Origin of the sequence: Citrobacter sp. 50677481 (genome assembly GCF_001463265.1) — a bacterium.
Lineage (GTDB): Bacteria > Pseudomonadota > Gammaproteobacteria > Enterobacterales > Enterobacteriaceae > Citrobacter_A > Citrobacter_A sedlakii.
Genome location: NZ_LNHZ01000061.1, coordinates 1 through 55,193, shown reverse-complemented (window position 1 = coordinate 55,193; position 55,193 = coordinate 1). Strand labels below are relative to the sequence as shown.

At 54.2% G+C, this 55,193-nt stretch carries 66 protein-coding genes and 3 pseudogenes (1 of these 69 running past the window's edge); 59 read left to right on the top strand and 10 right to left on the bottom strand.

Annotated elements, in window-relative coordinates; translation table 11 throughout:
• On the top strand, positions 1-179 hold the end of the coding sequence (gene lpdA, locus APU02_RS16840; protein WP_042290330.1) for a dihydrolipoyl dehydrogenase. The gene continues 1,246 nt to the left of window position 1, outside the view; the window shows 179 of its 1,425 coding nt (coding positions 1,247-1,425); its start codon lies beyond the left edge, outside the window; the stop codon is at positions 177-179.
• An 84-nt stretch (positions 180-263) separates the two neighbouring features.
• Here lpdA and APU02_RS16835 read toward each other — a convergent pair whose 3' ends face one another.
• Together APU02_RS16835 and APU02_RS16830 are read right to left on the bottom strand one after the other, a co-directional pair.
• A complete protein-coding gene (locus APU02_RS16835; protein WP_060570718.1) occupies positions 264-1,055 on the bottom strand; it encodes a DUF2950 family protein in 792 nt (263 codons plus the stop codon).
• A 12-nt stretch (positions 1,056-1,067) separates the two neighbouring features.
• Positions 1,068-2,654 (bottom strand): DUF3300 domain-containing protein, encoded by a 1,587-nt coding sequence (locus APU02_RS16830; RefSeq protein WP_060570717.1) that lies wholly within the window; start codon positions 2,652-2,654, stop codon positions 1,068-1,070.
• Positions 2,655-3,054: 400 nt separating this feature from the next.
• Between APU02_RS16830 and acnB the strand changes: the two genes are divergently transcribed.
• The 6 genes from acnB to APU02_RS16800 all read left to right on the top strand — a co-directional run bounded on the left by acnB (position 3,055) and on the right by APU02_RS16800 (position 10,377).
• The gene (gene acnB, locus APU02_RS16825; protein ID WP_060570716.1) at positions 3,055-5,652 is read left to right on the top strand and encodes a bifunctional aconitate hydratase 2/2-methylisocitrate dehydratase; all 2,598 of its coding nucleotides are present in this window, start codon (positions 3,055-3,057) and stop codon (positions 5,650-5,652) included.
• Between the two features lie 206 nt (positions 5,653-5,858).
• Entirely contained in the window at positions 5,859-6,221 is a 363-nt protein-coding gene (gene yacL, locus APU02_RS16820; RefSeq protein WP_042289991.1) for a protein YacL, read from the top strand.
• 181 nt (positions 6,222-6,402) lie between these two features.
• Complete coding sequence (locus APU02_RS16815; RefSeq protein ID WP_042289988.1) at positions 6,403-7,356, top strand: 2-keto-3-deoxygluconate permease 1; 954 nt, start codon at positions 6,403-6,405, stop codon at positions 7,354-7,356.
• Positions 7,353-8,624: a D-threonate kinase gene (locus APU02_RS16810; RefSeq protein WP_060570715.1), complete on the top strand. Its 1,272-nt coding sequence runs from the start codon at positions 7,353-7,355 to the stop codon at positions 8,622-8,624. The genes APU02_RS16815 and APU02_RS16810 overlap by 4 nt, the downstream gene beginning before the upstream one ends.
• Positions 8,614-9,597, top strand: a complete 984-nt coding sequence (locus APU02_RS16805) for a D-threonate 4-phosphate dehydrogenase (RefSeq protein ID WP_082636854.1) — start codon at positions 8,614-8,616, stop codon at positions 9,595-9,597. The genes APU02_RS16810 and APU02_RS16805 overlap by 11 nt, the downstream gene beginning before the upstream one ends.
• Positions 9,598-9,606: 9 nt before the next feature.
• Complete coding sequence (locus APU02_RS16800) at positions 9,607-10,377, top strand: DeoR/GlpR family DNA-binding transcription regulator (protein ID WP_060570714.1); 771 nt, start codon at positions 9,607-9,609, stop codon at positions 10,375-10,377.
• On the opposite strand, the pseudogene APU02_RS27010 reads toward APU02_RS16800, so the two are convergent.
• From APU02_RS27010 to APU02_RS16785, 4 genes and pseudogenes are all read right to left on the bottom strand, one after another.
• Positions 10,352-10,603, bottom strand: a pseudogene (locus APU02_RS27010) (LysR substrate-binding domain-containing protein); the annotation flags it as partial. The gene APU02_RS16800 and the pseudogene APU02_RS27010 overlap by 26 nt on opposite strands.
• Positions 10,604-10,692: 89 nt before the next feature.
• Positions 10,693-11,487: an adenosylmethionine decarboxylase gene (gene speD, locus APU02_RS16795; protein WP_060570713.1), complete on the bottom strand. Its 795-nt coding sequence runs from the start codon at positions 11,485-11,487 to the stop codon at positions 10,693-10,695.
• A 15-nt stretch (positions 11,488-11,502) separates the two neighbouring features.
• Complete coding sequence (speE, locus tag APU02_RS16790) at positions 11,503-12,369, bottom strand: polyamine aminopropyltransferase (protein WP_060570712.1); 867 nt, start codon at positions 12,367-12,369, stop codon at positions 11,503-11,505.
• A 105-nt stretch (positions 12,370-12,474) separates the two neighbouring features.
• The gene (locus APU02_RS16785) at positions 12,475-12,822 is read right to left on the bottom strand and encodes a YacC family pilotin-like protein (RefSeq protein ID WP_042289971.1); all 348 of its coding nucleotides are present in this window, start codon (positions 12,820-12,822) and stop codon (positions 12,475-12,477) included.
• Between the two features lie 166 nt (positions 12,823-12,988).
• On the opposite strand from APU02_RS16785, the gene cueO reads away from it, so the two are divergent.
• Positions 12,989-14,548 (top strand): multicopper oxidase CueO, encoded by a 1,560-nt coding sequence (cueO, locus tag APU02_RS16780; RefSeq protein WP_060570711.1) that lies wholly within the window; start codon positions 12,989-12,991, stop codon positions 14,546-14,548.
• Positions 14,549-14,612: 64 nt separating this feature from the next.
• On the opposite strand, the gene APU02_RS16775 is transcribed toward cueO, so the two are convergent.
• Positions 14,613-17,003 carry a pyrroloquinoline quinone-dependent dehydrogenase gene (locus tag APU02_RS16775; RefSeq protein WP_042289966.1) on the bottom strand — a complete coding sequence of 797 codons (2,391 nt, stop codon included), beginning with the start codon at positions 17,001-17,003 and terminating at the stop codon, positions 14,613-14,615.
• Positions 17,004-17,208: 205 nt separating this feature from the next.
• Here APU02_RS16775 and hpt point away from each other — a divergent pair, with 205 nt between their 5' ends.
• Entirely contained in the window at positions 17,209-17,745 is a 537-nt protein-coding gene (gene hpt, locus APU02_RS16770) for a hypoxanthine phosphoribosyltransferase (RefSeq protein WP_042289964.1), read from the top strand.
• A gap of 41 nt (positions 17,746-17,786) precedes the next feature.
• Here the strand turns inward: hpt and can are convergent, their stop codons facing one another.
• Entirely contained in the window at positions 17,787-18,449 is a 663-nt protein-coding gene (can, locus tag APU02_RS16765; RefSeq protein ID WP_042289961.1) for a carbonate dehydratase, read from the bottom strand.
• Positions 18,450-18,557: 108 nt separating this feature from the next.
• Here can and APU02_RS16760 point away from each other — a divergent pair, with 108 nt between their 5' ends.
• The 4 genes and pseudogenes from APU02_RS16760 to APU02_RS16745 all read left to right on the top strand — a co-directional run.
• A complete protein-coding gene (locus tag APU02_RS16760; protein ID WP_042289958.1) occupies positions 18,558-19,484 on the top strand; it encodes an ABC transporter ATP-binding protein in 927 nt (308 codons plus the stop codon).
• Positions 19,481-20,251, top strand: coding sequence for an ABC transporter permease (locus APU02_RS16755; RefSeq protein WP_042289957.1), 771 nt, complete (start codon positions 19,481-19,483; stop codon positions 20,249-20,251). The genes APU02_RS16760 and APU02_RS16755 overlap by 4 nt, the downstream gene beginning before the upstream one ends.
• 105 nt (positions 20,252-20,356) lie before the next feature.
• Positions 20,357-20,797 carry a PTS sugar transporter subunit IIA gene (locus APU02_RS16750; RefSeq protein WP_042289954.1) on the top strand — a complete coding sequence of 147 codons (441 nt, stop codon included), beginning with the start codon at positions 20,357-20,359 and terminating at the stop codon, positions 20,795-20,797.
• 85 nt (positions 20,798-20,882) lie between these two features.
• A pseudogene (locus tag APU02_RS16745) lies at positions 20,883-22,019 on the top strand (polysaccharide deacetylase family protein); the annotation flags it as partial.
• Between the two features lie 187 nt (positions 22,020-22,206).
• Here APU02_RS16745 and APU02_RS16740 read toward each other — a convergent pair.
• Positions 22,207-22,977, bottom strand: a complete 771-nt coding sequence (locus APU02_RS16740; protein ID WP_060570710.1) for a helix-turn-helix transcriptional regulator — start codon at positions 22,975-22,977, stop codon at positions 22,207-22,209.
• A 134-nt stretch (positions 22,978-23,111) separates the two neighbouring features.
• On the opposite strand from APU02_RS16740, the gene APU02_RS16735 reads away from it, so the two are divergent.
• The 27 genes from APU02_RS16735 to APU02_RS16600 all read left to right on the top strand — a co-directional run bounded on the left by APU02_RS16735 (position 23,112) and on the right by APU02_RS16600 (position 40,083).
• Positions 23,112-23,369, top strand: a complete 258-nt coding sequence (locus APU02_RS16735; RefSeq protein ID WP_023311692.1) for a helix-turn-helix transcriptional regulator — start codon at positions 23,112-23,114, stop codon at positions 23,367-23,369.
• Complete coding sequence (locus APU02_RS16730) at positions 23,369-25,414, top strand: Mu transposase C-terminal domain-containing protein (protein WP_060570709.1); 2,046 nt, start codon at positions 23,369-23,371, stop codon at positions 25,412-25,414. The genes APU02_RS16735 and APU02_RS16730 overlap by 1 nt, the downstream gene beginning before the upstream one ends.
• A gap of 11 nt (positions 25,415-25,425) precedes the next feature.
• On the top strand, positions 25,426-26,319 hold the full coding sequence (locus APU02_RS16725; protein WP_045261533.1) for an AAA family ATPase: 894 nt from the start codon (positions 25,426-25,428) through the stop codon (positions 26,317-26,319).
• 10 nt (positions 26,320-26,329) lie between these two features.
• Positions 26,330-26,620, top strand: coding sequence for a hypothetical protein (locus APU02_RS16720; RefSeq protein WP_048977957.1), 291 nt, complete (start codon positions 26,330-26,332; stop codon positions 26,618-26,620).
• A gap of 12 nt (positions 26,621-26,632) precedes the next feature.
• On the top strand, positions 26,633-26,839 hold the full coding sequence (locus tag APU02_RS16715) for a hypothetical protein (RefSeq protein ID WP_048703759.1): 207 nt from the start codon (positions 26,633-26,635) through the stop codon (positions 26,837-26,839).
• Entirely contained in the window at positions 26,829-27,473 is a 645-nt protein-coding gene (locus tag APU02_RS16710; RefSeq protein WP_060570708.1) for a DUF3164 family protein, read from the top strand. The genes APU02_RS16715 and APU02_RS16710 overlap by 11 nt, the downstream gene beginning before the upstream one ends.
• Positions 27,474-27,525: 52 nt before the next feature.
• Positions 27,526-27,708 (top strand): ANR family transcriptional regulator, encoded by a 183-nt coding sequence (locus APU02_RS16705; RefSeq protein WP_226852615.1) that lies wholly within the window; start codon positions 27,526-27,528, stop codon positions 27,706-27,708.
• On the top strand, positions 27,698-27,889 hold the full coding sequence (locus APU02_RS16700; RefSeq protein ID WP_060570706.1) for a hypothetical protein: 192 nt from the start codon (positions 27,698-27,700) through the stop codon (positions 27,887-27,889). The genes APU02_RS16705 and APU02_RS16700 overlap by 11 nt, the downstream gene beginning before the upstream one ends.
• A gap of 80 nt (positions 27,890-27,969) precedes the next feature.
• On the top strand, positions 27,970-28,689 hold the full coding sequence (locus APU02_RS16695) for a DUF2786 domain-containing protein (RefSeq protein WP_060570705.1): 720 nt from the start codon (positions 27,970-27,972) through the stop codon (positions 28,687-28,689).
• Positions 28,686-29,168 (top strand): hypothetical protein, encoded by a 483-nt coding sequence (locus tag APU02_RS16690; protein ID WP_060570704.1) that lies wholly within the window; start codon positions 28,686-28,688, stop codon positions 29,166-29,168. The genes APU02_RS16695 and APU02_RS16690 overlap by 4 nt, the downstream gene beginning before the upstream one ends.
• Positions 29,158-29,844, top strand: coding sequence for a hypothetical protein (locus APU02_RS16685; protein WP_060570703.1), 687 nt, complete (start codon positions 29,158-29,160; stop codon positions 29,842-29,844). Before APU02_RS16690 ends, APU02_RS16685 begins: the two co-directional genes overlap by 11 nt.
• Positions 29,841-30,206, top strand: coding sequence for a DUF4406 domain-containing protein (locus APU02_RS16680; protein WP_060570702.1), 366 nt, complete (start codon positions 29,841-29,843; stop codon positions 30,204-30,206). Before APU02_RS16685 ends, APU02_RS16680 begins: the two co-directional genes overlap by 4 nt.
• Positions 30,199-30,414: a hypothetical protein gene (locus tag APU02_RS16675; RefSeq protein WP_060570701.1), complete on the top strand. Its 216-nt coding sequence runs from the start codon at positions 30,199-30,201 to the stop codon at positions 30,412-30,414. Before APU02_RS16680 ends, APU02_RS16675 begins: the two co-directional genes overlap by 8 nt.
• Positions 30,415-30,868: 454 nt before the next feature.
• The gene (locus APU02_RS16665) at positions 30,869-31,345 is read left to right on the top strand and encodes a regulatory protein GemA (RefSeq protein ID WP_060570699.1); all 477 of its coding nucleotides are present in this window, start codon (positions 30,869-30,871) and stop codon (positions 31,343-31,345) included.
• Entirely contained in the window at positions 31,290-31,724 is a 435-nt protein-coding gene (locus APU02_RS16660; protein ID WP_060570698.1) for a Mor transcription activator family protein, read from the top strand. The genes APU02_RS16665 and APU02_RS16660 overlap by 56 nt, the downstream gene beginning before the upstream one ends.
• Before the next feature lie 13 nt (positions 31,725-31,737).
• Complete coding sequence (locus APU02_RS16655; protein WP_060570697.1) at positions 31,738-32,238, top strand: hypothetical protein; 501 nt, start codon at positions 31,738-31,740, stop codon at positions 32,236-32,238.
• A gap of 79 nt (positions 32,239-32,317) precedes the next feature.
• On the top strand, positions 32,318-32,962 hold the full coding sequence (locus APU02_RS16650; protein WP_060570696.1) for a glycoside hydrolase family 19 protein: 645 nt from the start codon (positions 32,318-32,320) through the stop codon (positions 32,960-32,962).
• Positions 32,959-33,222, top strand: a complete 264-nt coding sequence (locus tag APU02_RS16645; RefSeq protein WP_023063181.1) for a DUF2644 domain-containing protein — start codon at positions 32,959-32,961, stop codon at positions 33,220-33,222. Before APU02_RS16650 ends, APU02_RS16645 begins: the two co-directional genes overlap by 4 nt.
• Complete coding sequence (locus tag APU02_RS16640) at positions 33,188-33,820, top strand: OmpH family outer membrane protein (protein WP_060570695.1); 633 nt, start codon at positions 33,188-33,190, stop codon at positions 33,818-33,820. Before APU02_RS16645 ends, APU02_RS16640 begins: the two co-directional genes overlap by 35 nt.
• A gap of 8 nt (positions 33,821-33,828) precedes the next feature.
• Positions 33,829-34,071 carry a hypothetical protein gene (locus tag APU02_RS16635; RefSeq protein ID WP_000171281.1) on the top strand — a complete coding sequence of 81 codons (243 nt, stop codon included), beginning with the start codon at positions 33,829-33,831 and terminating at the stop codon, positions 34,069-34,071.
• Positions 34,068-34,352 carry a hypothetical protein gene (locus tag APU02_RS16630; RefSeq protein WP_021567611.1) on the top strand — a complete coding sequence of 95 codons (285 nt, stop codon included), beginning with the start codon at positions 34,068-34,070 and terminating at the stop codon, positions 34,350-34,352. Before APU02_RS16635 ends, APU02_RS16630 begins: the two co-directional genes overlap by 4 nt.
• Position 34,353: 1 nt before the next feature.
• Positions 34,354-34,854 carry a DUF1804 family protein gene (locus tag APU02_RS16625; RefSeq protein ID WP_000941096.1) on the top strand — a complete coding sequence of 167 codons (501 nt, stop codon included), beginning with the start codon at positions 34,354-34,356 and terminating at the stop codon, positions 34,852-34,854.
• Entirely contained in the window at positions 34,847-35,053 is a 207-nt protein-coding gene (locus APU02_RS16620) for a hypothetical protein (protein ID WP_001568913.1), read from the top strand. The genes APU02_RS16625 and APU02_RS16620 overlap by 8 nt, the downstream gene beginning before the upstream one ends.
• Positions 35,054-35,077: 24 nt before the next feature.
• Entirely contained in the window at positions 35,078-36,727 is a 1,650-nt protein-coding gene (gene terL, locus APU02_RS16615) for a phage terminase large subunit (protein ID WP_047063502.1), read from the top strand.
• A 2-nt stretch (positions 36,728-36,729) separates the two neighbouring features.
• Positions 36,730-38,298 (top strand): DUF935 domain-containing protein, encoded by a 1,569-nt coding sequence (locus APU02_RS16610; protein ID WP_060570694.1) that lies wholly within the window; start codon positions 36,730-36,732, stop codon positions 38,296-38,298.
• Positions 38,285-39,544: a phage minor head protein gene (locus tag APU02_RS16605; protein ID WP_060570693.1), complete on the top strand. Its 1,260-nt coding sequence runs from the start codon at positions 38,285-38,287 to the stop codon at positions 39,542-39,544. The genes APU02_RS16610 and APU02_RS16605 overlap by 14 nt, the downstream gene beginning before the upstream one ends.
• Positions 39,541-40,083 carry a phage virion morphogenesis protein gene (locus APU02_RS16600; protein WP_060570692.1) on the top strand — a complete coding sequence of 181 codons (543 nt, stop codon included), beginning with the start codon at positions 39,541-39,543 and terminating at the stop codon, positions 40,081-40,083. The genes APU02_RS16605 and APU02_RS16600 overlap by 4 nt, the downstream gene beginning before the upstream one ends.
• Positions 40,084-40,193: 110 nt before the next feature.
• Here APU02_RS16600 and APU02_RS27005 read toward each other — a convergent pair whose 3' ends face one another.
• Complete coding sequence (locus APU02_RS27005) at positions 40,194-40,427, bottom strand: hypothetical protein (RefSeq protein ID WP_239692878.1); 234 nt, start codon at positions 40,425-40,427, stop codon at positions 40,194-40,196.
• A gap of 37 nt (positions 40,428-40,464) precedes the next feature.
• Here APU02_RS27005 and APU02_RS16590 point away from each other — a divergent pair, with 37 nt between their 5' ends.
• The 19 genes and pseudogenes from APU02_RS16590 to APU02_RS27000 form a co-directional block, all read left to right on the top strand.
• Complete coding sequence (locus APU02_RS16590) at positions 40,465-41,580, top strand: phage protease (protein WP_060570690.1); 1,116 nt, start codon at positions 40,465-40,467, stop codon at positions 41,578-41,580.
• An 11-nt stretch (positions 41,581-41,591) separates the two neighbouring features.
• The gene (locus tag APU02_RS16585) at positions 41,592-41,984 is read left to right on the top strand and encodes a hypothetical protein (protein ID WP_000373840.1); all 393 of its coding nucleotides are present in this window, start codon (positions 41,592-41,594) and stop codon (positions 41,982-41,984) included.
• A 13-nt stretch (positions 41,985-41,997) separates the two neighbouring features.
• The gene (locus APU02_RS16580) at positions 41,998-42,906 is read left to right on the top strand and encodes a Mu-like prophage major head subunit gpT family protein (protein WP_021567604.1); all 909 of its coding nucleotides are present in this window, start codon (positions 41,998-42,000) and stop codon (positions 42,904-42,906) included.
• Entirely contained in the window at positions 42,906-43,313 is a 408-nt protein-coding gene (locus APU02_RS16575) for an HI1506-related protein (protein ID WP_060570689.1), read from the top strand. Before APU02_RS16580 ends, APU02_RS16575 begins: the two co-directional genes overlap by 1 nt.
• A 3-nt stretch (positions 43,314-43,316) precedes the next feature.
• The gene (locus tag APU02_RS16570; RefSeq protein ID WP_060570688.1) at positions 43,317-43,745 is read left to right on the top strand and encodes a phage protein Gp36 family protein; all 429 of its coding nucleotides are present in this window, start codon (positions 43,317-43,319) and stop codon (positions 43,743-43,745) included.
• Positions 43,745-44,404 (top strand): DUF1834 family protein, encoded by a 660-nt coding sequence (locus tag APU02_RS16565; RefSeq protein ID WP_021567601.1) that lies wholly within the window; start codon positions 43,745-43,747, stop codon positions 44,402-44,404. The genes APU02_RS16570 and APU02_RS16565 overlap by 1 nt, the downstream gene beginning before the upstream one ends.
• Positions 44,391-44,612 (top strand): hypothetical protein, encoded by a 222-nt coding sequence (locus tag APU02_RS16560; RefSeq protein WP_023311698.1) that lies wholly within the window; start codon positions 44,391-44,393, stop codon positions 44,610-44,612. Before APU02_RS16565 ends, APU02_RS16560 begins: the two co-directional genes overlap by 14 nt.
• Complete coding sequence (locus APU02_RS16555; RefSeq protein ID WP_060570687.1) at positions 44,599-46,017, top strand: phage tail sheath subtilisin-like domain-containing protein; 1,419 nt, start codon at positions 44,599-44,601, stop codon at positions 46,015-46,017. The genes APU02_RS16560 and APU02_RS16555 overlap by 14 nt, the downstream gene beginning before the upstream one ends.
• A 13-nt stretch (positions 46,018-46,030) precedes the next feature.
• The gene (locus APU02_RS16550; protein WP_023311695.1) at positions 46,031-46,405 is read left to right on the top strand and encodes a hypothetical protein; all 375 of its coding nucleotides are present in this window, start codon (positions 46,031-46,033) and stop codon (positions 46,403-46,405) included.
• Entirely contained in the window at positions 46,406-46,798 is a 393-nt protein-coding gene (locus APU02_RS16545; RefSeq protein WP_060570686.1) for a hypothetical protein, read from the top strand.
• Positions 46,795-46,929: a hypothetical protein gene (locus APU02_RS27080; RefSeq protein WP_254925577.1), complete on the top strand. Its 135-nt coding sequence runs from the start codon at positions 46,795-46,797 to the stop codon at positions 46,927-46,929. Before APU02_RS16545 ends, APU02_RS27080 begins: the two co-directional genes overlap by 4 nt.
• Before the next feature lie 3 nt (positions 46,930-46,932).
• Positions 46,933-49,173 (top strand): phage tail tape measure protein, encoded by a 2,241-nt coding sequence (locus APU02_RS16540; protein WP_045261511.1) that lies wholly within the window; start codon positions 46,933-46,935, stop codon positions 49,171-49,173.
• Positions 49,170-50,501: a DNA circularization N-terminal domain-containing protein gene (locus APU02_RS16535; RefSeq protein ID WP_060570685.1), complete on the top strand. Its 1,332-nt coding sequence runs from the start codon at positions 49,170-49,172 to the stop codon at positions 50,499-50,501. Before APU02_RS16540 ends, APU02_RS16535 begins: the two co-directional genes overlap by 4 nt.
• Positions 50,485-51,702: a phage baseplate assembly protein gene (locus tag APU02_RS16530; protein WP_060570684.1), complete on the top strand. Its 1,218-nt coding sequence runs from the start codon at positions 50,485-50,487 to the stop codon at positions 51,700-51,702. The genes APU02_RS16535 and APU02_RS16530 overlap by 17 nt, the downstream gene beginning before the upstream one ends.
• Positions 51,686-52,291, top strand: coding sequence for a phage baseplate assembly protein V (locus APU02_RS16525; protein ID WP_060570683.1), 606 nt, complete (start codon positions 51,686-51,688; stop codon positions 52,289-52,291). Before APU02_RS16530 ends, APU02_RS16525 begins: the two co-directional genes overlap by 17 nt.
• A gap of 89 nt (positions 52,292-52,380) precedes the next feature.
• Complete coding sequence (locus APU02_RS16520) at positions 52,381-52,731, top strand: phage GP46 family protein (protein ID WP_060570682.1); 351 nt, start codon at positions 52,381-52,383, stop codon at positions 52,729-52,731.
• A complete protein-coding gene (locus APU02_RS16515) occupies positions 52,731-53,798 on the top strand; it encodes a baseplate J/gp47 family protein (protein ID WP_060570681.1) in 1,068 nt (355 codons plus the stop codon). The genes APU02_RS16520 and APU02_RS16515 overlap by 1 nt, the downstream gene beginning before the upstream one ends.
• Positions 53,795-54,367 (top strand): putative phage tail protein, encoded by a 573-nt coding sequence (locus APU02_RS16510; RefSeq protein ID WP_060570680.1) that lies wholly within the window; start codon positions 53,795-53,797, stop codon positions 54,365-54,367. Before APU02_RS16515 ends, APU02_RS16510 begins: the two co-directional genes overlap by 4 nt.
• Positions 54,367-55,193: pseudogene (locus tag APU02_RS27000) on the top strand (hypothetical protein); the annotation flags it as partial. The gene APU02_RS16510 and the pseudogene APU02_RS27000, both read left to right, overlap by 1 nt.

Sequence of the window (55,193 nt, the reverse complement as noted above, 5' to 3'; positions counted from 1 at the left end):
CTAACGGCGGCGAGCTGCTGGGTGAAATCGGTCTGGCGATCGAAATGGGTTGCGACGCGGAAGACATCGCGTTGACCATCCATGCTCACCCGACGCTGCACGAATCCGTGGGGCTGGCGGCTGAGGTGTTCGAAGGCAGCATCACCGACCTGCCGAACCCGAAAGCGAAGAAGAAATAATCTTCCCGGTTCGATTGTAAGCCCGATAAGCAACGTGCCGTCGGGCAAATAAAAAGCGGCTTGTAAGCCGCTTTTTTGTGTCTGCTAGTTAACAGGCTTCCACGGTTCATCTTCACTGTATTGATTTATTGCCGTAACGCGCTTCTCCGTCTCTTTCCCTAAATCAGCCTGATACACCCGATCATCCTGATTCACCATAAAGCTCATGACCCCTGTCTCTCCCCACGAGACGGGCCAGGCCAGAAGGGCAAAACCTTTGTCGTTGTCGTTGGCAATTACGCGGAACCGATAACCATGGTAACCCTCGGCGTGACGATCGGAACTGAACGCCGGGCCTAACGGGCTGGGCCTTTCGCCTGGCCGCGTTGGCCAGTAAAGCCCATCCTGCTGACCTTCGCTGCTGATCAGTCTGGTCGCGAACATCTGCTTGCGCTGCCAGTAATCATACTGGGCATCCACATAGGCGCGCATGGCCTGAATAGCCGATAGCTCATTACGGCCAATGGCGCGCGTGAGGATCTCTTCCTGCGCGGCGGCCATATCGAAATGCCATCCCGCTGCGGACCTCACGACAGGAACAGGAAGCTGCCAGCCTTCTTTCCCCACGTTCAGATGCGCAACGTTGTCGTTTTGCACCACCTGATGGCTGATTTTCCAGTCGCGGTTAAAACGCGCGACCGCTTCCGGGTCGGCGCCCTCCGGCGGGAGAAATTGCCGCCAGTTATCCCCTAAAAGCGCGGTGAGCTGCGTGTCGTTTTTACTGGCGATTGCGGAGGCGAAGGCGTTGGCCGCCTCGTCCGGCGAGGCGAAGTTCTGCTGCGCATAGCCCATCAGCGGCAGTGAGAACAGAAGGGCGCTAAACAGGATATTTTTCATTATCGGCTCCGATCAACGACGACGAAATTCATGATGCTCAGATATATGTTCACGCGTGGTGGCGCGCTGCTCATCGCTTAAGTGGCTGATACGACGGCTTTCCTGACCGCGTCGCTGCTGCGATTGCCAGTCTGGCGAACGGCTGTCGTTGCCGCTAAACACATTGGCATGATGTTGCCGGAACGTCTGGCGCTGCTCAGGCGTGGCGGAGGCGATTCGCTGACGCGCGTTGTCCCTCTGCTGTTCTGAAAGCGGGTGCTGCTGTACCTTCGTTTTACGCGCTTCACGGTGCTGTTGCTGCTGCCCAACTGTCGGTTTATGTACCGTCTGGTGATGAGCGCTGGCGCGATCCGTATCGTAGCCGCGGTAATTATTGCGCTGGGCAATCTGGTTTAACTGCTGCGAGGCGGCGTTACGCTGGACGTCACGTGAAGATGTCTGACGCTGTTGCAACTGCGCCATTGCCGCCTGGCGCTGGCTGTCACGGCTGGCTGGAGCGGGCTGCGGCGTTGCGCTTAACCCACCGCTGACGCTGGTCTGATGAAAACGCTGTGCGGTGGCGCTGTTGCGGTAGGGAACGCCGTCACGGTATGCCGGATTATGGCGCCAGGTCAGATTCTGTTCTTTCAGGTTCTGCCCGGTGATACGGTTGAAGTTGTTAACGTTAATGTTGATGTTATCGCCGTTATGCTGATAACCGTCATGATGAGAGTCACCATCATCATGATGGTGATGATCGTCATCATGGTGGTGGTCATCGTCGTCGTCCCAGTCAATATTGCTGAACAGCGCGTAAGTGGTGGCAACGCCGAGGCTGTAACCGAAGCCTCGTACAAAGCTGCTGGCGAACTGCTCTCCCGGAGGCGGCGGCAGGTAGACGGGCGGATAAGCCGTATTTGGCCAGGCGCCGTACACCGTTGTGGGGTTGTAGTTGGGTACGTAGACGACCTGCGGGTCTGCCGGTTCAATTTTAATGACCGTCGGCGTGGTCGACTGCACGTTCGTGGTCTGGGACGTTGACGAGGCCTGTGTGGCGACGTTTTTCTTTGGCGTACTGGTGACGGTTTGCTGCGGCGTGGATTTCAGTGAACCCGTCTGCTGCGCCAGTTGACGCAGTCGCTGTACCGCATCCATCACATCCTGCGGTTGCGCCAGAAAGGCGTCGCCCAGATTTTGCACCCATTCCGGGTTTTCTCCCATCAACGCCATCAGTTGCGGAAACGCCACCAGTGATTTCACGCTCGGGTCCCAGGGTTGTCCGGAAACGGCCTGAATCGCAGCATCGCCCTGCAACGTGGGATTATCACGCGACCATTGTTCCGCCTGCACCACGTTTGCCGGGTAGGTGGCGGCCATTAACACCTGGGACAGCAGCGGATCGGGATACAGCGCCACGGGGGCGACCCATTGATCGATTTGCGCGGTGGTAAATGTGGGTTTCGCCACCGGCGCGGCGGGAGCAGGCGCAGACGCGGTGACAGGAACCGGCTGAGTGGGGGCTTCTGGCGTCCGGCTTTTTACATACATCACGCCAGATGCGGCGAATAACCCAGCGCTACAGACCAGCGCCAGCACGTGGGGTTTGAAGGGCAACGTCATTTTCTTACTCCCGATTCCTGAAGAAATCGCTATGGTCGAATTGCTGCCACCCGCAGGTGCAGTGTTGCGTGAGTATAAAGAGACGATAGTTTAATTTTTGACTAATCTTGGGATCGTTACAGCTGAGTGATTATTAAAATCGAAAATAATGTGTCCATTCGTAACAGTGCTTCCTGCCCTTTAAGGGATACCGAAAAGCGCATTAGACCATCCTTAACGATTCAGCCACTTTTTTATGTTGCTTTTTTGTAAACAGATTAACACCCCACTAAAATCCTGTTATTCTGCCCGTTGCGGTACCGGGCATTTACCCTACTAACTGCTGTCTCACAGGAGCGTGAAGAAAATCGCCCATCGATAAAAGCGCCGCACTATGACAATGAGAGCGAGGAGAACCGTCGTGCTAGAAGAATACCGTAAGCACGTAGCTGAACGTGCCGCCGAGGGGATTGTGCCCAAACCCTTAGATGCAACCCAAATGGCCGCGCTCGTCGAGCTGCTGAAAAACCCGCCTGCGGGTGAAGAAGAATTCCTGTTAGACCTGTTAATCAACCGTGTTCCCCCTGGCGTCGATGAAGCCGCCTACGTTAAAGCGGGTTTTCTCGCTGCCGTCGCCAAAGGCGAAACGACCTCCCCGCTGGTTACGCCAGAAAAAGCCATCGAACTGCTTGGCACCATGCAGGGTGGTTACAACATCCATCCGCTGATTGACGCGCTCGACAACGACACGCTGGCACCGATTGCCGCCAAAGCGCTGTCCCATACCCTGCTGATGTTCGATAACTTCTACGATGTGGAAGAAAAAGCCAAAGCGGGTAACGCATTTGCAAAACAGGTGATGCAGTCGTGGGCGGATGCCGAATGGTTCCTGAACCGTCCACCGCTGGCCGAAAAAATGACCGTTACCGTGTTTAAAGTCACCGGTGAAACTAACACCGACGATCTGTCCCCGGCGCCGGACGCCTGGTCCCGCCCGGATATCCCGTTGCATGCGTTAGCGATGCTGAAAAACACCCGTGAAGGTATCGAACCGGATCAGCCTGGCGTGGTCGGCCCGATCAAACAAATCGAAGCCCTGCAGCAAAAAGGCTTCCCGTTGGCCTACGTCGGCGACGTCGTGGGGACCGGCTCTTCCCGTAAATCCGCCACCAACTCTGTGTTGTGGTTCATGGGCGATGACATTCCGCACGTGCCGAACAAGCGCGGCGGCGGCCTGTGCCTCGGCGGTAAAATTGCCCCTATCTTCTTTAATACCATGGAAGACGCGGGCGCGCTGCCAATTGAAGTGGATGTGAGCAACCTGAACATGGGCGACGTGATTGACGTTTACCCGTACAAAGGGGAAGTGCGTAACCATGAAACCAACGAACTGCTGGCCACGTTTGAGTTAAAAACGGACGTGCTGATCGACGAAGTGCGCGCCGGTGGCCGTATCCCGCTGATCATCGGTCGTGGCCTGACCACCAAAGCGCGCGAAGCGCTGGGTCTGCCGCATTCAGACGTGTTCCGTCAGGCGAAAGATGTAGCGGAAAGCAGCCGCGGCTTCTCGCTGGCGCAGAAAATGGTTGGCCGCGCCTGCGGCGTAACCGGTGTCCGTCCTGGCGCGTACTGCGAGCCGAAGATGACTTCCGTTGGTTCTCAGGACACCACCGGCCCAATGACCCGTGATGAACTGAAAGACCTGGCGTGCCTGGGCTTCTCCTCTGATCTGGTCATGCAGTCCTTCTGCCACACTGCGGCGTATCCGAAGCCGGTCGACGTCACCACGCACCACACGCTGCCGGACTTCATCATGAACCGTGGCGGCGTGTCGCTGCGTCCGGGCGATGGCGTGATCCACTCCTGGCTCAACCGTATGCTGTTGCCGGATACCGTGGGCACCGGCGGTGACTCCCATACCCGTTTCCCGATCGGCATCTCCTTCCCGGCGGGCTCCGGCCTGGTGGCGTTCGCCGCGGCGACCGGCGTGATGCCTCTCGACATGCCTGAGTCCGTGCTGGTGCGCTTTAAGGGCAAAATGCAGCCGGGCATCACCCTGCGCGATCTGGTTCACGCCATCCCGCTGTATGCCATCAAACAGGGTCTGCTGACCGTTGAGAAGAAAGGTAAGAAAAACATCTTCTCTGGCCGCATCCTGGAAATCGAAGGTCTGCCGGATCTGAAAGTCGAGCAGGCGTTCGAGCTGACCGACGCCTCTGCCGAGCGTTCTGCTGCCGGTTGCACCATCAAGCTGAACAAAGAGCCGATCATTGAGTATCTGAACTCCAACATCGTCCTGCTGAAGTGGATGATTGCGGAAGGCTACGGCGATCGTCGCACTTTGGAACGCCGTATTCAGGGCATGGAAAAATGGCTGGCGGATCCGCAGTTGCTGGAAGCCGATGCTGACGCAGAGTACGCGGCGGTAATCGACATCGATCTGGCGGATATCAAAGAGCCGATCCTGTGTGCGCCAAACGATCCGGACGATGCGCGTCTGCTTTCCGACGTACAGGGCGAGAAGATCGACGAAGTGTTTATCGGTTCCTGTATGACCAACATCGGTCACTTCCGTGCGGCCGGTAAGCTGCTGGATGCGCACAAAGGCCAGTTGCCGACCCGTCTGTGGGTCGCGCCGCCAACTCGCATGGATGCCGCGCAGCTCACGGAAGAGGGCTATTACAGCGTCTTCGGTAAGAGCGGCGCGCGTATCGAAATTCCGGGCTGTTCGCTGTGCATGGGTAACCAGGCGCGCGTGGCTGACGGCGCGACGGTGGTCTCCACCTCTACGCGTAACTTCCCGAATCGTCTGGGGACCGGGGCGAACGTCTTCCTGGCTTCTGCGGAGCTGGCGGCGGTTGCGGCGCTGATCGGTAAACTGCCGACGCCGGAAGAGTATCAGACCTATGTGGCGCAGGTGGATAAAACCGCTGTCGATACTTACCGCTACCTGAACTTCGACCAGTTGTCTCAGTACACCGAGAAAGCTGACGGGGTGATCTTCCAGACGGCAGTGTAGTTTTGATGGTTTTCCCGTGCCGGACAGGCGTTACGCCGCCATCCGGTACGGGTTAATCTGACGGCTGCGCTTATCAGGCCCACAGGCTGAGACAACCCATCGCAACGGCGGTGGGTTTTTTTATTTTCATTCCTCCCGCCTCTCACGCTTTTTTTCTTCCTCTCTGCTGCGATAATTAGCTCAAGGGCTTTGCAGAGGAACACCTTATGGATTACGAATTTCTGCGCGATGTTACCGGTGGGGTAAAAGTGCGTATGTCGATGGGCCACGAAGTGGTCGGGCACTGGTTTAATGAAGAAGTGAAGGATAACCTGGCGTTGCTCGATGAAGTGGAACAGGCCGCACGCGCGGTAAAAGGCAGTGAACGTTCCTGGCAGCGGGCGGGTCATGAATACACGCTCTGGATGGACGGCGAGGAGGTGATGATCCGCGCAAACCAGCTGGAGTTTACGGGCGATGAGATGGAAGAAGGCATGAACTACTACGATGAAGAGAGCCTGTCGCTGTGCGGCGTGGAGGATTTTCTTCAGGTGGTGCGGGCTTATCGGGATTTTTTAGCGCAATCCTGAGTGAATTCAATCATCCACAAGGCCGGACGCCAGTGTCCGGCTTTTTTTTAACCGTAAAAGTCCTTGTTGATTTTTATTAATCATTTTGAATCTGTGATCTGGCGCGTTTGTGCTTTAGATTTGATTAAATATAATCTTTGTGATTTTATTTAATCACAACATAACAACAGGCGGGAAGACCATGAACATCAAAAAGGCAATAGAACGCGTACCCGGCGGCATGATGGTTGTGCCACTGGTGATCGGCGCCATTATCAATACCTTTGCCCCACAGGCGCTGGAGATTGGCGGGTTCACCACCGCGCTGTTCAAAAACGGCGCGGCGCCGCTGATTGGCGCCTTCCTGCTCTGTATGGGGGCGGGGATTAGCGTGAAAGCCGCACCTCAGGCGCTGTTGCAGGGCGGTACGATAACCCTGACCAAACTGCTGGTCGCCATTGCGATTGGCCTGGGCGTTGAGCATCTGTTTGGTGCGGAAGGGATCTTCGGCTTAAGCGGCGTGGCGATCATTGCGGCGATGAGTAACTCAAACGGCGGGCTTTACGCGGCGCTGGTGGGGGAGTTTGGCAACGAGCGTGATGTCGGCGCTATTTCCATTCTGTCTCTGAATGACGGGCCGTTCTTTACGATGATCGCGCTGGGCGCGGCGGGTATGGCGAACATACCGATCATGGCGCTGGTCGCGGTGCTGGTTCCGCTGGTGGTGGGGATGATCCTCGGTAACCTTGATCCCAACATGCGCGACTTCCTGACCAAAGGGGGACCACTGTTGATCCCATTCTTCGCGTTTGCGCTGGGTGCGGGGATCAACCTTGAAATGCTGCTGCAGGGCGGTCTGGCAGGCATTCTGCTTGGCGTACTGACCACCTTCGTCGGCGGTTTCTTTAACATTCGCGCCGACCGTCTGGTGGGGGGAACCGGCATTGCCGGCGCGGCGGCCTCCAGCACCGCCGGGAACGCGGTGGCGACGCCGCTGGCGATTGCCCAGGCAGACCCGTCGCTGGCGGAAGTAGCTGCCGCTGCCGCCCCGCTGATTGCCGCATCGGTGATCACAACCGCGATTCTGACGCCTGTCCTGACCTCGTGGGTCGCCAAAAAGCAGGCGCGTCAGGTCGCTGAGGAGAAAAAAGCATGAAGATGATCGTTATCGCCGACGACTTTACGGGCTCTAACGATACCGGCGTGCAGTTGGCGAAGAAAGGGGCGCGAACGGAAGTGATGCTGACGCCGGAGCAAAAGCCCTCGCGTCGTGCCGATGTGCTGGTGATCAACACCGAAAGCCGCGCGATACCCGCAGAGCAGGCGGCGAAAGCGGTAGCGCAGGCGTTAGCGCCCTGGTGCGAAGGTGAGACGCTCCCGCTGGTATACAAGAAAATTGATTCCACCTTTCGCGGCAACGTCGGCGCGGAAGTGACGGCGGCGATGCGTGCCGCCAACCGGACGCTGGCGGTGATCGCGGCGGCGATCCCGGCTGCCGGGCGCACCACCCGTGACGGATTATGTCTGGTCAACGGTACGCCGCTACTGGAAACCGAATTTGCCAGCGATCCGAAAACGCCGATTCTCTCCTCGCGCATTGCGGAGCTGATTGCGCTACAAAGCAATATCCCGGTACATGACGTGTCGCTCGATGACGTGCGACGCGGACAGCTCAGCGCGTTGCTGAGGGCTTTTGCCGCCGAGGGGGAATGTATGGTGGTGGTCGATGCGGTAGAAGATCGCGATCTGTCGCTGATTGCCCAGGCTATTTGTGAACAGGCTACGCTGCCGCTGCTGGTCGGCGCTGCCGGACTGGCGAACGCGCTACCGGTCAGAATGTTCATGCAGGAGAAGCAGGAACTTCCGGTGCTGGTGGTGGCCGGATCGATGAGCGAAGCCACGCGGCGGCAGGTTGAAAAAGCGCTCTGCCAGGCGCGCGCCAGCGTGGTGGACATTGATGCCTCACGGCTGATTTCGGCGCAGGCCGAACAGGAAATCGCCGCGGTGGTGGAGCAGGCCTGCGCGCTGCTCGGCCGCCAGCAGCACACGATTCTCCGCACCAGCCGGAGCGCGGACGATCGGCAGATGATCGACGCGCTGTGTACTGAAGCAGGCGTGAGCCGCCAGCAGCTTGGTGAGATGCTCAGCCAACGCCTCGGGACCATTACGCTGCGCATTATCGAACAGGCGCGTATTGGCGGGCTGTTCCTGACCGGAGGAGATATCGCCACTGCGGTTGCCAGCGCGCTTGGCGCGGAAGGCTATCGCATCCAGAGCGAGGTCGCGCCCTGCATTCCCTGCGGGACGTTTGTGAACAGCGAAATCGACGACCTTCCGGTGATCACGAAAGCAGGCGGATTCGGTTCAGACAGCACCCTTTGTGATGCGCTTTATTTTATTGAGGAGATGTACAGTGGTAACTAAAACAATTGCGATTACGATGGGCGATCCGGCGGGTATCGGTCCGGAAATTATTGTCAAAGCGCTTTGTGAAGATGAACTTAACGGCGCGCCGCTGGTGGTGGTGGGATGCCTGCAAACCCTCAAACGTTTGCAGGCCAAAGGGCTGGCGGAAGGGGTGACCTTTCGCGCGATTGACGGTGTCACGCAGGCGCGATTTACGCCGGGCGTGATTCACGTCATCGACGAGCCGCTGGCGCAGCCGGAGGCGCTGGAGCCAGGTAAAGTGCAGGCCGAGGCGGGCGATCTGGCCTACCGTTGCGTAAAACGTGCGACAGAGCTGGCACTGAAAGGCGATGTACACGCCATCGCCACCGCGCCGCTGAATAAAGAAGCGCTGCATCTGGCGGGGCATCATTACCCGGGACATACCGAACTGTTGGCGACGCTGACCGAAAGCCGTGACTATGCGATGGTGCTTTACACCGACAAGCTGAAGGTGATCCACGTTTCGACCCATATTGCGTTACGCAAGTTTCTCGACACCCTCAACGGACAACGCGTGGAGACGGTCATCGGCATCGCGGATCGCTTTCTGAAGCGTGTTGGTTTCGCCCAACCGCGCATCGCCGTTGCCGGGGTCAATCCCCATGCAGGTGAAAACGGTCTGTTTGGCGATGAAGAAATTCGCATTGTGTCGCCAGCCATTGAAAACATGAAGGCGAAGGGAACAGACGTTTACGGCCCATGTCCGCCGGACACCGTGTTTTTACAGGCGTACGAAGGCCAATATGACATGGTGGTGGCGATGTACCACGATCAGGGGCATATTCCGCTCAAACTGCTCGGTTTCTATGATGGCGTGAACATCACCGCCGGTCTGCCGTTTATTCGTACCTCTGCCGATCACGGGACGGCGTTTGATATCGCCTGGACGGGAAAAGCAAAATCTGAGAGCATGGCCGTATCGATTAAACTGGCAATGCAACTGGCGTAATTTCCTGTTATGAAAGGACAACACCGTCTGGATAAGATTGTGGCGTATTTGAAAAATCATACGCTGGTGACCGTGGAACAGCTGGTAGATGCGGTAGAAGCATCGCCCGCGACGATCCGACGCGATCTGATCAAGCTGGATGAACAGGGCGTGATCAGCCGCAGCCACGGCGGTGTTGCTCTGCGGCGTTTTGAACCGGCGCAACCCACAACCAATGAAAAGCAATTACGATCGCCTGCTGAAAAGCGGGCGATCGCGCGTTTTGCCGCCTCAATGGTACAGGCGGGCGACGCAGTGGTGTTGGACGCCGGCACCACCATGCTGGAGTTGGCAAAATGCCTGACTCATCTGCCGCTCAGGGTGATCACCGTCGATCTGCATATCGCCCTGTTTTTGTCCGAGTTTCGCCAGATTGAAGTCACCATTGTGGGTGGCCGCATTGATGACAGCAGTCAGTCCTGCATCGGCGAGTTTGGTCGCAAAATGTTGCGTAGCGTCTATCCCGATATCGCCTTCATGAGCTGTAACACCTGGAGTATGGAAAAGGGCGTCACGACGCCGACGGAAGACAAGGCAGGACTGAAGCAGGAGATTATCGCTAACGCCCAACGCAAGGTTCTGCTGGCCGACAGCAGCAAATATGGCGCGCATTCGCTGTTCAACGTAGCGCCGCTGAGCCGTTTTACCGATGTGGTGACCGATGTGAATCTGCCATTCCCTGTCCAGGCTGAGCTGAAAGCCCACTCCGTGGCTCTTACGCTGGTACAGCCTGAAATTTAAAGGGAGCGATCACCGCTCTCAGGGCGGGCGACACGTTGCGACGCGGATAATACAAAAACGCCCCATCCAGGCGAAAACTGTGGTTCTGTAGCATCCGGATAAGCCTGCCGTGGGCTAAATCTTCACGAACTCACTCCTTGGGGACGTAGGCCAGACCGGGGCCTAATCTTGCCGCCTGCGCTTCCATATCACTGTCAGATAGCGCCCATCGTCCCTGGCGGGGCCGACCACGGCCATGTCCATATCGGGCGAAACACTTCGGGCGAAACACAGAACCGATTTGCCGGATGACGCCATCCGGCACGTTGGTAAACGTTACACCGCCGGGATATTGCGCCCGTAGTAAATCTCACGCATCTCTTTCCAGAGCGCCGCGGTAATGTCTTTGCGCTCGGCTTCGGTCAGATCTTCCGGTCGGGTATGGAACATATAGTGCTTAAGATCGAACTCTTTAAGCAGCATTTTGGTATGGAAAATATTTTCCTGGTACACATTGACGTCCACCATGTCATACAGCGACTTCATGTCTTCAGACATAAAGTTCTGAATAGAGTTGATCTCATGGTCGATGAAGTGCTTCATGCCGTTAATGTCGCGGGTAAAGCCGCGAACACGGTAGTCGATGGTCACGATATCGGACTCAAGCTGGTGGATCAGGTAATTTAACGCTTTAAGCGGGGAAGTCACGCCGCAGGTTGACACTTCGATATCCGCGCGGAAGGTGCACAAACCGCCTTCCGGATGGCTTTCCGGGTAGGTATGCACGCAGATATGACTTTTATCGAGATGGGCGACCACTGCTTCCGGTAGGGGACCTGGATGCTCGGTGTTATCGATAAGCCGCGGATCGACGGGTTCTTCGCTCACCAGAATGGTGACGCTGGCGCCCTGCGGTTCGTAGTCCTGACGGGCGATGTTCAGAATATTGGCGCCAATGATGGAGCAGGTTTCTGACAGGATTTCGGTCAGACGATTGGCGTTATACAGTTCATCGATATAGGCGATGTAGCCGTCGCGCTCTTCGGCGGTTTTGGCGTAGCAGATATCATAAATACAAAAACTCAGACTTTTGGTCAGGTTGTTAAAGCCATGCAGTTTCAGTTTTTTCAATTTCTTATCTTCTCCTTAGGACGACGAGGCGGTCAGTGCGTCTAGCAGATACTGGGGTAAGGCAAAGGCTGCTGTATGGATAGCCGGGTTGTAATAGCGGCACTTCAGACCTGAGGTGTGGAAACGCGCCTGGATGATTTCGGTCGACAGGCTACGTAGCGCGTCGTTATCGGACGCCCAGGCGAAGGTCATGATGCCGCCATAATAGGTGGGAATGGCTGCCTGATAAAACCCGACGTCGGCGAAGTAATGGCTGAGCTTGCGGTGGCTGTCGACAGCTTCGTCCTGTTGCAGGAAGCATACGCCGTTCTGGGCGACAAAGATCCCGCCGGGGGTCAGGCAGCGTTTGCAGCCTTCGTAGAACGCCGAGGTGAACAGGCTCTCGCCGGGGCCGATCGGATCGGTGCAATCGGAGATGATCACATCAAAGGTTTGCTGCGTCTGGTTGACGAAATTAACGCCGTCGTCGATCACCAGGGTAAAACGCGGATCGTCATAGCTGCCAGCGTTGTGCGCAGGCAGATACTGGCGGCAGAAAGAGACCACGCCCGCATCGATCTCCACCATGGTGATGGTTTCAACGTTTTTGTGGCGGGTGACTTCACGCAGCATCGCACCGTCGCCGCCGCCAATAATCAGCACGTGCTTCGCGTGGCCGTGGGCCAGTAGCGGAACGTGAGTCATCATTTCATGATAAATGAACTCATCGCGCTCGGTAGTTTGCACCACCCCGTCCAGCGCCATGACGCGGCCAAAGGCGGCGTTTTCGAAGATGATCAGATCCTGATGTTCGGTCTTCTCGTGATAAAGCACGTTATCGACGGCAAAGTACTGTCCAAACTGGTCGTGTAGCGTTTCATGCCACTGCTGTTTGTCGGCCAAAGGTTGATACCTCCATTGTTAACACCCGTTAAAAAGGGCGCAACATAATAGCTAACTATGACCGCGGATGCACGGTCATGATGTCAACAACAGGGTAGCATGATTTTATTTGACGTAGGCGAGCAGGCTCAGCGAGTCGCGCGCCAGCGCTTTGCATTTTTTAGCGACGGGAATACCGATACCGCTCAGATCGCGATAGCTGTCTTCGCCGAGCGATTTCATATCGAAGGAGTCGTAATTACTGAGGTCCCACTGGTTTTGCTGAGCAAAAAAGACCAGCGCGCGCCGAATTTGCCCGTTGGGTAAATTCTGGTAGCCGCAGTCATTTTTCAGAAAAACAAAAACGGCTGTTAAATCGGCCATATCTTCGGCTTCAGATTCACTGAGCGCATAACTGTTCGCGCAAACAGCCATCAGACTGCTGAACAGCACGGTTCTGAAAAACGTCTTCATTGCTTCTACCACGGCATCACGGAAACTAAACGTTAGCACACTGTTGGCAAGGCGACGACTTTTATTATTGTTCAGCGTGATGTCATAAACTTGACCTTCCCGTAAGGGGAGGGTCTATGCTCAAGGATTGGGCTGTTTTCGCCTGCTGCAAAATAAGGAAGTGATTATGCAACGTCGTGATTTCTTAAAATATTCTGTGGCGCTTGGGGTGGCGTCGGCTTTGCCGCTGTGGAGCCGCGCTGTTTTTGCCGCTGAGCGCCCTGCGCTTCCCATTCCGAATCTTCTGACTACCGATGCCCGTCATCGTCTCTCGTTGACGATTCAGGCAGGGCAGTCAACGTTTGCCGGGAAGACGGCGACGACCTGGGGTTATAACGGCAACATGCTTGGTCCGGCCCTGAAATTACAGCGCGGTAAAACGGTGACGGTGGATATTCATAACCAACTGGCGGAAGAGACCACGGTGCACTGGCATGGGCTGGAAGTGCCGGGCAACGTGGATGGCGGCCCGCAGGGCATTATTCCCGCCGGGGGAAAACGCACCGTGACCTTTACGCCCGAACAGCGCGCGGCGACCTGCTGGTTTCATCCCCATCAGCATGGCAAAACCGGGCGTCAGGTGGCGATGGGGCTGGCCGGTCTGGTGATGATTGAAGACGACGAGATCCACACACTGCTGTTGCCGAAACAGTGGGGCATTGACGATGTGCCGGTCATTGTTCAGGACAAGCGCTTTACCGACGCCGGGCAGATAGACTATCAACTGGACGTCATGACTGCCGCCGTCGGATGGTTTGGCGATACGCTGCTGACCAATGGGGCGCTTTACCCACAACATGCTGCGCCGCGCGGCTGGCTGCGTCTGCGTCTGCTCAACGGTTGTAACGCCCGTTCGCTTAATTTTGCGACCAGCGATAAGCGTCCATTCTATGTCATTGCCAGCGATGGCGGCCTGCTGCCTGAGCCGGTAAAAGTGGCTGAACTGCCGATGTTGATGGGCGAACGCTTTGAGGTGCTGGTGGACGTGAGCGACGGTAAGCCGTTCGACCTTGTGACCCTGCCGGTCAGCCAGATGGGGATGGCGGTCGCGCCGTTTGATAAGCCGCACCCGGTGATGCGCATTCAGCCAGTGGCGGTAAACGCCTCCGGGACGCTGCCGGACACGCTCGCGACATTGCCAGCCCTGCCGTCGCTTGACGGGTTGACCGTACGTAAATTGCAGCTATCTATGGACCCGATGCTTGACATGATGGGCATGCAATTGCTGATGAAGAAGTATGGTCCGCAGGCGATGTCGGGTATGAATCATGGCCAGATGCAGGGGCATAAGGGCCATATGCAGCACGGCGGTATGGATAAGATGAACCACGGCGGGCATGTTGACTTCCACAATGCCAATATGATCAACGGCGTCGCCTTTGACATGAACAAACCGATGTTTGCCGCCAGCAAAGGACAACATGAACGTTGGGTGATTTCTGGCGTTGGCGACATGATGCTGCATCCGTTCCATATTCACGGTACGCAGTTCCGTATTCTGTCAGAAAATGGACAGCCGCCAGTGGCGCATCGCCGCGGATGGAAGGACACGGTTCGGGTTGAAGGCGGGGTGAGTGAAGTGTTAGTGAAGTTCGATCACGACGCGCCAAAAGAACATGCTTATATGGCGCATTGTCATCTGCTGGAACATGAAGATACGGGGATGATGTTAGGATTTACCGTATAAAAATGCCGGGGGCGGCTGTGATGGCGCCCCCGGCGGTATGCCCGGCGTTACCCGGGCATAAGCGTTACTTCTCGCCGTCCGGTAGGGCATACGCGACAATATAGTCGCCCATCTTCGTACCAAACGAACCGTGACCCCCGGCGGAAATCACCACGTATTGCTTACCGTTGACCTCATAGGTCATCGGCGTCGCCTGGCCCCCTGCGGGCAGACGACCCTGCCACAGTTTTTCCCCGTTGCTCATGTTATAAGCTCGCAGGTAGTTATCGGCAGTCGCGGCAATAAACAGCACGTTACCGGCGGTTGAGATAGGTCCGCCGAGCATCGGCATTCCCATATTAAAGGGAACCGGAACCGGCATCGGGAACGGCATACTGTCCTGCGGCGTACCAATGCGTTTCTTCCAGACGATTTCGTTGGTTTTCAGATCCAGCGCTGAGATATACCCCCAGGCCGGTTGCTTACACGGCAGACCAAACGGTGACAGGAACGGATTCAGCGTCACGCCGTAGGGCACACCGTACTGTGGCTGAATACCCGACTCGGTGCCGGTGCCTTTGGCGTCTTTCGGCTGCTCCATCGGGTTACCCGGACCACGCGGGATCAGCTTCGAAACGAACGGCAGCGCCATCGGGTTGGCAATCGCCACCTGACGGTTGGGATCGACGGAGATACCGCCCCATTCGAACATCCCGAGGTTACCCGGGAACACCAGCGTACCCTGCTCAGATGGCGGGGTGAAGATACCTTCATAGCGCAACTGGTGGAACATCACGCGGCACACCAACTGGTCGAACATGGTGGCGCCCCACATATCCGCACCGGTCAAATCTTTCGTCGGACGGAAGCTCAGCTCGGAGAACGGCTGGGTTTTGGTGACGTAGTCGCCTTTTGCGGCGCCCTGCGGTACCGGGGTTTCCGGCGCCGGGACGACCAGCTTGCCGTTACGACGGTCAAGGACAAAAATGTTGCCGGTTTTCGCCGGGGCGTAGACAACAGGCACGGTCTGGCCGTTGACGGTAATATCCGCCAGCGTCGGTTGAGCGGGCAGGTCCATATCCCACAGATCGTGGTGAACGGTCTGATAGCTCCACGCGAGCTTACCGGTAGTGGCATTCAGCGCCAGAACGGAGCTGGCGTAGCGTTCCTGCTCCGGCGTACGGTGGCCGCCCCAGATATCCGGCGTGGAGACGCCCATCGGCAGATAAACCAGGTCCAGCTTCGCATCATAGGCCGCAGGCGCCCACGAGTTCGGTGAGTTAAAGGTGAAGGTGTGCTCATCCGAAGGAATGGCATTTGGATCTTTCGCACCCGGATCGAACGCCCACAGCAGTTTACCGTTGTTAACGTCGAAACCGCGGATCACTCCGGACGTTTCGCGGGTGGAGAAGTTATCGGTGACCGACCCGGCAATCACAATCGTTTTATCGGTAATGATTGGCGGCGAGGTCGGTTCGTACAGACCCGGCGTTTGATCCGGCATATTGGTTTGCAGGTTCAGCACGCCTTTGTTGGCAAAGGTTTCGCACAGCTTGCCGTTTTCCGCGTTCAGCGCAATCAGACGTCCATCGTTTACCGGCAGGATGATGCGGCGCGGACAGTCGGCAATCACTTCCGGAGAGGCTGTGTCGGCCTTCGCTTCATGGTAGGAGACGCCGCGGCAGGTGACGTGCTGGAAAGACTCGTTCGGTTTCAGTTCCGGGTCGTAATGCCATTTCTCTTTCCCCGTCGCCGCATCCAGCGCGAACAGTCGCTGGTGGGCGGTGCACAGATACAGCGTGTCACCCACTTTGATAGGCGTGACTTCGTTAGTCAGTTCGCCCGGATCGTCCGGCTGCTTCAGGTCGCCGGTACGAAACACCCACGCTTCCTTCAGCTTGTGGACGTTATCGGCGTTAATCTGCTTCAGCGGTGAATAGCGCTGGCCTTCCTGGTTGCGCCCGTAGGCAGGCCAGTCACCGTCAGCCACCGGCGAGATAGGCTCGGCTGGCGTCGACTCGGCGCTGAGCGTGCCGTCAATTTCCTGCGGATCGTTGAAGCCCGCCCAGGTCAGGATCCCGCCGCTGATCAGCAGGGCGACCAGCAGGGCGGCGACCGCGCCGCCGGAAGGAATTATCAGGCGACGCCAGACAAAAGGTAAAATCAGCCAGATGCCGAAGAAGACAAGAATGTCGCTGCGCGGCGTCAGCGCCCAGAAGTCGAAGCCGACTTCCCATACGCCCCAGATCAGAGTGGCGAGCAGCAGAGCGGCATACAGCCACAGCGCGGAGCGCTTGCTGCGCCAGAGCAGCCAGGCGACGCCCAGCATCGCCAGACCGGCGATCGGGTAGTACCAGGAGCCGCCGATAGCGACCAGCCAGCCGCCGCCGATCAGTAAATACAGCCCGCAGAGCGCGGCAAAGAGGGCCGTTAGCGTCACGAGAAGCCGTGGCGAACGTGCATTGTTTTCAGCCATAAAAAGACACCATCTCAATTTGTTAAATTTTTAATAGCAATTAATTATAGGATTTAACATGTGTGATCGTCATCACAAAATGAGCTTTATCAACAGATGCCGCGAATAAATACTTTTACTGGTATACTGCGTGCCTTGCATTTCGATGCCGGTTCATCTGGAGCAGGCATTGAGTGATTTGTTTTTAAATCATATGGTTAGAGATATGAAACATACTGTAGAAGTCATGATCCCTGAAGCGGAGATCAAAGCGCGTATTGCCGAACTGGGTCGTCAGATTACTGAACGTTATAAAGACAGCGGCAGTGAAATGGTGCTGGTGGGTCTGCTGCGGGGGTCATTCATGTTTATGGCGGACCTGTGCCGTGAAGTGCAGGTATCTCATGAAGTCGATTTTATGACCGCCTCCAGCTACGGTAGCGGCATGTCTACTACCCGAGACGTGAAAATCCTCAAAGACCTGGACGAAGATATTCGCGGCAAAGACGTGCTGATTGTGGAAGATATTATTGATTCCGGGAATACGCTGTCGAAAGTGCGCGAGATCCTGGGGCTGCGCGAACCGAAATCGCTGGCGATCTGCACTCTGCTGGATAAACCCTCTCGTCGTGAAGTGAACGTGCCGGTGGAATTTATCGGTTTTTCGATTCCGGATGAGTTCGTGGTGGGCTATGGCATCGATTACGCGCAGCGTTATCGCCATCTGCCGTATGTCGGTAAAGTGGTTCTGCTGGACGAGTAAGCGAAGACATGCCGGATGGCGTTGCCGCCCGGCATGGTCAATTAGCGGTGATTGATGTGTTTCTTACTGAGGTTAGACACGCCCTGACGATACCGCTGTTCCAGCGACTCGCGGTTGGTGGCCGTCACTTCCAGATCGCGCAGCAACCCGTCGTGAATACCGTACGCCCAGCCGTGAATCGTCACTTTCTGACCGCGCTTCCACGCCGACTGCATGATGGTGGAATGGCCCAGGTTGTACACCTGTTCCATTACGTTCAGCTCACACAAGGTGTCCATCCGACGCTCCTGCGGCATTTCACCGAGCAATGAGCTATGTTTGAACCAGATATCGCGGATGTGCAGCAGCCAGTTGTTGATTAAACCCAGTTCCGGGTTTTCAACCGCCGCCTGCACGCCGCCACATCCGTAGTGGCCGCAGATAATAATGTGTTCAACTTCCAGCACATCGACGGCATACTGCACCACAGAGAGGCAGTTGAGATCGGTGTGGATGACCAGGTTGGCCACATTACGGTGAACAAATAATTCGCCCGGCTCGAGTCCGGTTAAACGTTCTGCGGGAACGCGACTGTCGGAACATCCAATCCATAGAAAGCGCGGTTTCTGCGCTTGCGCCAGTTTCTCAAAAAATCCGGGATCCTCTTCCACCAGCATTTTTGACCATAGTGCATTGTTGCTGATGAGTGTATCTATGTCTTTCATGGAGGTTAACGACCTGTAACCAAATAAGTGCGTTGGGCTAATATAGGGCAACTCCGCGATTATTTAAACCACATATAAAGTGTAAGAACGTAAGGTAAGTAAAAATTTATGACCATTGCACTGGAACTTCAACAACTTAAAAAAACGTATCCGGGGGGCGTTCAGGCGCTGCGCGGTATCGATTTGCAGGTCGAAGCGGGTGATTTTTATGCGCTTCTGGGACCAAACGGGGCAGGAAAGTCGACCACCATCGGCATCATCAGTTCGCTTGTTAACAAAACGTCCGGGCGCGTTAGCGTGTTTGGCTACGATCTTGAAAAAGATATTGTCAACGCCAAACGCCAGCTGGGACTGGTGCCGCAGGAGTTTAACTTCAACCCTTTTGAGACGGTGCAGCAAATTGTCGTGAATCAGGCGGGGTACTACGGCGTCGAACGTAAAGAAGCGGTCGAGCGCAGCGAAAAGTATCTGAAACAGCTCGATTTATGGGAGAAGCGTAACGAACGCGCGCGGATGTTATCCGGCGGGATGAAGCGTCGCCTGATGATCGCCCGCGCCCTGATGCATGAGCCAAAACTGTTGATTCTTGATGAGCCAACCGCCGGGGTGGATATTGAGCTTCGCCGCTCAATGTGGGGTTTTTTGAAGGATTTAAACGACAAAGGCACCACGATCATTCTCACCACCCACTATCTGGAAGAAGCGGAAATGCTCTGCCGCAACATCGGTATTATTCAGCATGGCGAGCTGGTGGAAAACACCTCAATGAAGACTCTGTTGTCGAAGTTGAAATCCGAAACCTTCATTCTTGACCTGGCGCCGAAAAGCCCGCTGCCAAAGCTGAACGGCTATCAGTACCGGCTGGTGGATACCTCCACGCTGGAAGTGGAAGTCCTGCGCGAACAGGGGATCAACAGCGTGTTCAGCCAGCTCAGCGAGCAGGGCATTCAGGTATTGAGCATGCGTAACAAAGCGAACCGCCTTGAGGAGCTGTTTGTGTCACTGGTTCATGAAAAACAAGGAGATCGCGCATGATGCAGCTTTACTGGGTCGCGCTGAAAAGTATCTGGGCGAAAGAAATTCATCGCTTCATGCGCATCTGGGTGCAGACACTGGTGCCGCCCGTTATCACCATGACGCTGTATTTTATTATTTTTGGTAACCTGATCGGTTCGCGAATCGGCGAAATGCATGGCTTCAGCTACATGCAGTTTATCGTGCCGGGCCTGATCATGATGGCGGTCATTACCAACGCTTACGCGAACGTTGCCTCTTCGTTCTTCAGCGCCAAGTTTCAGCGCAACATCGAAGAACTGCTGGTGGCGCCGGTGCCTACCCACGTCATCATCGCCGGGTTTGTCGGCGGCGGCGTGGCGCGTGGTTTATGCGTGGGTATTCTGGTGACGGCGATTTCGCTGTTCTTCGTGCCCTTTCAGGTGCATTCGTGGGTATTTGTCGCGCTGACGCTGGTGCTGACCGCAGTACTGTTTTCGCTGGCGGGTCTGCTTAACGCCGTGTTTGCAAAAACCTTCGACGATATCAGCCTGATCCCAACCTTCGTGCTGACGCCGCTGACCTATCTGGGCGGGGTGTTCTACTCCCTGACGCTGCTGCCGCCGTTCTGGCAGGGGCTGTCGCATCTGAACCCTATCGTCTACATGATCAGCGGCTTCCGCTACGGTTTCCTCGGCATTCACGATGTGCCGCTGGTGACTACGTTCGGTGTGCTGGTAGTGTTTATCGTCGCGTTTTATCTGCTTTGCTGGACGCTGATCCAGCGCGGTCGCGGCCTGCGTAGCTAATGGCCTCATTCCCCTCTCCGTTCGGGGAGGGGATAACATTTGACCGCTGTCATCATTCTCTATTTATCACCCTGATAAACTACTTGCCTGCTAAGGAGGCAAACAATGTTAGGCTGGGTGATTACCTGTCATGACGATAAAGCAGAGGAACTGCTGGAGCGTCTGGAAACGAAATATGGCCCACTGGCGCAATGCCGGGCGGTGAATTTCTGGCGCGGTCTGAGCGCCAACATGCTGAGCAGGATGTTGTGCGATGCGCTGCACGAAACGGATACCGGCGACGGCGTCATCTTTTTAACCGATACGTCTGGTGCTGCGCCGTATCGGGTGGCGTCACTGATGAGCCACAAACATCCCCGCTGTGAAGTCATTTCCGGCATCCATTTTCCCTTGCTGGAGCAGATGCTCCCCTTCCGCGCAACGATGAGCAGCGAGGCGTTTCGCCATCATATTGTGTCGCGTGGCGCGCCGGAGGTAACCAGTCTCTGGCATCAGCAGCAAAAGAATCCACCGTTTGTGCTGTTGCACGATCTGTATGACTGCTAGCGCCTGACGGGACAGGCGCTGGGGCATTTTGATCACTGAGATGAATTGATACAATCCTCGCGTTGTCTCTTTCCCGGTTCGTGTCATGAAAAAATACCTTCTCTTTCTGCTGCTGTGTGTCTCTACAGTCGTCAGCGCGGCGTTGCCTGCCCGTTATATGCAAACCACCGAAGATGCGGCGATCTGGGCGCAGATTGGCGACAAAATGATAACGGTGGGGAACATTCGCGCCGGGCAAATCCTTGCGGTCATCCCCGTGGCGGCTGACTATTATGAATTTTCATTTGGCTTTGGAACCGGCTTTATCGATAAAGGGCACCTGGCGCCGGTACAGGGCAAACAGCGGGTTGAAGACAGCTTAGGCGATCTCAATAAGCCACTCAGTAACCAAAACCTGGTGACCTGGAAAGCGACGCCCGTTTACAACGCCCCGAATGTGGGCAGCGCGCCGTTTGGCGTGCTGGCGGAAAACTTACGTTATCCCGTCATCAGTAAGCTGAAGGATCGGCTTAACCAGACCTGGTATCAAATCCGCATTGGCGAGCGGCTGGCCTGGATAAGCGCGCTGGATGCCCAGGAGGACAAGGGGCTGCCGGTGCTCACTTACCACCACATTCTGCGTGATGAAGAAAACACCCGCTTTCGTCATACTTCGACAACCACCAGCGTGCGGGCATTCAGTAACCAGATGACCTGGCTGCGGGACCAGGGTTACGCCACGCTGACGATGGCGCAGCTTGAAGGGTATGTGCGCAATAAAATGAACCTGCCCGGGAAGGCGGTGGTCATTACCTTTGATGACGGTCTCAAGTCCGTCAGCCGCTATGCGTATCCGGTGTTGAAGCAGTACGGCATGAAGGCCACCGCGTTCATTATCACCTCGCGCATAAAAGGTCGACCGCAGAAGTGGGATCCACGTTCGCTACAGTTTATGAGTGTTTCCGAGCTTAACCACATCCGTGATGTTTTTGACCTTCAGTCGCATACCCACTTTTTGCATCGGGTTGATGGCTATCGTCATCCCATTCTGTTAAGCCGCAGCCACCATAATATTCTGTTTGATTTCAAACGTTCACGCCGGGCGCTGGCGCAGTTTACGCCGCAGGTGCGTTACCTTTCGTATCCGTTTGGCGGTTATAACGCGACGGCGGTTAAGGTCGCGAAAGACGCCGGATTTCATCTGGCGGTGACGACGGTAAAAGGGAAGGTTAAGTGTGGGGAGGTGATCGTTTCTGCATGGTAGTTATGTGGGGAAAGAAAGTCGATGGGGTCAGGAATGACGGGGGTTGCGAGGCGCGGTGAGGATTCCGCACAGCTCGACAGAAAATGATAGATTATGAGAAATAATGCGCTAAATTTTGCACTAGTTTGAGAGCAATGAAATCGATATTAAACGTTTTTTAATACTATTAAATAACCCGCCCATACCAAACCACTTTACCCACAATACAGAAATCCGATGGGACATTGTTAAGGTCAATGTTGAACGGCTTGTAAACCGGATTTGTGCTCGTAACAATGAGCTGCGCTCCTGGTAAGCGCTGCACTCGTTTTACGATTAATTGTCCATCGAGTCGCAATACATAGATTCCCTCCCTTGGTTCCCGATCACCATGATTTACAAGGATGATATCTTTGTCGTTCAGGACGCCTTCCATTGAGTCACCTTGCACGCTGATAACAGACAGCTGTTTGGGATCTGCCTTCAAATGATTAACCACCCAATACCGTCTAAACGATACCGTGAACATAGGCGTTTCATCATCATTCCAAGCACCATAGCCCGCAGACGCAGCCACATTATAGCGCGGCACAAAAATGAACTCTTCTAAATCAACTTCATTTCCATGCACATCATTTATGGCTGTAGTTGGTGGAGTTGCAGGCCTTGAAATTACATTGGTACCAGTACTGCTCTGCTCACCCGTCGCAAGCCATTCGATGCTCACTCCAGCTGTACGAGCCAGCACTACTAAGTTGTCCAGTGTTGGTTGTGTGTGGCCAGCAAAGTACTTATGCATCGCCCCATAACTAATCCCGCAATCAGCCGCAAATTGACGAATGCTCTTGCCGTCTATCGCTTTCCGCAACCTGTCGCTAAAAGTGGTTCCTTTTTGATTATCACTTAAAGGAACTTTTGGGCCGTTTTCGTTCTGCGGATCCTTTTCTGTATAACTCATTGATTCCTCCAGTATTAGATGTGTACTCACGATAGTTGTCATTTAAGTCACAAAAGGAACCAGCAAAGGCTTGTAATTTTCCTTTTAGTGATCAATACTGCTATTACAGTGTGTAAGACAGATGAGTTATTACTATGTATAAACGAGTAGAATCTCAGAAAACATCAACAAATGGAATCACTTCTTGTGATTGGCATCGTGCTGACATCATTGCAGAGTTACGCAAGAAAGGGACCACCCTGGCTGGTTTATCCCGTAACGCTGGTTTAAATGCCCGCACTCTCAATAACGCTTTAGACCGAAAATACCCTAAGGGTGAGCGCATTATCGCTTCTGCAATAGGCGTTGAACCGTCTGTTATCTGGCCTTCAAGATATTGTGAGGTGCTGTGATGTGGTCGACGGTATCTGAGTTAGCCGGATGTGCTGGCGTACCAGCAACTGAGAGAGGTTGTCGGAAATTTTTGGACAATCTTGCATCCAAGAATCCATCAATGAGAAGAAAACGCACCGGTACAAAAGCGTTTGAATACCACATTGATTCGTTACCGATTGTGACTCAGGAAGAATTAAAGAACCGTTATTACAAAGAAATATTATCAACTCAACAGGTAAGTACAAAAGAAACCAAAATCAGTTCGAATAGAGGTTCATCTGATAACGGTAAACTTTCTCTGATTCGCCAGTGCCCGGCTCTTCTTGAACGTGAGGTGGGCTCTCTGACTGATAAGCAGAAAGAGATCGCCGATGCCCGTGCCACATTGGCGATGTATGTTGAAAAACTGCGCGATGCCGGGATGTCCCGTACCGCAGCGGTTAACTACATCTCTATCGAGTCCCGTAAAGGTACACTGCCTGCACATCTGCTTAAGGCTGCTGGGATGGCCAATGCCCGCAAAGGCTCCAGCCGTGCCGGTGTTGGTACCCGTAGCCTCCAGGAATGGCTGACCATTTTTGAATCCACAAAGCCTGGCGTTGAGCGCATGGCCATGCTGGCCCCCGGTCATCTTAAAGCGAAGAAGCCTGAGCAGATTACCTGGCTTCCGGCGTTCCTTGCTCACTGGCGTAACCGTAAAGGCCCAAGTCTGCGCGAGGCATACGGGGATTTCCAGGACGAGTGGTCTGTTATCTATGCTGACCAGCCTGCAATGGCTGCTGCATGCCCCTCTTATGATGCCGTTCGTCGTGCCATGGAGAAGCTGCCGCGCCGTGAGAAAGCCCGTGGCCGTGTAAGTGGTTCTGCTGCGCTGGCTTATGAATGCTTCCAGAAGCGTGACTGGTCCCTTATGCCGGTTAATGGCTGCTGGATTGCGGATGGTAAATCCCTTGAGATGAAAGTGGCACACCCTGACCATGGCCGCCCGTTCACTCCAGAGCTGACGTTAATTATTGATGGCCGGACACGCTTTATTACGGGCTGGAGCCTGGCACTTTCAGAAAGCGTTATTGCTGTTGCTGATGCCTACCGTTACGCCATGCGTCATTTCGGCAAACCGTTATTTGTGTATTCCGATAACGGCGGCGGTGAAACAAACAAAACGCTTGATGCCGATGTGACGGGTATTTTCAGCCGCCTTGGCATTGAGCACCCGACCAGCATACCGGGGCGTCCTCAGTCTCGCGGCATCATCGAACGGCTTAACAAAGGGGTTCCCCGCCGTGTGGCCATGCAGTTCGATACGTTCAGCGGCGACAGTGCTGACCGGGAGCATGCCCGCATCACATCGCGTGCTATCCAGTCAGCCATCAAGGCGCAGGAGAACGGGCGAGAGCTGACGCCTGTACAGCGTAATGCCCTGGGTAAATTGCCCTCCTGGCAGCAGCTGCTTGACGCAATCGCCAGCGAAGTTGACGCATACAACAACACGCATGAACACCGCGAGCTTCCAAAACGTAACGGGCGACACATGACTCCGGCTGCCTATCGTCGGGCCGTTCTCGAAGCTGAAGGTGACGATATTGAATATCTGACTGATGTTGAGCTGCGTGAAGCCTTTATGCCGGAGATGGTGCGTACCGCTCAGCGTGGCTGGTTGCGTCTGTTTAACAACGACTACTTCTCTGAAGAATTGATCCAGGTGGATAGCGAAGAGGTTCGCGTGGCTTTCGATATTCACGATCCCTCTTCCGTTATCGTTCGCCGGATGGATGGTACCTACGTCTGTACTGCGATCTGGAACGGTAATAAACGTGCCGCAATTCCAGTGAGTGCAATGGATGTGGCTGTTGAGAAACGTCGTCAGCGCCGCCTCAACCGTATTGAAGACAAACGCCAGGAAATTGAGGCAGAGGGCCGCTCTGTATTACCGGGCCAGCGCTTCGACGATCTGGGGAGCTTTATCCCGGCTGAATTCAGCCGGATTACGGAAGAAGAACATTATTTCTTCCTCGAAACCGACCGTGATGAATATCTGAAAAAAACCGGTAATACCCGGTAAGTGAGAGACATATGAGCCTACAAACAGAACTGAATGAACTTATGTCCCGCAAGGGTTACAGCCAGACACAGGTAGCCCGCGCTTTTGGTAAAAGCCCGGCAGTGGTTAATCAGTACCTGCAGGGAAAATATCAGGGTGATGTGGACAGCATCGACGAGCTGGCCCGCAGCTTCATTGCCCGCGAAGCCGACAAGGAAAAATCGCGTCGAATCACGCCGCGCTATATCCCAACCGTGACCTCCCGTAAGGGGATTGAGGTCATTCGCCTGGCACACCTGGATGGTGAGATCAACGTTCTCTATGGTGCTGCTGGCCTGGGTAAAACCATGATTTTGCGCGAATACGCGTCCAGACATCGTGATGCGCTGCTGATAGAGGCCGACCCCGGTTATACCGCCCGTGTTGTGCTCGAAGAGCTTTGTGGACTGCTTGGCCTCAGCAAACGCGGCAATATGCATGAACTCAGCGAAGCCTGCATTGCTGCCCTGCGTGATTCAGGTCGCCTCCTGATGGTCGATGAGGCGGAGAATCTTCCATACCGTGCGCTGGAAACACTGCGCCGCATCCATGACAAAGCCGGTATCGGTGTCGTTCTGGCCGGGATGCCCCGCCTCATTATCAACCTTAAAGGCAAGCGCGGTGAATATCAGCAGCTTTTCAGCCGCGTGGGTCTGGCGCTCAACATCGGCGAATCCCTGCCGCAGGCCGATATCAGCGATATCGCGATCAGTATGCTGCCGGATGCTGAGAACCCTGATGTATCTGAGGCGCTATTCCGGGCGAGCAACGGCAACGCCAGACGTCTTTTCAAACTGGTGCGCGGTGTCAGCCGCCACAGCGATATCAGTGGTAATGCAGTCAGCGCAGGCGCTGTCCGCAAGTTCGCAGAAATGCTCATTAACTGAGGATTTAACTATGGCCAGAACGTCAGGAAATACCGACAACGCAGGCGTTATCTCTGCGTTGATCCGGGCAGAAACGCTGATTTTATTTCTGTCAGCACAGGGAGTTCAGGTGAAAAGCGTATCCCTGCGCAACACACAGCCGGTCATTCGTATCGTGCGCCATGCATGGTGCGAGCGGATGAAAAAAGAAGGTCTGGCGCGATTTGATATTACCGGCAATGACCGCCACGGGCGCTTTCGCCAGGGTGTATATCAGGATGAAAGCGGGTGTCGGGTGGTCTGGTCTGAATCACTTCATTAAGCAGAGGGATATATGGCAAAGATTGTTATTGAAATAAAAGACAAATCTCGCGGTTTTGAAGTCGGTTGCAGGGTTATCCCTGATGACGGCGACAGCGATATCGTCAGCAAAGTGGCTGACAAAGTGGGTAAAGGTCTGGCTGGTCATGTGCTGGCAAAGGTTAACGAAGCAGTTAAGAAAGTAGCGCGTCAATTTAAGGAGAGTAAAAATGTCCACTGAAAACAAGCAATTCACTGAAAAAACAGCGCCAGAGGGTTACTGGATTGACGCCAAGGGCGTACTGACCCCTGTCAGTCTGATTAAAGATACCGACCAGATGCGTGACGATCTGGTGCGTAGCATCGTCGAAAAAGCGACAGCCCTGAGTGCTGCACTGGCAGAGTTCAAGCTTAGCGGCTTTTCCGATATCGGAGCCTTCGTTGATATCTCCGCCAGTCAGTACGGCGTCAGCCTGGGCGGCAAAAAAGGTAACGTCACGCTCTACAGCTATGATGGCCGCTATAAGGTTCAGCGTGCCATGCAGGACCGTATCGCATTTGACGAGCGCCTGCAGGCTGCTAAATCGCTGATTGATGAATGTCTGGCAGACTGGACCGAGAATGCCCGCCCGGAAATTCGCGCCATCATCACCCGTGCATTCCAGGCGGAAAAAGAAGGTGAAGTTAACACCGGCGCGGTTCTGGCATTGCGCCGCCTCGATATTACAGACGTTCGCTGGGTCAAGGCGATGGAGGCTATCGGCGAGGCCGTTCAGGTTGTCGGAAGCCGCTCTTATATCCGTGTTTATGAGCGCGTTGGTGAAAGCGATCAGTATCGCGCAATTCCTCTCGATATCGCTGGCGTGGGGGTGTGAGATGGCCATTCTGTTTGATCGTGCTAAATCGGGCAAACCATGCAGCCCCTTCATGTCGTACGCAACCAGCGCTGTCATTGCCGAACAGAACGGCGAGTTTCAGCGAGCGGCGGAATCATGGAAACAGGCATTCAGTCTGGCAAAAATGGAGGTGAACTCCATTTATGCGGCTTCGCGTATGGAGTTCTGCCGCCACGCTGCGCATCGCGGCTGGGGAGTACCGTATGAAAGCTAAAGATTTCAATGCCCTTTACCCTACAGGCAGCACCTTCATTTACCAGCCGAGCCAGTTTTTACGTGGCGGCAGAGTTGTAAGAACGGTAGATGCAGCACGCGACCTTAAGGATATAACCGTAGTTGAAATTAATCAGGAGCCTTATTTCGCGAATATTAAATCGCTGAAACCCGTGAACTGATTTTAACCGTAATTTAAATCACTTTTAAAAATGGCGTAAACCCGCAGGGGCTGGCTTACGCCAAATTCAGGAGTCGAACAATGGAAAATAAAGAGAAATATATCCAGAGAATTAAAAAGCTGCTCGCGATGGCGCGTAATAACTCCAGCGCCGAAGAAGCCGCACTTGCCCTCCGCCGTGCTCAGCGTCTGATGGAAACCCACAAGCTGACTGAAGCTGATGCTGATTTGATGGATATCAATGAAGCATCGACCCAGAAAGCGCCATCTCATGCTGAGAAGATGCCGGAATATATGGCAATACTGGCAGAGATGGTCGCCCGCGTTTTTGGCGTGAAGTTTTACACCAGCCATGGTACTGAGCAGTGGGGCAAGCCAGCAAAACGCACCATACACTATTACGGCCCCGACGAACGCCCTCAGATAGCGGCATATTCATTCGAAGTTCTGGGTAAGCAACTGGCGAAAGCCCGCCGTGATTACCTCTCCACATTACGCAAGAGCATCAAACAGGCCACAAAAGTTGCCCGCGCCGATACCTTCTGCTCCGCCTGGGTCAACGGTGCTTATGCCGTTGTCAGTGATTTCGCCGTTACGGAGGCGGAGACAACGCTGATGGAGTGTTACCGCAGCAGGAAATTAAGCGAAGGCATGAAAAAGCTGGAACCGCGCAAACCCGGCAAAGCCAGGGGAACGGATAAGGCGGAAAACGAAGGATACCTGGCTGGCCGCAATGCGCAGCTGCATCACGCGGTAAGCAGTTCAGCTAATAATTGTGAACAGATCGGAGTGACAAAATGAAAACCTCACCTCAACTGGAAACATCACCAGTCAAAGAACTCGTGCGGGCTGGCCACGAATTAGCAGCGGCAATGGGTGCTGATACCCCGATTATTGAGATAGCAAAACTGGTAAGTCGTCTGGCCACTGAGCTGGATGTGCAGTCAGCGATGGTACGGCAATTAACTGCATCGTCGGCCATTACCGACATCATCGTTGAACGTTTGCGGCAGCAGAGCGATGAAGGCTGGACGCCGAAAAACGACGATATATACAAGCCAGGAACCTTATCAACGGCAGCAGCCTGCTATGCAGCCAGGGCATTCAGCACACCAGCATACAAGGCGACAATCCCCCAGGCCTGGCCATGGTCACCTGACTGGTGGAAACCAACGAACCCACGCCGCGATCTGGTGAAAGCTGGCGCACTCATCGCAGCAGAGATTGAGCGCATCGATCGCCCATCCGTGCAGATGAAGGAAGTGCAGCATGAAGACTGAACAGCATGTATTAACTGGCTTTATCCGTAATGTGTCCCGTCATCACATGAGCATTGAGCGTGATGATGGCCTGTACCGGCACCTGCGCTTTAAGAGTTCTGGAACAAATACATATTACTTCGATCTTGTGACTTGGCCAGGGTATCTGACCGTCACTGGTGACATGGGAACCTGGACGTTCAGCCGCATCACGGACATGTTTGAATTCTTTTCTTCCGAACATTTTGGGCGGCGCGAGAGCTTTCTTATCAACCCCGGATACTGGGCCGAGAAGTTCGAAGCTGGAGCCGGTGGCGGGAGATTCGATTCGCCCTGCTATGAGTTTGATGATGAAGGCTTCGACGAAGGGTTGCAGCAGTGGCTCGCGGTATATCTTGAAGACTGTGACGATGAGGACGACCGCGAACTGGCGATCGAGACCGTTCGTGAACTGAAAGGCAATGGGTTCCGGGAGAAGAACGACGCGTACTATGCGGTCGAATCCGCAACCTGGCCCGATAACGTAAGCGCCTGGGATTTGATGGATGGGATGTCTCTCCAGCGTTACAGCCATCATTATCTGTGGATCTGCCTTGCTATCGTCTGGGGTATTGAGCGATATCGCACATCAAAGCTGGTCGACAAAGCGATGGTGACTTTTCTGGCATTCAAACGTGTTGAAGGCGGTGCAGCATGAGCGAACAGCAGCGTAAACCTGTCGTTTTCATTGCGGGGCCGATGACCGGTTATCACAACTTTAACCGTGATGAATTCAACGCTGAGGCTCGCATCCTGGAAGAACGCGGCTTCACCGTTCTCAATCCGGCCATTCTTCCTGACGGCCTGCAGCATGAGCAGTACCTGCAAATTACATTGTCCATGCTTGAGCAGGCTGATGCTGTTTTCCTCCTGAACGGCTGGGAAAAGAGCACAGGCGCAACCAGGGAGTTTGATCGCGCCTGTGAGCTAGGCCTGCTGTTCCTTTACCAGGACTGGGAAAGCGTGTCGATTGCGGCCTATCGTAAACGCGGCCCGTCAATGGAGGTGGGTCATGCATAGCGTATCCGGTTGTAAGTTCCTGGATAACGGAAACCGCCGAGTCTGGTACTTCCGCGATAACAGCCAGGTTGTCGAGTTGTTGGCGGTGCCACTTAAGCTGCGGTTCAACTATTACGACGCCAGTAACCGTGCAGTACGCAATAAGGTTACTCAGGCTGATATGAAAAAGGCGATTGAATCTTTCAAGAAACTTCGGGGGATAAAGTGATGGATATAGCTTTAGTTCTCATATTTCTGGCGATGTATTTAACACTTGGCTGGTGTTGGGCATGCATCCTTGTCCGATTAGTGGGATTAGCTAATTTATCCCGCCAGAATTGCTGGTTTGCCTTTCTCTTATGGCCTTTGAGCATTATCGCGACCGATGCGAATCTGGAGGAAAACGATGAGACATCTCCTGAGAAATCTGACAGCAAAGACGTTTAACCAGCGCTTCCCCGTTGGCTCACAGTTCCATTATTACCAGACGCCCGGTGTATCGGAGCGGGAAATTGTAATAACCCGCTCAGCAGCCTGGCATATGCGCAATGGTCGTCTGGTAGTCAGGGTTGAAGGGAAAATCGGTGGTATATCCGTCAGCAAAATGGAACCTTTAAAGTAAGTCATTACAGCAGGCACTTCACTAAGTGCCTGCGATAATGGCAACCAACAGGAGAAATATTATGTCCACGCCAGCAAAACGAGGCCTTGTAGGGGCAATTAAAGCCGGTCAGGCATATCTTGGGTGGGATGATGTAACCTACCGTAGTGTTCTGTCTCGCTTATGCAACGGTAAAACATCATCCACTAAATGCACTCTCGACGAACTGCAGGTTGTCAGGGAATATATGCATGATAAGGGCTTTCCTCGCTACTCGGCAAAACACGGTCGACGTCCAAAGGTTGCCAATACGCGCGAGTCAATTCTTGCTAAAATTCATGCATTACTTGCAGATGCAAAACGTCCGTGGAATTATGCCGAGAAAATGTGCGATCATATGTTCCACGTCAAATACATCGAGTGGTTGACGACAGAACAGTTAACCAAACTCATGCAGGCTCTCAGCATTGATGCGAGTCGGCGAAAAAAGCGGGAGCGTAATAATGAATCTGGAACAGGTAACGGAGCTGCTGCCATCAGCAGTGATACAAATAGCTGACCTGATAGGCTTCCCGGCGACCGAGCAGCTTCTTTCTGCTTTTGGTGGCACCACGTTCCCGATAGGTAAAGGCCTCCGCGCTATGGGGGCCAGCCGCGCAGCCCTCCTGCGCGATACTATCGGCGATGATAAAACCCAATTACTCATCAAGAATTTTGGCGGAGAAGTTCTCTATTTACCCCGCTGTGATCGTGCCCTTCGTGAATTACGTAACCGTCGCTTTCTCGCCGAGTTCGCCGAAGTGCGTGAACAAGGTTCATCCTCTCTTATGGCCATGACCTTTCTTTGCCCTAAGTATGGATTCAGCGATCGTTTTGGATGGCAGTTACTAAGCCAGCACAGACAAAACACATCAATCAATCAACAAGAACTTTTTTAAAAAGGTAATATACATGGAGTTTTTAATTGCTTTAATTATATTCGGTGCTTCTGTTGCTGTTTACAAAGATGCTATCGCCAATAACATTGCAAGACCTGCCCGTTGGGGGATTGGTTCAGCATTCATATTCTTCATCGTCATTCCATTGTATCTATTTAAAAGAAAAAAATTAATCGGAAGTGCATTATCAGAGTCGGATGATGCCAGTAGTGTTCAAGGCGGAAAAAATGTTAGCCCTTTATCAGTTTATGTCCTCATGTTCATTTTCGCATTTATTGCCCCAGTGATTAATTTTTACAAAGGTGATTTACCTGGCTGTGATTCATCCGATGTCCATTCTGTTCTTACCGAGTTGCTGAATGGAGAAAAATTCTCTGAACCCGCGCAAATGAGTTATGACCGGGTTAATGCGGTCAGACATTGTAACTTGACGGTTTCTGATAGAGTGTTTTCATATACAGTGAAATGGTACAGTGAAGAAAAAGATCAGTTTGTTGTACAGTTTGACAACTAATTCCACTGAACCCCTTCACCTGATTATTCACCTAACCCGATGAAATACTGACGCCATCCCTTTTTAACCGGATGGCGTTATGCTTTTAACACTCCCACAATTTCAGCGAGCGGCAGGCCTTTCGCCAGTGATGGCGCAACGCTGGTTTGAACCATTCAGTAAAGCCACCGCTGAATTCCAGATTAATACACCTGCCAGGCTTGCCGCCTTTATTGCTCAAACCGGCCACGAGAGCGCGGGCTTTAGTCGGCTCAGTGAAAATCTCTATTACTCAGATGCTGAGCGCGTGGCGCGTATTTTCCGCAGCGACTTCGATCTCAATAAGAATCGTATTATCGAGCCCGGCGAGATTGAATTTGCCCGCCGTTATACCCGTAACCCTGAAAAAATGGCGAATTATGTTTACGCAAATCAGGGTGGTAACGGTAATGAAGCATCAGGCGATGGCTGGCGCTTTCGCGGGCGTGGCCTGATTCAGATTACCCTGCGCAATAATTATCTCCTTTGTGGTAAGGCGCTTGGCCTCGATCTCATCGCTAATCCCGATTTGCTACTGGAGTATCTCAACGCAGCCCGCAGCGCTGCCTGGTACTGGAAGGCAAATGGCTGCAACGAGCTGGCGGACAAAGGCGATTTTCTGGCCATAACCCGTCGTATCAACCCTCCGGCTGAAGGTCAGGCTGACCGCGTGGCGCGGCTGAATGTCGCTAAGGCGGCGCTATGACGATCTCTCTGCGCGATCTGGTGACGAACCCGGCCACCGGTCGTCTTTCAACGTCAGATACCATCGTTTTTCTGGCCTTCCTGGTGAGTTCCTTCGTGCTGGTCTGGATCACCGTAACCCGTCCCGAAACACCTGGTGAGCTGTATTTCACCTATCTGGGCGCATGGGTGGCACAGAGCCAGGCATCAAAACACATGTCCATCAAACGAGCCAGAGAGGTGCGCGATGTGGGAAGCAGCCCAGAAAATCCTGAAGGTTAGCTGGAAACCGCTGCTCGTCGTCGTGGTGCTGGCAGGCAGCGGGATATGGTTTGGCACCTTCATCACAGGCAACAAGCTGGACGCTCAGGCGCTGGCCTTCAGCCAGGAGAAGCAACGCCTGACTGATGGTTTTAGTGAAAAAGAACGGCAGTGGGATCAGGAGCGGCTCAGCGCTGCGAATCAGTATGCATCTGACCTGAAGGCTGCACTTGATAAGCAGAACGCCTGGCAGCAGAAAGCGGATGCGCTGACCCGCGAGCTGGCTGAAAAACAAAAGGCACATGACGAGGCTGTTCGCGATCTTAAAAAGAGGCTTAAAGATGCACTTGATAAAGATGGTCCCGGTTATACCGGCATTGGTCCTGGCGGCCTGCAGCTCTTCCGTGAAGCCTTCGGCTACCCCGGAACCGAAGGCCTCCCCGCTGGTCAGCATCTGCCAGCCACCGCCAGCAGCACTTCTGGTCATTCCGTCCAGGCCACAGGCACCGGTGGCGGACTCTCCCCCACGGGAATAGTGTCGTTTTCAGCGGAATACGGCGCATGGTGCCAGCTCCTTGAGGGCAGGCTGCAGGCAATAAACGAGTATTACAGGAAGTGAAAAACATTATGACTCTTGATATGGCCTTTCAGATTGCGCTGGCGCTGGCAGCGACCTTCGGCACCATCTGGATACGTCGTCTGCAAAAAGACATCACCGACCTGGAAAAGGCAGTTGATCGCATCCGGGATGAATACCAGCGCCGTGAGGATGCCAAAAGTAACTACACCGCAATGATGGATGCGATGAGGGAGCTGCGAGCGGCTATCGAGCGCATTGATAACAAACTGGACAGGAAACAGGACAAATGAAAGCCAGACACAAGCGCCGAACCCGCCGCGCGACAATCAGCCAGAGCGAACAGGAAACGCTGAGCCGGATTTCAGCTCAGCTCGACCGCCTGCAGGCACCCGTCAGCCCGGACATTCTGGGCGGGATTAATGACAAGCTTAGCCGGATTGATGTTCGTCTCACTACCATCAGCGACGATGCCGCTCGCCGTGGTGCCTCTGCCGGTGCGATTACAGGTGGTATCGCGGGCGGCGTCATCACGGTAGCCATTCTGCTCATTCGCGCAAAACTGGAGCTGTGATATGGCGCATCCGCAGGAAACACGGGAAAAACTGCGACGATCTTATATCTTCGGCCAGATGTCGCTCGAAATCGCCTCCGCTCAGGCTGGAGTGGCATTTGCGACAGCTCGCCGCTGGAAGAAGGAAGCACAGGACGCTGGCGATGACTGGGACAAGTTACGCGCCGCTCACCTTATGGCCGGGAATGGTCTTGAGGAGATTGGCCGAGCCATTCTCACCGGGTTAATGACCCAGTATCAGACCACGCTGGAACTGCTGACAACCGAGTCTCAGCTCCCTCCGGGGGAACGCGTCGAGCTTCTGGCAAGCCTTGCCGATGCATTTAACAAAGCCGTCGCAGCAAACAAGAAAATACTGCCGGAGGTGAGTCAGCTGGCGGTGGCGCTGGATGTTATCCAGAAGCTCAGCGCATTTGTCGCCGAGCACTATCCGAAGCATCTGGCCGCGTTCGTGGAAATCCTTGAACCCTTCGGCAAGGAGATGGAGCAACACTATGGCTGACCAGTTAATCCGGGTTAACAGTGAAAATTATGTGATGGCCAGTGACGTGCTGGGTGTCCGTTTCGCGGGCGGTAGAAACGTAACCGTCGCGACGTCGACAGGTTGCTACAGCCTCGATGTTGATCGAGATAAAACCGGCATCGAGTCGATGAACCGCTTCATCAGTGAGGTTAATAAAGCCCTCCGCAACCACCATTAACAGGCTGTTAAAGGCAAATTAATCATGGCCAGAACTAAGTTATCCAGCAAAGATTTTCTTGCCGAACTGGCGGAACTCTCCGCCAGTCTGCGTCGCACCATTGAAGCCGAAGATGTGGGCTTTGACCCCTCCGCTGCAGCTGTCGCTGCGCGTCGTGGCCTCGTTGCTGACCCTGTAACGGGGTTTGAATACTTTGTGCAGCATTATTTTCCGCACTATGTCCGCCATTCCGCCCGCAGTGAGCTGCATAACTATCTTTATAAGCGCCTGCCTGAAATCATCCAGGCCACGGGGAGCCAGAACGATGCAATAGCGGCTCCCCGTGGTGAAGCCAAATCCACCATCGTGAGTCAGCTTTTTGTCATCTGGTGCATTGTGCTGGCGCTCAAGCATTACCCGGTCATCATTATGGATTCCATCGACCAGGCCTATCCGATGCTGGAGGCGATAAAGGCGGAACTGCAGTTTAACCCCCGCCTGCTGATGGATTTCCCGGAAGCGACGGGCGGTGGCCGCGTCTGGCAGGCCGGGACCATCCTCACCCGCAACGACATTAAGGTTCAGGTCGCCGGTAGTGGCAAAAAGCTGCGTGGTCTGCGCCATGGCCCGTATCGTCCTGACCTGGCTGTGCTCGACGATATCGAGAATGATGAGCTGGTGCGTAACCCTGAGCAGCGCGACAAGCTCGATAACTGGCTCAAAAAAACCGTCCTGCCGCTCGGCGGCGCGGGGGCCAAATTCGATGTGGTGTATATCGGGACAATCCTGCACTACGATTCCGTGCTTTCCCGTACCCTTAAAAATCCGCTATGGACGCGGGCCCGGTTCAAAGCGCTTATCAGCTGGCCGCACAATATGTCGCTGTGGGATAAGTGGGAAGAAATCCTGCGCAACAACGACGAAGATGGTCAGATGCTGGCGCAGGCATACTACCGTGAGCATCAGGCTGAGATGGATGAAGGAGCCGTGGTGTCATGGGCTGCGCGTCCGCTTTATGCCCTGATGCTCATCCGTGCCCGTGATGGCCACAGTACCTTTGATGCGGAATATCAGAACGATCCCGTCAGCGGCGAAGATGCGCCATTTACCGGCTGCATTAACTTCTGGGTCAACCGCCTTAACGAGTGGCGCTTCTATGGCGCATGTGACCCGAGCCTGGGTAAACACGGCAACAGCCGTGACCCTTCTGCGTTACTGGTTGGCGGTTTCAACCGCTTTACCGGCATTCTGGACGTTGTTGAAGCGCGTATCCGAAAGCGTGTGCCGGACAAAATTATCTCTGACGTTATCGAGCTGCAGCGGGAATATAACTGCCTCGTCTGGGCGGTCGAGTCCGTCCAGTTCCAGGAGTTCCTGCGCACCGAACTGGTGAAGCGCTCCGCTGCGATGGGTATCCCCGTTCCTGCCAGAGCCGTCACGCCTTCGGTTGATAAGCTCCTGCGCATTGAGTCACTGCAGCCACATATGGCCAACGGCCTGATACGCCTGCACCCTTCGCAGACCACTCTCATCGACCAGCTCCGGCACTTCCCCAAAGCTGACCATGATGACGGGCCTGATGCCCTGCATATGCTCTGGATGCTGGCCGTTTCCGGCGCTGGCAATTTCGAATTTAAAGCTGTTCCCCGCCGTGGACATAGCGGGGACAGGTTCGGTCCTTCAGGAGGATTTTGATAATGGTTCAGATTCTTGACCAGTATGGTCGCCCGCTTAATAAAGAGGTGCTTAAAGCCCCCCAGACCTCCCGCACGTTCGAACTGCAGCGTGACTGGCCAACTCACCCCTCACGGGGAATGACCATTGCCCGGCTTCCTCGACTGCTGGAAGCGGCTGAACGCGGCGACCTGGCGGCTCAGGCTGACCTTTTCGAAGATATGGTTGAGCGGGACGGGCATATATTTTCTGAAATGGCCAAGCGCAAGAATGCGCTGCTCACTCTGGACTGGAGCATCGAGCCACCGCCGAACGCGACGGCGGAAGAAAAGCAGATCGCCGCGATGGTGGCCAGCTGGTTCGCTGACCTTCAGGAGATGGAAGATATTACCCTGAATGCGGCTGAAGCTATCGGTCATGGCTTTTCCGCTCAGGAGATTGAAAAGTGGGAGCTTGACGGCAATCTGTGGCTGCCTGTCAAAATCAAACTGCGTCCGCATCGCTGGTTCTGTACCACGCCGGAAGCCGGGGATGAGGTGCGTCTTAACACCGGCACGCTGGGTGGAGAAGAACTCTGGCCGTTTGGCTGGCTGGTGCATACGCACAACGCCAAGTCAGGCTATATCGCGCAGTCCGGCTTATACCGCGTACTGGTCTGGCCTTATCTGTTTAAAAACTACAGCGTGCGCGATCTCGCTGAGTTCCTGGAAATCTACGGGCTGCCACCGCGTATCGGGTCGTATATGTCCGGGGCCAGCCAGGATGAGCAGGATAAACTCATGGAAGCGCTGGTCAGCATCGGTCATAACGCCTCGGGGATCATCCCTGATAACACCAAAATCGAATTTAAGGATGCCGCTGAGGGGCAGTCTGATCCTTTCATGGCGATGATTAACTGGTGCGAACGTACCGAATCAAAGGTCATTCTCGGCGGCACGCTGACGTCACAGGCAGACGGCAAGTCCTCAACAAATGCCCTTGGTAATGTGCATAACGAAGTCCGCCACGATCTGCTGACCGCTGATGCCCGCCAGCTGGAAGGGTTTTACCGTGGCTTCATTCGTATGTTACTGGCCATTAATGGTTATAACGTCAGCCCGCGCCGTCAGCCGCGCCTGGTATTTGATACCCGTGAGCTGGAGAGTATTGAAACCTTCGCCAATGGTGTTTCCGCACTGGTACGCGCCGGGATGGACACTATCCCGACCTCATGGATACACAAAAAGGTCGGGATTCCGGTGCCAAAAGAGAACGAGGCTGTGCTGACGCCGCCCGCAACTCCCTCTCCGGTGGGGCTGAGCACCACGCCGGTATTCCGTCATTTCGCGGCACTGAGCACCACGGGCGAGGTTGTTGACCCTGCTCAGGATGCGCTGGACAGCGCCACGTCGCCTGGGGAGAGCATCGCGGTGGCCATGGATAAGCTGATTGCTCCGCTGGTCTCGGCCCTGAGCAAGGGGCAAAGCCCTGATGAAGCTCTGGATATCATTGCTGCGAGTTACCCTCAGCTGGATGACACGCAGCTGCAACAGCTGATAAAGCAGGCGCTGTTTGTCAGCGAGGTCTGGGGGCGACTCAATGCCGAAAGCTGATGTTGATCTGGGGTACGCCATCGGGTTAAAGCCCGAAGAAGCGATTGCCTACTTCGAGTCGAAGGGCTACGCCACCGGTTTTAACTGGCACGATATTGAGGCCCGCGCCCATGCCACCAGTTTCACCGTGGCGGGCGTCCTTAAACAGGATGTGCTTGAGGATATTCATAAATCGTTGCGCGAGCATATTGTTAACGGCGGCACACTTCGTGACTTCGAACGGCAGATTACCCCAACGTTGATCCGTAAGGGCTGGCTCGCCGACCGTGCCAGGCTGGTCGCTGATGAAGATGGCGTTCTGGAGGGTAAGCAACTCACGCCACGCCGTCTGCGCACCATCTTTGAAACCAATATGCAGGCGGCCTATGGTGCCGGGCGCTATGTGGAGCAGATGGCCAACGCGGAATTTCGCCCCATATGGGAACGCGTGGCCGTCATGGACATGCACACCCGGCCACTTCACGCCAGACTCAATGGTTTTACTGCCCGCTATGACGATCCAGTGTGGCAGTTTATGTACCCGCCTGACGGATACCACTGCCGCTGCCGCATTCGTGCCCGAACTCAGGCGGATGCAGACCGCATGGGGATTGAGGTCAAATCGTGGGAGCAGGACATTGTCACGGTACAGCAGGCATGGGGACCAAAAGAAACCCGTGACGTTAAGGCGTTACGCTTCAACGGCGAGCTTTACACGCCTGATGCCGGATTCGGGCACAATCCGGGTCAGGGCTGGCTCTCTTCTCTTGGACAGCGCCTTATGGATAAATCTGTAACCACCACGCCCCGGATTGCTTCTCAGGCCATCCATGAAACCCTGTCTGAACCTGCTGTGCTGGATGCCGTCAGCGATGATGTGCGTCGCTGGGTCGACACCGTCAGCGTGCGGCAGAAGACCCGTGGCGACCTGAGGCGCGTCGGCGGTATCCAGCCTGAGCTGCTGAATCGCCTCGAAGAGCGTGGTGTTAACGGTGCGATCACATTAAGCATTCACGAAGAGGATGTCCGGCTGGCTCCGGGCCCGATGTGGTCAGAGCTTCCCGTTCTGCTCCGTCAGCCAGATGGTGTCTGGCTTGATGATGACGCTCTGGTGTGGCTCCTCTCCGGGCAGAACGGCACCCGCGCCGTGCGTGGTGTGCAGTCTGACGATGGCTGGCGTCTGTCGCTTGTAAACGCCGGTGCCACCGTCACCCCTGGCGATGTGTTATCTGAACGCGCGGCGCAGCTGCTGGAGCTGAAATCATGAGCTACGCCATCAGGTATGACATTGGTGACTTTGAGCGCTCACTCGGTGAACTCATTAAAAAGCTGGAAAACCGCGCCCCCCTGATGCGTGAGATGGCCGCTGCCATGGGGGATGCGGTTGAAGAAAACTTCGCGCAACAGGGGCGGCCCGCGTGGATGGGCTGGAGCCCGGTATATGCCCGTCAGCGCCGGGGCGGTAAAATTCTCCAGAAGAGCGGTAGACTGGCGGCGAGTATCACGCAGTACAGCACGAATGATGAGGCGACGGTCGGGACCAATGTGAAATACGCCCGCATTCATCAGGAAGGTGGGGAAATCAGCATTCCGGCCCGCAGCCAGAAAGCCTACTACCGCCAGAACAAGGATGGTTCAGTGGGTAACCGGTTCGTTAAAAAATCCCGTTCCAACTTTGAGCAGTGGAACACTATCGGGGCGTATAAAATTAAGATGCCTGCGCGTCCTTTCCTGCATCTCACCGAAGATGACGTGGAGAAGATGGAGAGTACGGCTGAGCAATATCTGAAACGTATTTTAGACTGAGGGCAAATTCGTCCTGTAAGGCGCTGTGACGCGTTCAGTCTGATTGTGCTAGAGTGATTCGGCCAGAAGGTATTCAGACGTTTTTAAAAGCGGTTTAAAAAGGTCTGGGCTCATAAATGCATTACAGGAGCGAGCAACTGGACACATTCAAAGCTTTCCTTGATTATTTCACCCCGCAGCAGTGGGTTTTCATTGGCATCTTTGGGGGCCTGGTTATAAAGGTTGCTGAGTGGTTCACTGACCGATACTTTGCCCGCCGGCATCAGAAGCGTCAGTCTGCTAAACCCGATAAGCCGACAACCAAAGAAAACGATCCTCAGCGCTAATCCACTGAACCTCTTCATCTGAACCTCCCCGCAGTGGTGCCGTATCGTCGGCACCATGAAAAAGACACTCATCGCTTCACTCACCCAGGAAATTAACACCGCCACTCCCGGTGTCATCCAGCTCTTCCCGGCTGGTGAATTCCGCGCCCGTGACGGGCGTCCGACCGAATGCGCCGCCTGGCTTATGACGCGGGAAATTGCAGAGCGCCTTATTGCCGCAGCTGATGCCCGCGACACCCCCTACGTCCTGGACTACGAGCACCAGACCCTTCGGGCCGCTAAAAACGGTCTGCCTGCGCCTGCAGCTGCATTCTTCAAAAAGCTGGAGTGGCGGGACGGTGAAGGTTTGTTCGCCATCGATGTCGAGTGGACAGCCGCAGCGGCTGCGATGGTCGAGGCGAAAGAGTATCGCTTTATTTCCCCCGTATTTTCTTACGACAAAACCGGTCAGGTGCTGGAGTTGCTTAACGCCGCGCTGACCAATACACCAGCGGTGGACGGGATGGAGGAAGTGTTACTTGCTGCCGCCTCCCTGATGGCCGCGCATTTAACCACAGAGGGTCAGACCGAAATGGATGAAGAATTTCTCAACGAGCTACTGAGCAACCTGCGCTGGATGCTCAATCTGCCAACCGCCTCAACGAAAGAAGAGATCATGGCTGAGCTGCAAAAAATCATCACCATGATTTCCGGTGGTCAGGGGACTGCAGCGGCGTCGGTCAGTCTGCTGGATATCCTGAACCAGAACGCGCAGAACATCGCTGACCTGACGGCGAAACTCGACACGCCTGACCCGGCTAAATGGGTTTCGGTGGAGGTCATGCATTCAGCCGTTCAGCAGGCAACAGAGCGTGCCGGTGCGGGTAATACCGCCGCGCTTGCCACACAGCAGGCTGAAGCGCTGATTACGGTTGCCCTCAGCGACGGTCGTCTGCTTCCGGCACAGCAGGCATGGGCTGCGTCACTGGCGAAATCCGATCCGGCCAGTCTTACCGCCTTTATCGAAAAAGCGCCAAAGATTGCCGCACTGACTACCAGTCAGACGCAGGGGCAACCTCCAGCGGGCCTTCCGCCACGCCCGTCTCAGGGTGCTGAAGATGATGCGATTGACCCGGCCATCTGCTCCATGATGGGCAATGACCCGGAAAGCGTCGCGAAATACCTCAAATAAAGGAGAGCGAAATGGATCGTCATACCCCTTATCGCGACGGCCAGCTGTTTGCCGTCCCGGTTGCGGCAGCCACTGAACTCTTTGGCGGCCATATTATTGCGGCCAACGCAGCGGGCTTTGCTGTACCTGGCAGCGCCACGGCGGCCAATACCACCCTCGGCATCTGTGATGGCTGGGTGGATAACTCTGCCGGTGCAGCCGGTGATGCGAGCGTGCTGGTTCGTCGCGGTAAAGCCTGGTTCCTTGCCAACAGCACTGCTGATGCGGTCACGCAGACGCAGATTGGTAAGGATTGCTACGTGGTGGACAGCCAGACCGTGGCCAAAACCAGTGATACCAACGCCCGCCCGGTCGCAGGAAAGGTGCTGGGCCTTGAGAATGATGGCGTCTGGGTTCTGATTTAATAAGGAGAGAACCGTGTTAATTAACGTAAAAAATGTACGTCAGATTTTCATTAATCTGAAAGCGACCTTCCAGAACGCCTTTGATCAGGCTCCGTCCGACTGGCAGAAGATTGCCATGGTGGTGCCGTCGACCGGGAAAGAAAACGACTACAGCTGGCTGAGCCGTTTCCCGAAAATGCGTGAGTGGATTGGCGACAAGGTGGTTAAAGCGCTCGCCGCGTTCAACTACACCATCCGTAACAAAGACTGGGAAGCGACGGTAGAAGTTGAGCGTAACGATATCGAAGACGATCAGATCATGGGCTATGCCCTGCAGGCGAAAGGTGCGGGCCAGTCCGCTGCAGAACTGCCTGCCGATATCGTCTTCGCGCTCCTGAGCAAAGGTTTCACCAATCTTTGCTACGACGGTCAGCCCTTCTTTGATACCGACCACCTTTCGGGGGGCAAGTCGGTCTCTAACAAAGGCACGAAAAAGCTTGCCGTTACCTCGCTTGCCGCCGCGAAAGCAAGTTACGGGGCTGCACGAACGGCCATGCGCAGCCTGAAGGATGATGAAGGCGCGTCCCTGAAAATTCGCCCGACCATCCTGGTTGTGCCTCCGGCTCTTGAAGACGATGCCAACTATCTGATGACGGCTGACCGCTTCCCTGACAATACGCCAAACCCATACAAGGGGACGGCTGAAGTTCTGGTTGTGCCGGAGCTGACGTCAGATACCGCCTGGTTCCTGCTGGACACGTCAAAACCCGTGAAGCCCCTGATTTATCAGGAGCGTAAAAAACCGGTCTTTGTCGAGCAGACCGACTACAACGCTGACAACGTCTTTATGCGCAAGAAGTTCATCTTCGGTGCTGAAGCCCGTGCAAATGGTGGCTACGGCTTCTGGCAGATGGCGTATGGCTCCACCGGGGAGGACGCATAATGCCGATTCAAATCACTGCCCGTCGCGATGGCTTTCGCCGTCTCGGCATCGCCCACAGCGCGAATACTGTGACCTGGCCGGATGACCATTTCAGCGACAGCGAACTCCAGATTCTGGAAAACGATCCCAATCTGATTGTGGTTCGTTTGCAGGATGTGCCTGAAAACGCTGGCGACGGGGATGCTGTTTCCGCCCTGACCACCGAGCGTGACGGCCTCAAAGTACGCGTCAGCGAGCTGGAGGCGACGGTTCTGCAGCTCAGCCAGGATGGCGACGCGCTTAAGCAGCAGCTTGCCAGTGCAAACGGCACCATCGCGGAGCTGGAGACTGAACGCAATGCACTGCGTCAAGAGCTGGATGCGCTGCAGGCCGGTTCGCAAAACCCGGACAAAAAGACGAAGGGGTAAGCCATGTACGCGAACCGTGAGGACATGGTCAGGGCGTTTGGTGAGCGTGAGTGCGTGTCGCTCACCGACCGCAGCTACACCGGGCAGATTGACGATGATGTGCTGAACGGCGCACTCGTTCAGGCCAGCGCTGAAATCGACGGATATCTCTGCGGTCGCTATCCGGTGCCCTGGGCTGATGAGCCCCGTGTTCTCGTCGGTCGCTGCTGCAACATTGCCCGCTATCTTCTGTGCGGCTCTGAGACCCAGATGACAGCGGAAATCCGCGAGCGGTATGAGGACACCGTTCGTTACCTGGAAAAAGTTGCATCCGGGCGAATCAATCTGGGCCGCACGACGACGGGGGAAGTGGTGAAAAGCGGAACCGGTGCGCGGATGGTGTCGGGTGGTCGCGTCTTCGGACGTGACCAGACTGGCGGAGGAAGTTTCTGATGGTGATTACGGATATTGAAAAAGCCATCGTGGAGCGGCTTCGCAAAGGTATGGGCCGTATGGCTAAGAACGTGCGCTCCTACGGCGGCGAGCTGGACGGCGAGCCTGCGGAGGTACTGCGCCAGCTGCCTGCCGTCTGGGTGACGTTTGGCGGGGTCCAAAAAACCGAGCCATACAGCACAGCACGGCAACGGTTTGTCACGCACGGTCGCTTTGTCGTGGTGGTAGGCGAGCGCAGCCTGCGCAGTGAAGAAGCGGCCCGTATGGGTGGGCCGCACGTACAGGAGGTCGGTACGTACATTCTTGTTGCTGCCGTTCGTCGTCTGCTGTCCGGTCAGGATATGGCGGATACGGGTATTAAAATTGACCCGCTCAGCCCCGGTCGCGTGCGCACGCTCTTCAACACCCAGATAGAGACTCAGGCATTTTCCGTTTTTGCCTGCGAGTTCGACACGAAATGGATTGAGTCAGCGCTGGAGAACGGGCGTTACCCGCTTACGGATGCGCCGGAAGGCCATGTTGATCATATGTTCCAGATTTATGGCGGTGCCACCACCGACGATGACCCGGCATGGCTGAAAACCCGACTCAGTTACGATCTTAAGCAGCCTGATAAAGACAATGCAGCAGAGGACATTATCAGTCATGAGCAAAATTAAAGTAAAAGCCGCCAGTGGGTTGAGCGTGCCGCGCGAGGATAATGCGCGCCGCTACATCACCGATGCGGAACCCCTTGAGGTGGAGAACACCGCTTATTACCAGCGTCAGGTAATGGCCGGTGATCTGATTATTGTCACGGACAGTGACAAGAACACCAAAAACAAAAATAACGCAGTCAGCACGGAGGTGAACGGTGAGCAGTCCTAATATCAGTTTTGACACTATCGGTACGAACCGCAAGCCAGGTCAGTATATTGAGTTCAACACCCGCCTGGCCGTTCGTACCCTGCCGGGTAACACCCAGAAGGTGCTGATGATTGCACCAATGCTGGCCTCCGGTTCGTCTGCACCGCTTGTCATTCAGTCTGTTTTCTCTGATGAAGAGGCTGCGACGTACTTTGGCCGTGGCTCACTGGCGCATCTGATGGCCACGGCGGCCATCGGTGCCTACCCCTATCTGCAACTGCAGATCGTCGGGGTCAGCGATGCGGCCACTGCAACAGCCGCGACGGGCAAAGTCACCCTGACCGGCACAGCATCTTCCAGCGGGAAGCTGAGCGTGACCATTAATGGCACCCGTATTGATGTCGGTATTTCGGCAGCAGATACGGCAGAGACCATTGCGGCAGCGTTGACGGAACTGATTACCCAGAAAGACGGGTTGCCAGTGACAGCGACGGCAAACGCGGGGGAAGTGACCCTGACCTGCCGCCATAAAGGGGCGGTTGGTAACGACATTATTGTCTCTTCCGCCGTGACGGCAGCGGGTATCACAGCAGCGGCGACCACTCTTGCAGGCGGCAATGTTGATCCGGATATTACGCCAGCGCTGGCAGCGGCGTTCTCAGCAGGTCATAACATTGTTGTTTGCCCGTTCTCCACCCAGGAGGCGATGACGGCACTGCGTAACCATCTGACAAACGTCAGCAATGCGATGGAGCAGCGCGGTGCAATCGGCGTGGGTGGCTGGCGCAAGTCGCTTTCCACCGGCATTGCACTGGCAGCCTCACTGAATGACGGGCGTATCACGCTGGGCTGGCATAGTGGCTCGGTAAAAACCCCGGCGCAGATTGCCGCTGCCTATGCTGCTGTTATCGCCAGTGAAGAGGACCCGGCCCGCCCGCTGAACACCCTTGCGATGAGCACGCTGGACGTGACTGCAGTAGAGAGTCAGCCAGGGCGAACCGAGCAGGAGAACGCCCTGCGTAATGGTCTTACGCCGTTTGAGATTGGCCCCGGTGACAAAGTGCAGATCGTTCGCGCTATCAGCACCTACACCAAAAACGCCCAGGGCGTGGATGATGTGGCGCTGCTGGATATCACCACCATCCGAACGCTGGACTACGTGCGCAAGGCCTGCCGTGAACGCATCGCTCTGCGATTCCCGCGCGACAAGCTCAGCTCAAGGACGCCGCCGAAGGTGCGAAGCGAACTGCTTGATGTGCTTTACAAGCTGGAGGAGCTGGAGATTGTCGAGGAGGTGGATGCCAACAAAGACGGTCTTATTGTTGAGCGCGATCTGCAGGATGTTAACCAGCTGAACGGTCGCATTCCTGCGGATGTTGTGAATGGCCTGCACGTCTTTGCCGGTCGAATTGATTTGCTGCTCTGAGGGGTAAACCAGAATGGCTCTTGAAGAATATGTTGGCGCGATCGTCATGGAAGTCGACGGCCAGGAAATTGAAGTGACTGACCTCAAGGAAGATGTGACCACCGGGCGAAAGCTTGTGAAGACGATGAACAAAACGGGCCGCGCCAAAGGTTTCTCCCGTGGCATCGAAGAGATTCAGCTGACCGTTACGGTGGTCATCCCGGAATCCGGCGACCTGAACTGGGGCGGTATTGAAGGTGCGAAAATCACCCAGTATCCACTCAACAGCAGCGGTAAACGTGTTTCTTACCTGGACTGCTTCAGCACTCAGGCCGGGGCTCAGTATACCGTCGATAACGAAGCGAAGCGCGATATCACCATGAATGCACTTCGTCGGGTGGAGGAATAAATGGAAAAGCAGCAGCTTTTATATGGCGTTAAATACGGTGATAAAGTCCATTTTGACTTTGCCGTCAGGCTGCCTGTTGTCAGGTACACTATTGAAGCCCTGCGTCTCACGGATGAGGCTTGCGGAACAACCGAAGGGGCTTCGGCGGGGATGTATTATCGTGTAGCGCTGATGGCACAGGCAATTGAAGAACTTGGTTCACTGAATAAGGAAGACATAACACCAGAGTTACTCCTTGATGAGTTGAATGATGATGACTTTGACATCATTGATGCTCAGATTAACGCTGTTAAAAAAAAGCGGATGGATTTGAACAAAAACTCACCGGCTACCGAACCCTCGTCCTCGCACTCGGACGATACGGGATCAGTGAGCAGCAAATCGGAAGCATGACACGAACGGAACTCGACGGCTACACCGAAGCACTTGCCCGGTTACACGGAAAGAAAACCGGGCAAACTACCACCCGCACAACCCGTACGGTCAAATCGCAACGCCTGAAGAAAGTCGGCAAACGGAGATAACCCATGGCGCGTAACTTACAACTGGCGCTGCAGTTGCTGGCACGTGATACCGGCTCCAAAGTGCTTAAGCAGGCACTGCAGGGTATCAGTCGTGATACCAAAGCGGCGCAAAAAACCGATGATGAGCTGGCGAAATCCCGCCAGCAGAACGCAGCCACAGCGATTCGCTCCTCCCGTTCTCTTCAGGACGAATACCGTCGCGCCAGTTCGGCGCGATCTACCCTTGGTATTCGTTCAGAGCGAGAGATTCAGCGCGAAATACAGCAGACTATGGCCGCCTATAACCGCTTATCTCGTACCGGTGCACTGTCCGCTAATGAGCAGACAAGAGCCTTCTCTGCCATGAAAGATAAAGTGCGCAATTTGCGCAGTGAATTGAACGGTGTTGGTGAAGGTATGAGCCGAATGCAAAAACTAGGTACTGCGGGCTCAACTATCTCAGCTGTAGCCGGTGGGGTCATGGCAGCAGGCGCTACACTGGTCCGTCCGGTCTCGAATCAAATGAGTTACCAGCAGAGACTGGCAATGATGGCTAACACAGCCTATGCAGATCAGGGCCTGGAGGGCCGGCGCACTGGTATGAATGAAATGGATTCCCTTATTCGTCATTCAGTTAAAACTGGTGGCGGGACTAAAGAATCAGCAGCAGAGACTCTGGATGCAATGCTTGCATCAGGCTCTGTAAGCATGCAATCGGCGAAATCAATATTGCCTTTGATTCAAAAATACTCAACTGCAACGGGAGCAGCTCCCGCTGACCTTGCAAATATCGCAATTAAATTAAAACAGTCATTTGGAATTCAGGATACAGAGCTTGATAAAGCACTCAATATGTCGATCAGTGCCGGACAAAACGGTTCATTTGAGTTGAAGGATATGGCAAAGTGGCTTCCATCACAACTTGCAAGCGCCGGTAATGCTGGTATGAAAGGTCTGGACGACTTTGCAGTGTTATTGGGTTGGAATCAGGCATCAGCCATTACCGCTGGCTCTCCTGACCAGGCAGGTAACAATCTTAATAATCTTCTCTTGAAATTAAATAGCCAGGATGCCGCTAATGCCGCCGCAAGAGTAAAATTACCGAGTGGTCGAGGAATCGATCTTTCAGGTAGTCTCGCCAAAGGTGTTGGTAAAGGAGTTAATCCTCTCGAAACATTTAACCAAATTGTAGATAAGGTTGTTGCATCTAATCCTGCTTATAAAAGGCTAGAAGAAAAACTTAAAATAGCGCCTGAAAACGAAAAAAGAGAAATTATTAACTCTCAAGCAAAAATACTGGAAGGGTCAGGTATTGGAAAAATAATTGCAGACCAACAGGCTTTACTTGCACTCCTGGGATACAGAGGTAACAAATCCTATACGCAGGGTGTTATTTCAGAAGCTAATTCTCAACGTAACTTATCAGATGGAAAAACGGCTGGCGATCTTAGTTTTTTGTTAATGTCGGAACAACCTGGATTCAAACTGGGACAACTTGATAACGAGAGAGACTTTCAGGAGATGGATTCAGTCAAGCCGTTATCAGATTCCCTGGGATATCTTTCAGATAAATTACTGAAGTATGCAGAGGAATATCCTGGTTTAACCAGGGCTGTTTCTGATGCAGCTATTGGAATTAAAGCAATGGCTGCGGCTGCGGCGGTATTTGGTGCGATAAAATGGATGTCAGGACGGGGAGGGGCTGGGGGCAAGCCAGCAGGCTCAAATCCCCTTGAAATTCTCGCGGAAGGTGCTTCTGGCAACAATGCCGTACCTGTTTATGTAACTAATGCTCAGGAAATCGGCGGCGATAAAGAAGGCTTCCTTGACAAATTTTTGGGGGGAAGTAGTGATTTGCCAGGCCAGTTAGGAAAATGGGCTTCATATGCAAATGTGGCAAATATTATTTATGAGTCTGCCCAGGATAAATTCGATTCTGCTGACGAGGAAGCTAAATCAAAAGGGATCACTACTGGCGAGCTTTTTAGACAAAAGTTTCAGGAAAAAGAGAATAACAAGAAACCTCTTTTCGATGTTGATCTCTTTTCAATGGTCAAATCCTGGTGGAGTTCACCTGCCACTATAGGGCAAAACACACCTGCAGCAACAGGCGTGCCGTCTTATCTGTTGCCTCAGCAGCAACAAAAATCACAACCCATTAACCTCACCACAAAGCTGATACTGGACGGTCGTGAAATAGCATCAGCTGTTAATGAATACAACGGCGAACAATCCGTTCGCGGCTCAACAGGAGGCCCGCAGTGAGCTGGGAAGATTCATTACAGGATGCCTCATTCAGGGGCGTCCGCTTCGATGTGGTTAATACCCGTGACAGCGCCAGCCGCGACATTGCGACCTATGAGTATCCCTATGTGGACGGCGGCGATGTTGATGACCTTGGCCGCAAGCCTCGTAACCTGCGAATGACGGTCCTTTTCTGGGGTGACGATTACGAAGTGCGACTGCAGGCGTTTCTGGCCGCGCTGGATACACGCGGTAGCGCGGAGTTAATCCACCCGGTTTTCGGCTCCATGACGGGCATGCAGTGCATTGAGTATCAGGCATCGCATGAAGCGGAGAACGTTGATTACTGCGTTGTCGAAGTGGTCTTTATCCAGGGTGGACTTAATCTGCCTTTCTTTGGCAGCGACTTCCCGCTGTCGAAGGCCGATATCATTTTCAACCAGGCGCAATCTGCTCTGGAGAAAGCCCAGACGGCCATCGACAATATTCTCTCGCCTCTGCGTACAGCGAAAAAGTGGATGAAGAAAGCGAAATCGCTGGCAACCACGACGCTGAATATGGTTACCGTACTTAAGGGGGAACTGACGGGATTTGTCAGTACCACCTCGGATTTTGTTAATTACCCGAAAGCGTTCATGAATGACCTGCAGAGTGCGCTGAGCCTGACGTCGTTTCAGTCCAAATCAAGTGTCAGTAATAATCCAGGAAGCTATTCACAGTCTTCAGACGTTTCCGGTACAGCGGGCATCGTGATGGCCGACTGGAAGAATGGCCGTAACAATCTGCAGGAGGTGGCCGCATTACCTCAGCAAATCGTGACCGGGCAAAAGACTGTTGCCGTCACCGTTCCGGCGGGATCATCAACGTCTGATATCACTGAGCTGGTAACGGCGGTAAAAATCCAGGTTGCAATCCAGCTGGCGCTTGATGCTTCCGACATACTCAGTGACAGCAGCATCAGCGATATTCTGTCGCCTGTCGATATTGAGCAGATCACCAACGACACCAGGACGGCCATTCAGACGGCAATCGACCAGACGCGGGACACCTTTGCTGCCGATACGCAAAACGTGAGCGCCGGTGAAACACCGGGTGGCGTGACATGGCAACCCGTGGTTGAAAGCCTCAAGGATATTGCCCTGACTGTTCAGGAGTTGGGCGCAGCCGTTATTACCAGCAGACCGCCACTGACGACGCGAGTGATATTGTCCGACACCAACCTGCATTTGCTGGCCCACTTGTGGTACGAGGACTACACCCGCGCCGCCGAGCTGCTGCGCCTTAATCCGACATTACGTAATCCTAACAACATCAAAGCCGGTGACATTCTGAATGCCTACTCAAGATAAAGATTCGCAGAATACGGTGAGCCTGGTTATTGATGGCAAAATCCACAGTGCATGGAGCCGCTATCAGATTGACTCCGATTTTCTGATCCCCTCCGATGCCTGGAGCGTAACGCTTGGGCTGCCTGACGGTATTTTTCCGGCGGCCATTAAACGAGGTGTGCCGGTACTGGTCAGGGTGGGTAATGATGTGGTGATGTCCGGTCGGGTGGATGTGGTTCAGCGCCGCGTATCCCGTCAGCAGGTCTCTTTATCGCTTTCCGGTCGCGATGGCGCTGCCGTGCTTGTTGACTGCGCTTCACCAGTTTTCACCTCCCGTCAGCTCAGTCTTGAAGAAGTGATCGCCCAGGTAGTCAGGCCGCTGGGGGTGACAAACATCCGCATTGAGGCTGAGACTTCCCTGCGTAATGACAAGGTCAGCGTTGAACCCGGAGAACGTGCGTGGGATACGCTTGAGCGTGCAGCTGCTGCACGCGGGTTATGGCCATGGTTTGAGCCAGATGGCACGCTGGTTATTGGTGGGCCGGACTACACAAAAGACTCGGTGGCCACGCTGATTCTTAATCGTGACGGTCGGGGAAACAACGTCCTCGATCTCAGTGACCGGTCATCCATTACCGGGGCGTTCTCTGAACTGACAATGCTGGCACAGGGACACGGTCAGGGGAAAAAATCCGGGAAGCTCGATGTTATTGACGTTGATGGCCAGAGCGCTGACGCAGAAGACGACGATGATGCCGATGATATTTATGACAGCACCGGCTCTGCAGAGAATGGCTTTCATGGCTTACGCAGCACCGTTCGGGACAGTACCGTACCATTTTACCGTCCGCAAATTATGGTTGCCGGTGATGCTGATAACCAGGCACAGGTTGATTATCGCGCAAGAAAGGCCATGGCCGATGCCCGCCTGAACGGGTTTGATCTGACAGCTATTGTTAAAGGCCATCGCATGGAGAACGGTAAGTTATGGCAACCGGGCCAGCGTATCCGTGTCCGAAGCGAGTCACATGGCATTGATGACATTTACTTCCTCATGGGAAGAGAGTTTTCAGGTGGACGGCCAGACAACACCATTACCACCCTGCGTCTCAAAGAGGATGGAATATGGATACCGGATGCTTATCCGAAAAAACGGAAATCACGTAAACGCCGCGCCAAGGTAAATAAAGAGCTGGAGATTATCGATGTGGAGCAAAATTGATTCGCGTATTAACACGGCGTTAAACCGTATAAGACAGGCCTTCAGGGGCGTTTTAATAAGGGTTAACAGCGGCGGTGATATTCAGACCATTCAGGGTAAAGGTCTGGCTACGGAGTCCCTGCAGGATGTGGAGATGTTCCAGCAATACGGTTTTACATCCAACCCGCCCAGGGGCACTAAAGCCATTATGCTCCCGCTGAACGGGCGCACCAGTCATAGCGTGGTTATTGCCACGGAACACGCTTCATACAGGCTAAAGAGCCTGAAAAGTGGTGAGCTTGCCATTTATTCGGATGAAGGCAGCAACATTATCCTGAAGCGCGGGAAAATTATTGAAGTGAACTGTGATGAATATATTGTTAATACTAAAAAACATATCGTGAATACCGAAGAGCATATTGTTAATACAAAAACGTATAAAACCACAGCCTCAGAGCGGGCAGATTTTGATACACCACTGCTGAAAGGCAGTAATGAAGTCGCTGACGGGAAATCTACGCTGAACACCATGCGTGAGACTTATGACGGTCACGACCACAACCACGGCGGCGATGCAGGCACAACGCAGAAACCTAATCAGCAAATGTAATTTGTGGTAACGTAAGTTCTCCTTCAAAAGCAATACCCACTGAACCCCTTCACCGATAATTTAAATTTCCATGCCGATAGTATTACGGCATGGAAATGTTGATTGACCCAACGACCGGCGATTATACCGGCGACAGCTCAGACACTTTAGCGAATGCCGTCTATTTAAGGCTGATGACGCCCCTTGGCTCATGGTGGGCTGAGCCAGCACTGGGCTCTCTTTTACATACACTGCGCCGCGAAAAGGATGTGTCCCGCGTTCAGAAACTCGCGGTGCAGTATTCGCAGCAGGCCCTGCAGCCGATTATTGATGACGGTCGCGCCCGGTCTATTTCCATTACTGCAGAGCACTGGCAAAAAGGCTGGATGCTGCTTCATATAATCGTCACGTCCGCGAGCGGAACGCCGCAGACCTGGAAATTTCCGGTTAAGGTCAGCTGATGCCATTCATTACCAAAAATGCCGCGCAAATTCGCACCGACATTCTGCGGGATATCAAAAATCTCCTGCAGTTGTCAGATGACAAGCTGGGGCCAGACAGCGACTGGTATGTCCGGGCGTCAAGTGTGGCCAGCGTTGCCGAAGGGCTTTATCAGCATCAGGGATGGATAGTCCGTCAGATATTCCCGGATACAGCTGATTCTGAATTTCTCTATCTGCATGCCCGCTTACGTGGTTTAAGTAAAAAAGCAGCAAATAACGCCTCCGGGCCCGCTACATTTACCGGCGAACCGGGAGCCTTAGCTGCCGCCGGTCTTGTGTTCAAACGCGACAGTGTTTCATGGACAACAACCGAAGAAATTACTATCGGGCCGGATGGAAAAGCATCCGTAAATGCCATGTCATCACTGTCAGGGACTGCGGGTAACACCACCTCAGTCACATCGGCAACGCTGACCACTACACCTGACGGGTTTGACAGCACAGTGACCGTAGGTCTGATGACTGGCGGTACGGATGAGGAAACTGATGCGGAGCTGCTTGCCCGTCTGCTAGAAATCATTCGCCGACCTCCTGCAGGTGGTAATAAATATGATTACAAACGCTGGGCCCTGGAAGTATCCGGCGTATCCGCCGCATATGTTTACCCGTTGCGTCGTGGGCTGGGTACTGTTGATGTTGTGATCACGTCTGCAGGTGGGCTGCCTTCTCAGGATGTGATCGACAGGACACAGGCTCACATTGACGATGTCCGGCCTGTTACAGCAAAAAACACGCTGGTTCTCATGCCTGCCATCCGTACATTTGACGTGCTCGTAAAGGTATCACTGGAAGGCATCACCCTCGCCGCAGCCAAACAGGCTATCACCGGAACGCTTGAGGACGATGACTCGCGCCGTGAGCCGGGAGTGGCTTTTATTCGCAGCCAGGCGGGGACATTGATTTCTCTCATTCCTGGTATTACCGACTATGACATCGTTACACCATCCGCAAATATTCAGCCTGTAATCGATTCCACGAAAGTCGAATGGCTTAGATTAGGAAATGTGGAGGTAGAGCTGCTATGAGCTACTTCACGCTGTTAAATCGTCTGCTGCCACTCGTTTCGTACAGTCCGGGCCAGCCTCTGCTTGATGCATCATTGCGATCTGAATCAGGTGTTTTTGAGACTCTCGATGCGTCTGCAGGGCTTGTTGAAGGTGGAGTTACTCCATTTTATGCACGCAGCCTTTTGTCTGACTGGGAACGCGTCCTGGACCTTACTCCTGCTGAAGGTGCGACATACCAGCAACGCCAGCAGCGTGTGCTGGCCAAACTGGCCGAGGTTGGTGGTCTCAGTATTCCGTACTTTATTCAGTTGGCCAGTAACCTTGGCTACATCATCACAATTGATGAACCGCAACCTTTCAGGGCGGGAGTTAACCGCGCCGGTGATCGCCTCTGGGTTGAAGACATTATCTGGGTCTGGCGCGTCAATATTCAGAACTCAGGAACGCAATCCTATCGCTTTCGCTCAGGCAGTTCAGCTGCAGGTGAGCGCCTGACTACCTTTGGTGATCCGGTTATTGAAGAAGTCTTCCGCGATCTCAAACCAGCTCATACATTTTGCTACTTCGCATATCAGGAGAATGAATAATGCGGCCCTTAATGCCACCGGTGCAGACGCCGGATAATCTTTTCCATGATGGTAATCCGCTCACTGGTGAGCTGGGAACCATAGTTGATGCTGAACACCTGAATAATGAACAAGCCGCTATCCGCGATACACAAAGTGAGCTGATTGCGATTCTAACAGCAGCGGCAATGGAACCAGAATCGACAGCAGGCCAGCTGTTAGCAGCGTTGAATAAACTCTATGCCCCCGGTAACGATACCCTGGTTGCGCTGGCTTCTCTGGTTGGTGCTGCAAACAAACTCCCGTACTTCACTGGTCCTAAAAACGCGGCCCTGACAGACCTGACGGCTTTCGCCAGAACGTTGCTTGGTCGTAGCGATGCTGCAGGTGTTCTCTCAGACCTTCAATTGGGAGAAGCGGCAAAGCGAGATGTTGGCACGACAGCCGGAACCGTTGCCGCTGGTGATGATTTACGCATAACAGGAGCACTTCAAAAGGCAAATAATCTTTATGAGTTAACAAATAAATCTGACGCAAGAGCTAATCTTGGGTTAGGAACCGTTGCAACAAAAAACGTGGGAAATAGTGCTGGGCAAATACCTGATATGTCTTACTGGTCTTCACCGTCAGGCGGAATTAATTTCCCGAATGGGTTCCAGATGCGATTCGGGACTATCGCAGGCGGTGGCGGAAAAGTATTTTCTACGCCATTTACAAACCAGTGCTATGGAATTGTTTTCGGACAAACATATGCATCCAACTATTGGATATTCAGCCCAATGTACAGAGCGTCAGACCTCAGTAAAACAGGTTTTGCTTTTATAAATACGGCATGGTCTGGCGTTCC

Bases quoted from the DNA above. Each gene is read 5' to 3' on its own strand.
- APU02_RS16835 (WP_060570718.1), bottom strand. From the start codon at position 1,055: ATGAAAAATATCCTGTTTAGCGCCCTTCTGTTCTCACTGCCGCTGATG.
- APU02_RS16830 (WP_060570717.1), bottom strand. From the start codon at position 2,654: ATGACGTTGCCCTTCAAACCCCACGTGCTGGCGCTGGTCTGTAGCGCT.
- yacL (WP_042289991.1), top strand. From the start codon at position 5,859: ATGGATTACGAATTTCTGCGCGATGTTACCGGTGGGGTAAAAGTGCGT.
- APU02_RS16815 (WP_042289988.1), top strand. From the start codon at position 6,403: ATGAACATCAAAAAGGCAATAGAACGCGTACCCGGCGGCATGATGGTT.
- APU02_RS16810 (WP_060570715.1), top strand. From the start codon at position 7,353: ATGAAGATGATCGTTATCGCCGACGACTTTACGGGCTCTAACGATACC.
- APU02_RS16800 (WP_060570714.1), top strand. From the start codon at position 9,607: ATGAAAGGACAACACCGTCTGGATAAGATTGTGGCGTATTTGAAAAAT.
- APU02_RS16785 (WP_042289971.1), bottom strand. From the start codon at position 12,822: ATGAAGACGTTTTTCAGAACCGTGCTGTTCAGCAGTCTGATGGCTGTT.
- cueO (WP_060570711.1), top strand. From the start codon at position 12,989: ATGCAACGTCGTGATTTCTTAAAATATTCTGTGGCGCTTGGGGTGGCG.
- APU02_RS16775 (WP_042289966.1), bottom strand. From the start codon at position 17,003: ATGGCTGAAAACAATGCACGTTCGCCACGGCTTCTCGTGACGCTAACG.
- hpt (WP_042289964.1), top strand. From the start codon at position 17,209: ATGAAACATACTGTAGAAGTCATGATCCCTGAAGCGGAGATCAAAGCG.
- can (WP_042289961.1), bottom strand. From the start codon at position 18,449: ATGAAAGACATAGATACACTCATCAGCAACAATGCACTATGGTCAAAA.
- APU02_RS16760 (WP_042289958.1), top strand. From the start codon at position 18,558: ATGACCATTGCACTGGAACTTCAACAACTTAAAAAAACGTATCCGGGG.
- APU02_RS16755 (WP_042289957.1), top strand. From the start codon at position 19,481: ATGATGCAGCTTTACTGGGTCGCGCTGAAAAGTATCTGGGCGAAAGAA.
- APU02_RS16750 (WP_042289954.1), top strand. From the start codon at position 20,357: ATGTTAGGCTGGGTGATTACCTGTCATGACGATAAAGCAGAGGAACTG.
- APU02_RS16740 (WP_060570710.1), bottom strand. From the start codon at position 22,977: ATGAGTTATACAGAAAAGGATCCGCAGAACGAAAACGGCCCAAAAGTT.
- APU02_RS16735 (WP_023311692.1), top strand. From the start codon at position 23,112: ATGTATAAACGAGTAGAATCTCAGAAAACATCAACAAATGGAATCACT.
- APU02_RS16730 (WP_060570709.1), top strand. From the start codon at position 23,369: ATGTGGTCGACGGTATCTGAGTTAGCCGGATGTGCTGGCGTACCAGCA.
- APU02_RS16725 (WP_045261533.1), top strand. From the start codon at position 25,426: ATGAGCCTACAAACAGAACTGAATGAACTTATGTCCCGCAAGGGTTAC.
- APU02_RS16720 (WP_048977957.1), top strand. From the start codon at position 26,330: ATGGCCAGAACGTCAGGAAATACCGACAACGCAGGCGTTATCTCTGCG.
- APU02_RS16715 (WP_048703759.1), top strand. From the start codon at position 26,633: ATGGCAAAGATTGTTATTGAAATAAAAGACAAATCTCGCGGTTTTGAA.
- APU02_RS16710 (WP_060570708.1), top strand. From the start codon at position 26,829: ATGTCCACTGAAAACAAGCAATTCACTGAAAAAACAGCGCCAGAGGGT.
- APU02_RS16705 (WP_226852615.1), top strand. From the start codon at position 27,526: ATGTCGTACGCAACCAGCGCTGTCATTGCCGAACAGAACGGCGAGTTT.
- APU02_RS16700 (WP_060570706.1), top strand. From the start codon at position 27,698: ATGAAAGCTAAAGATTTCAATGCCCTTTACCCTACAGGCAGCACCTTC.
- APU02_RS16695 (WP_060570705.1), top strand. From the start codon at position 27,970: ATGGAAAATAAAGAGAAATATATCCAGAGAATTAAAAAGCTGCTCGCG.
- APU02_RS16690 (WP_060570704.1), top strand. From the start codon at position 28,686: ATGAAAACCTCACCTCAACTGGAAACATCACCAGTCAAAGAACTCGTG.
- APU02_RS16685 (WP_060570703.1), top strand. From the start codon at position 29,158: ATGAAGACTGAACAGCATGTATTAACTGGCTTTATCCGTAATGTGTCC.
- APU02_RS16680 (WP_060570702.1), top strand. From the start codon at position 29,841: ATGAGCGAACAGCAGCGTAAACCTGTCGTTTTCATTGCGGGGCCGATG.
- APU02_RS16675 (WP_060570701.1), top strand. From the start codon at position 30,199: ATGCATAGCGTATCCGGTTGTAAGTTCCTGGATAACGGAAACCGCCGA.
- APU02_RS16665 (WP_060570699.1), top strand. From the start codon at position 30,869: ATGTCCACGCCAGCAAAACGAGGCCTTGTAGGGGCAATTAAAGCCGGT.
- APU02_RS16660 (WP_060570698.1), top strand. From the start codon at position 31,290: ATGAATCTGGAACAGGTAACGGAGCTGCTGCCATCAGCAGTGATACAA.
- APU02_RS16655 (WP_060570697.1), top strand. From the start codon at position 31,738: ATGGAGTTTTTAATTGCTTTAATTATATTCGGTGCTTCTGTTGCTGTT.
- APU02_RS16650 (WP_060570696.1), top strand. From the start codon at position 32,318: ATGCTTTTAACACTCCCACAATTTCAGCGAGCGGCAGGCCTTTCGCCA.
- APU02_RS16645 (WP_023063181.1), top strand. From the start codon at position 32,959: ATGACGATCTCTCTGCGCGATCTGGTGACGAACCCGGCCACCGGTCGT.
- APU02_RS16640 (WP_060570695.1), top strand. From the start codon at position 33,188: ATGTGGGAAGCAGCCCAGAAAATCCTGAAGGTTAGCTGGAAACCGCTG.
- APU02_RS16635 (WP_000171281.1), top strand. From the start codon at position 33,829: ATGACTCTTGATATGGCCTTTCAGATTGCGCTGGCGCTGGCAGCGACC.
- APU02_RS16630 (WP_021567611.1), top strand. From the start codon at position 34,068: ATGAAAGCCAGACACAAGCGCCGAACCCGCCGCGCGACAATCAGCCAG.
- APU02_RS16625 (WP_000941096.1), top strand. From the start codon at position 34,354: ATGGCGCATCCGCAGGAAACACGGGAAAAACTGCGACGATCTTATATC.
- APU02_RS16620 (WP_001568913.1), top strand. From the start codon at position 34,847: ATGGCTGACCAGTTAATCCGGGTTAACAGTGAAAATTATGTGATGGCC.
- terL (WP_047063502.1), top strand. From the start codon at position 35,078: ATGGCCAGAACTAAGTTATCCAGCAAAGATTTTCTTGCCGAACTGGCG.
- APU02_RS16610 (WP_060570694.1), top strand. From the start codon at position 36,730: ATGGTTCAGATTCTTGACCAGTATGGTCGCCCGCTTAATAAAGAGGTG.
- APU02_RS16605 (WP_060570693.1), top strand. From the start codon at position 38,285: ATGCCGAAAGCTGATGTTGATCTGGGGTACGCCATCGGGTTAAAGCCC.
- APU02_RS16600 (WP_060570692.1), top strand. From the start codon at position 39,541: ATGAGCTACGCCATCAGGTATGACATTGGTGACTTTGAGCGCTCACTC.
- APU02_RS27005 (WP_239692878.1), bottom strand. From the start codon at position 40,427: ATGAAGAGGTTCAGTGGATTAGCGCTGAGGATCGTTTTCTTTGGTTGT.
- APU02_RS16590 (WP_060570690.1), top strand. From the start codon at position 40,465: ATGAAAAAGACACTCATCGCTTCACTCACCCAGGAAATTAACACCGCC.
- APU02_RS16585 (WP_000373840.1), top strand. From the start codon at position 41,592: ATGGATCGTCATACCCCTTATCGCGACGGCCAGCTGTTTGCCGTCCCG.
- APU02_RS16575 (WP_060570689.1), top strand. From the start codon at position 42,906: ATGCCGATTCAAATCACTGCCCGTCGCGATGGCTTTCGCCGTCTCGGC.
- APU02_RS16570 (WP_060570688.1), top strand. From the start codon at position 43,317: ATGTACGCGAACCGTGAGGACATGGTCAGGGCGTTTGGTGAGCGTGAG.
- APU02_RS16565 (WP_021567601.1), top strand. From the start codon at position 43,745: ATGGTGATTACGGATATTGAAAAAGCCATCGTGGAGCGGCTTCGCAAA.
- APU02_RS16560 (WP_023311698.1), top strand. From the start codon at position 44,391: ATGAGCAAAATTAAAGTAAAAGCCGCCAGTGGGTTGAGCGTGCCGCGC.
- APU02_RS16550 (WP_023311695.1), top strand. From the start codon at position 46,031: ATGGCTCTTGAAGAATATGTTGGCGCGATCGTCATGGAAGTCGACGGC.
- APU02_RS16545 (WP_060570686.1), top strand. From the start codon at position 46,406: ATGGAAAAGCAGCAGCTTTTATATGGCGTTAAATACGGTGATAAAGTC.
- APU02_RS27080 (WP_254925577.1), top strand. From the start codon at position 46,795: ATGACACGAACGGAACTCGACGGCTACACCGAAGCACTTGCCCGGTTA.
- APU02_RS16540 (WP_045261511.1), top strand. From the start codon at position 46,933: ATGGCGCGTAACTTACAACTGGCGCTGCAGTTGCTGGCACGTGATACC.
- APU02_RS16530 (WP_060570684.1), top strand. From the start codon at position 50,485: ATGCCTACTCAAGATAAAGATTCGCAGAATACGGTGAGCCTGGTTATT.
- APU02_RS16525 (WP_060570683.1), top strand. From the start codon at position 51,686: ATGTGGAGCAAAATTGATTCGCGTATTAACACGGCGTTAAACCGTATA.
- APU02_RS16520 (WP_060570682.1), top strand. From the start codon at position 52,381: ATGGAAATGTTGATTGACCCAACGACCGGCGATTATACCGGCGACAGC.
- APU02_RS16515 (WP_060570681.1), top strand. From the start codon at position 52,731: ATGCCATTCATTACCAAAAATGCCGCGCAAATTCGCACCGACATTCTG.
- APU02_RS16510 (WP_060570680.1), top strand. From the start codon at position 53,795: ATGAGCTACTTCACGCTGTTAAATCGTCTGCTGCCACTCGTTTCGTAC.